The sequence below is a fragment of the Deinococcus psychrotolerans genome (assembly GCF_003860465.1).
Taxonomy (GTDB): Bacteria; Deinococcota; Deinococci; order Deinococcales; family Deinococcaceae; genus Deinococcus; species Deinococcus psychrotolerans.
Map to the genome: position 1 here is coordinate 288358 of NZ_CP034186.1, position 57671 is coordinate 346028.

Sequence of the window (57671 nt, forward strand, 5' to 3'; positions counted from 1 at the left end):
CGGCGGTCATTTCAGTTTGGAGCGCTTCGTGGCCCTGACCGCTACCAATCCTGCCCGCAGCTTCGGCCTCGGCGGCGTGAAGGGGGCTATTGCGCCGGGCTATGACGCCGATTTGGCGCTGTGGGATCTGGAGCGCCCGCACACGATTACAGCCAAGACCAACCACGGTGCCGTCGATTACAGCTTGTACGAGGGGATGGAAGTCCGGGGTATGCCGGTGACAGTGTTTGTCCGGGGACAGACAGTGATCAATCAAGGACGACTGATAACCGAGCGAGGGAGTGGACAGTTCCTGCACCGGCAACGCATCTGAGTTCAGGTTGCATGGTGGTGCTTTTGGCAGTGGCTGGGTCTGACAGTGCAATGCCGCAGCGAAGGGGCGGAAGTTCTCAGTCCAGTCCGGTAGCCCGCTGAGTGCTCTAGACCAGAAGCTACAGTGGAGTTGGCTTTCCGTGCTCAGGCATAGGCGGATGAGTAGCCGAGATACACTTACTCTTCACATTTACACACAAACTGGATTTGCGCCGAATTTGCGTAGCTGAGGTTAAGCGGCTGTAGCTTGGGGTTCGAAGTTGGTGGGTGTCAAGTGTCCCAAGGACGAGTGGTGGCGCTGGCGATTATAAAAGACCTCAATAAACTCGAAAATGGCTTACTTACTAACCACACAGGTTTCGAAAATTGTCTCCTTGAACAGCTCCCTGAAACGGGAGCTGAAAACGCTCTCCACAACGGCGTTGTTTCAGGATATGACCCCTGAATCTCGATCCAAAAAAGTTGCGAATTCAGTGGCAAGCTGAAGGAACAATAGACCTCCTGCGAAAGTCAGTTTTGGCGTAGCCGCGTGAGATTGCAGAGGGCTGTAATCAAATGAACGCGGAGTGAGAAGCGTCGTCTGCGATGTCTGTATGTCTTTTTCAACACCCTGAAAATTTTCAAACGTCGGATGACATGTTCCACGGATTGACGGGTTGAGGCCAGAATACGGTTGTTCTGACGCTCTTCTGGCGTCGAAGACAAAGTCTTTGACGCCTTATGCGGTGTGGTGGAATAACTGTGGTCTTGCCAGATGCCCAGATACATAGCATCCCCGATCACAGTGGTCTCGCTGTGAATACGGGTCTTCGAGTCCCGAAAAAGGGTTAGATCGTGCATAGAACCAAAGATCGTAGCGCCGCAGATTGATCTGTCAAGGGTTTGGTGGAGGCTCAGTTCGGGATGGGGGCTTGCTCCTCAAAGGCCGCCGGGGACCGGTAGCCCAACGCGGAGTGACGACGCTGGCGGTTGTAGAACACCTCAATCCACTCGAAGACCTCCGTTCGTGTCTGGGCACGGCCCACTGCGCCTTTCCAAGTCCCAGTTCCGTCTTCAACGTCGCGAAGAAGCTCTCCTGAACGGCGCTATCCCAGCATTCTCCTTTCTCGCTCATGCTCTGCACCGCGTGCAGTCTGTCCAGCGCCTCCTTGTACACCTCACTCGTGTATTGGCTCCCCCTATCTGAATGGTGGAGCAGCCCTCCTGGTGGCTGTCGACGCTCTACGGTCATTCCCAACGCCGCTGTAACCAGCGGCGTGTGGAGTCGCTCATTCAGCGCCCAGCCGACGATTTTCCGTGAGTACAGGTTCATGACCGTGGCCAGGTACAGCCAACCCTCCCGGGTGGGTAAATACGTGATGTCCGTCGCCCATTTCTGATTCGGATCATCGGCGTCAAAATTCCTGGCAAGAAGATTTTCTGCGACTGGATGGGATGATTTTGCTTTGGTCGTCGTCCGGAACTTTTGCTTCCCTCGCGCGACAAGCTGAGCTTGTCGTATCAGGCGTCCGATGCGCTGACGGCTCACCTGCTCTCCCTGCTCACAGAGGTCTGCTTTGATGCGCAACGCACCGTACGTCCCGCAGCTGTCCTCGAAGCTTTTCCTGATTCTGGCCGTCAAACTTCGGTCTTTTGCGATTCTCTCGCTGTCTGGCCTTCCCCGCAAAGCGTAATACCCACTGATGCTGACATCGAGAACTCGGCACACGCGTTCCACTGGGAATTCATCGTGATGCCGGGCGATGAAGCGAAAAATCAGGGTTGCTTGGCGAAAAAGCGGGCAAGCGTCCTCAAGGGCGTCTGTTCTGCCCAAGATAGACCAGTGCTTTTTTCAGGATATCCCGTTCCTGTCGTGCAATTTCCAACTCCCGTTCGAGTTCCTTAAGATGCTGGATCAAGTGCTGTTCGCTTCAGATGGCACCTCTCTCCCTGTGAAAGACTGGCGCTATGCAAGAACGCATTTCTCTGGAAGCCCTGGCGGCCCTGCCCACGGTGGCGGCGCTCAACATCTCTCACAGCGGCCAGCAGGTGGCCTTCTACGCCGATTGGACAGGCCGTTTCGAGCTGTGTACGCTCGATCTCGCCACCCGTGAGCGCCGTCAGGTCACCGACGGTCAGGCCCCCAAGGCGGTTCGGGCGGGCTTCGTGTGGTCGGCGGACGATGCCAGCCTGATGTTCAGCCGGGATCACAACGGCGACGAGCGGCAGGCGCTGTTTGATCTGAATCTGGCGTCCGGTGAAGTGAAGGCCCTCCAGCACGCGCCGCAGAGCATGGATTACGCAGTAGCCGCCCACCCGGATGGCCAGAGACTGCTGGTCAACAGCACGCGCGGCGGGCAGATGAACGTGCATGTTTACGACTTGACGAAGGAGGGTGAATCGGCTTGGACAGCGCTGACCACGCTCCCGAACGCCACTCAGGCCGCCGCTTGGAGTCCCGATGGCACGCGCCTGACGCTGAGCACCAATGAGAGCGAAGATCTCCGCAACACCGACGGCTACGTCATGAATGCCGACGGCTCTGGTTTGCGGCGCGTCCTGCGGATGCGCGAGGGCAGTCAGGACAGCGTGGGCGAGTGGCACCCAGACGGCCTGCGCGTGGCCGCCGGCAGTGACGCGGACGGAACCCACCGGGTGGGCCTGCTGACCGTGGAGACAGGTGAAGTGCAGTGGCTGACTTCTGAAGGCACCGAGGAAGAGATGGGGCGCTTCTCGCCGGATGGTCGCTGGCTCAGCGCCGTCCGCAACGTGGACAGCACCCTGACGCCGGTGCTCTACGACACGGCGACGGGCGAGGCGCGTGAACTGAAGTTGCCGCCCGGCCTGGCGCTGGGAACGCAATTTACCCAGGACGGCAGGATGCTGTTTCAGTTCGTCACCTCCACGACCCGGCTGGAAGTGCTGCTGTACAACCTTGCCGACGACACCTCCGAGGTGCTTCTGCCTGCCGAATACGGCGAGGTTGATCCCGCCGACTTCGTGCCGGGCGAGTATGTCAAGTATCCGGCAGCGGACGGACTGATGGTGCCTGCCATTCTCTACAGGCCGCGTAATCTGGAGACAGGCAAAGCCTACCCCGCCCTGATCCACGCGCACGGCGGGCCCACCGCGCAGTTCTTCCGGGGATTTGACGCGCAGGCGCAGTTTCTGGCAGACCGGGGCTACCTGGTGCTGTGTCCCAATGTGCGCGGCAGTACGGGCTACGGCGTGACCTGGCGCGACGCCAACCTGCTGGACTGGGGCGGGCGCGATCTGGCCGACGTCGCCGCCGGGGCCGCGTACCTCAAGTCCCTGCCGGAAGTGGACGGCACGCGACTGGGCATCTTCGGCGGGAGTTACGGCGGCTACCTCAGCTATATGGCGGTGGTGAAGTACCCAGACCTCTTCAAGGTGGGCGTGCCCATCGTGGGCATCACCGATCTGTTCCAACTGTACGCGGACAACAGCCGGGTGATGCCGCAACTGGGCTACTACTTCCGCACCATCATGGGCGACCCGGTGGAGAACGCTGAGCTGTGGCGTGACCGCAGCGCCATCACCCACGCCGCTGACCTGAAGGCGCACCTGCTGATGATGCACGGCACCAACGACCCACGCTGCCCTATCAATCAGGCCAGGGGGTTTCGTGACGTGCTGCTGGCGAACGGACGCGAGGAGGGGCAGGATTTCGAGTATGTCGAGTTCGGTGACGAGGGCCACGGCGCGGGCGACATTGCCGGAAAGACCCGCAGCTACCGCTTGATGTCTGACTACCTTGCCCGCCGGTTGTGAAAGACTGACTGAGCAAAGAACGAGCAGTTGCGGGAGCGCGTGACCCAGCCCCAGTGCACGCCTAAACCGCCCACGGACATTCGCTGCCATTACTGACTGATTCAGAGCTTCCAGCCGCCGCCAGACCCTCAGTATTTTGGGTCTGGCGGCGGTTCGGGTGCGGTGCGGAACGGTTCATGGGGTCATGGTGACCTGTTCCGGGGACGCTCATCTCGCCCAGCTGGATTTGGCCGCTCGGCATGGAATCTGAACGCTCTTTCAGACACCCGATAGGTTGCTGTGAGGGGGAGCGAGTAAAATACCCTTCGAGGTGCGTTTGATGTGACCAAGATGCGCTCAGTGAAAAATCTAGCCAACTCTCCACCGCCAACTCCATCTGAAACGGCGTTATCTGTGCAGGTTCCCAGCTCTGAATCCTCTCCCCTTTCCCTGAACCAGATTCGGACGCTGTTGGATACGGCCTGGGGATGTCGGCGCAGCGATCCGCAGGAATGTGTTCGCGCCTCGCGTCTATTGTTGGAACAGCCACTGGACACCGCTGACTTGGTTCGTGCCACCCTTTATCTCGGGTATGGACTGATGAATCAGGGGAATTTCAATGCGGCGGAGCCGGAACTGCGGCGGGCGCTGCACCTCTACGTGGAACTGGCGGATCACCAGGGCCAGCGCGACAGTCTAAACGTATTGGGCATCGTGAAGGCCCGTCGGGGCCGTCCAGTCGAAGCTCTGAAACTCTTCTTGCAGGTCAGGCACCTGAGCGTGACCTTGGAAAATGTCGAAGGCGAGGCCAACGCGCTCCTCAATATCGGGGCAACCTACAGCACTATGAGCGATCATCCCAATGCACTGCACTACCACTTCATGGCTCTGGCCCTCAGCCGGCAACACGCTCTGCTTTCCGTGGAACGGCGCGCCCTTAATAATCTCAGTGTGTCCTATAACGAGATGGGGGGGTATGACGACGCGCTGGAAGCCGCCGTCGCTTGCCTGAAGGTGGTGCAGGCTGAAGACGATCCCATGCTGGACGCTATGGCGCTCCGGAATGCTGGGTGTGCTCATTTTGGACTTAAGCAGTTCCCAGAAGCTCAAACCATGTATCTGAAAACCTACGTGCTGGTGGAGCAAGTCGGAGACCAAGCCGAGATTTCCAGTCTCGGTCTTCTCTTGGGGCGGGTGGCGCAGCAGCAAGGGCACCGGGAAAAAGCGCGGCACCTCTTTGAGCGGAGCCTGAAACTTTGCCAGAAGATTGGAGATGAGCAGGGCCAGACCAAGAGCCTGCTGCGCTTGGGCGAACTGCTGGGCGAGTCCGGCGAGGTGGAGGACGCTCTGGGCGTCTTCCACCTCGCACGAGCTTTGGCCGAGCAAGGTCAGCTCCGCGATAAGCTGTGCGAAATTGATCTGGCTCTCTCTAGGCTCTACCGGCAGGCAGGGCGCTACCAAGAGGCGCTAACTCACATCGAACAGCATCTCCAGCTCAATGGAGAACTGTTTAATGCCGCTTCCGATCAGCGGCTCCAGAGTTTGAGAGTACAGTTCGATCTGGAGCAGGCTGAGCAGGAACGCCAGGCAGTTCAGCACCTGAACGCCAAATTGGAAGAAACCAACCGTGACCTGCGGACGGCCCAAGCCCAGACCGCCAAATTACTCAAGCGGCTTGAGCAGCACGCCAATGAAGACGCGCTGACTGAGCTGCCCAACCGCCGGGCCTTCGATTTAGCCCTGAGCGGATTGTTACCGGATCAGCAGCTCGGCATTGTGGTGTGCGACATCGATCATTTCAAGGCGGTGAATGACCGCTTCTCCCACTTGATTGGTGACGAGGTGCTGCGTCAGGTGGGTGCGTTGCTCAAGAGCCAGTTGCGCCGGCGCGATCTGCTCGCCCGGTACGGCGGTGAAGAGTTCGTGCTGCTGATGACAGATGCCAATTCCTCAATAGCTCTGAGTGTCTGTGAGCGCTTGAGGCGAACGATTGAGGAGTACGACTGGCCCACAGTATGTCCTGAACTCAGCCTGACCATCAGTCTAGGAGCTGCTGTCGCCCGGCTGGAACCGACTACCCTTTCTGCACAGGACGTGATCCAGGCCGCTGATGACGCTCTCTACGCGGCCAAGAACGCGGGTCGTAACCGGGTGGAAGTCAGGCAGATCGCACCGTCAGCCCGCTGAAAGTGCGTCACTGAACGTCTGTTCGGAGCTGTGTCGGTCAGTTTCAGCGCAGGTCAGGAGCTGGATGGGGCTGTCCATTCACGTCACCGCTCAGGGCAACGGAGCGAGGCCCACCCGCTGCCGGTATGCCGTAACGGGCCAAGCCCGCCCACCACCCTGACGCACCCACCCGATGTCGCCTGCCGCCTTGCGCTGGAACTCAAACGGCTCACCGACTGCACTGAAGCCGGCTTCCGGTTCGGGCATCAGCGTATCGGCGTCCACCACGGTCAGTTCTGTGGCACTCATGGCAGAGTCGCCCTGCGGCGTCAACGACACCAAGCGGCCTCCCAGATTGACCAAATCGAATACGCCCCAGTCGGTGGCAAACCGGCCAGTGTACGTGTCCAGATCAAAGCCCGGCGCGTCGGCAATCTTTTTCTGGGGCGCGTTCACCGCCAGATCGATCAGCTTGATGAGATTCGTTGCCCACTCGGTTGCAGGGCCGCCCAGACAGTTCGTGAGGACAGACACGGCCAAGCCCGATTCCGGGTCGAGCCACGACTGCGTAATGTGCCCAGGAAAGCCGCCCGAATGGCCCACGACCGTGCGGCCCCCGATCTTCTCGACGAAGAGGCCCAGCCCGTACCAGCGCTCAGCAGGGCGCTTGATCTCGGATTCTTTGCGCTGCATCAAACGTTTGGACGCGTCCGTGAGCAGTTCGCCGCGTCCCAGCGCGTGCGCGGCAAAATAGGCCGTGACATCCTCCGCCGTGCCGTAAAAACCCGTGGCCGCCGCCATCGCCCGCGTGTCTGTGGACGGCAGTGCACGCCGGGCGTCGTTGCCTGCCAACCGTCCGCTGTGCCCGGCGGCCAGCTCGGGTTCGCGTTCTCGCGGCAGTTCCGGCCCCAAGTTGGTCAGCGCGAGCGGCCCAGTGATGTGTGCGGCCACGTAGTCCTCATACGTCTGGCCGCTGGCCGCCTCGATAATCAGGCCCAGCAGGGAGTAGCCCATGTTCGAGTACTTGAAGAACTGATTCTGCGCGAACACGGCGTCTGCCCGGCACAGGGCCACCAGAGCGTCGCGGTCAGGAAAATCGTGGAGCTGCTGCCAGTAGTCGCTGTCGGCCCCATCGCGGTTGATGCCAGACTGATGTCCGAGAAGTGCCCGCACTGTCAGTTCCGCTGCCGGCGACCCTGCCAGTTCTGGCAGCCAGCGGCCCGCCAGATCGTCCAAGCGCAGCGTTCCGGTTTCGGCCAGCTGGAAAATAGCCGTGGCCGTGAAGGTTTTGGAGTGTGAGGCGATCCGGAAGAGGTGCTGCGGAGTGAGACTCTGTCCGGTGGCCTCGTTCGCCACGCCCAGCGCAAACGACGCCGCCAGCTCACCCCCCACCCGCACCGCCACCTGTACGCCCGGCACCCGCGCCAGATCGCGCTGGTACTCCAACCAGGACTGGAGGTAGGGAGCCAGGTTGCGGACGGTGTCGAGTAGAGGCATGACGAGAGGGTAGCACTTGAGGCTGAAGCACGAGTCTCACTTGAGTCCGGCCTGCTCAGGCGTTCAGGGGCTGTTCAGGGGTCGTTCAGGGGCGCTTACGCATACTCCATTCAAAGGAGAGCGCACCCACTAGACCACCGATCCACCACCTCCGACTTCGCGCACACAAGGAGACCCACCATGCGTAACCTGATCACGTTGACCGCCCTAACCGCCCTCAGCCTTTTGAGCGCCAGCCACGCCCAAAGTGTTCGGAGCGCCATTCCTTCCCGTATCAGCACGGCCACCGTGCAACAAGCCCCTGTCCAGATGGTGCTTCCAAGCGCAGTCCACGCCACCCTCACCGAACTGGAGCCGGTCATCAACGAACCGTCCAACCAGATCGTCAATCCACAGACGCTGGGCACCAATTGCCGCTGGTTCAAGGTCGGGGTGCCTCCGTTTGCCGTCGGTGGCTGGTACGTGACCAACACGTTCAGCACCATCAATGGAGAGCCCTGGGTTCTTCACTGCCATCCCGGCTACGTGGTGCAACCCGTCAAGATGCTCGATCTTATCCCGTCGCAGAAATGATCTGAACAGCTTCCCCATTTGCTGGCGCAGCCACATCCGCCTGCTCTAAGTTGAGCGCAGGTGGGTGGGCAGCGCGTGTCACCCGAGCACGCGCACCCGGTTGCCGCCCGCCCGCTTGGCCTGATACATGCCCTCATCCGCCCGGCGCAGATCCTCGGTTAGGGTGCTCGTGGCCTGAATGACCCCGATGCTGAGCGTGACCGGCTCTCCCAGCGTAGACGGCTGCCGGAACTGACGTTCGCACTCGGCCCGCAGACGCTCCATATCCTCCGCCAGCGTCTGGCATCTGCTGTCGGCGCGGATGATGACAAACTCGTCCCCGCCCAGCCGGGCCAGCAGGTCTCCGGGCCGGGTGAACTGGCGCAGCAGCTGCACGACGTTCTGCAAGACCCGGTCGCCAGCCGCGTGTCCGTGGCGGTCATTGACGGCCTTGAAATGATCCAGATCAATGAAAGCCATCACCACCGGCAGCCCCTCCTGGCGGCGCAGGTCAATCCACTGCTCGAAGGCCCGGCGGTTGCCTACTCCGGTCAGATCATCGGTCAAGCTGAGTGCGCTGGCCTCGCGCCTGAGTATTTCGAGCGTGGCGGCCTGCGTCCGTAGCGCGGCGGCGACGTGTTGGGCTTGCTCAAGGCGGCCCAGCACTTCCAAAGCTTTGAGCTGGGTGGTGCGCTCCTCGTCGTGGCGGCGGCGAACGGCCTCCAGCACCTCGCGCATGGCCAGATACGCTTTGTGCGGCTGCCCGCTGCGGTAGAGGGCCTGCGCCCGAACATCCAGAAAATCGTCGAGCATGTCCTGGCGGGTGGCGACCCAAGCCTGCAAAGTGTCCAGCAAGGTCAGGGCTGTATGGGCAGCGCCGTGCTGAGCTTCCAGCTTGGCGCGGAAGAACTGGAGTGTGAGCAAGCTGTCCAACGGCAACTGCGGCTGAGACACCTCAGCCTCCACAAAAAGCTGCCGGGCCTCCCCGATTTGCCCCGCCTCGGCCAGCCGCAAGGCCCGTTGGGCAACGGTTCCCACCCAGTACGGCCAAGCCTGCGTTGGCTGCAACAAGTCCAGAGCGTGTGAGAGCAGGGCGTCACTTCTGACGGTGTCTCCCAGCTCGTGGTAAGCCACGCTGAGATTGAAGGCCGCCAGTCCCAGCCCTGCGCGGTGGGCGGTTCCCGCGCCCTGAAACACGTCGTAGGCCATCTGGTAGCGCTGCCGCGCACCGTCCGGATCATCCCAGATCAGCAACACCCCGATGTCGTTGTGGGCCAGTCCCTGCATCTCGGCGTCACCCAGCGCCCTCCCCCACTGAAGCTGCTGCTCGAAACAGGCCAGCGCTTGGCGTCCTTGCCCCAGCTCCATCAGCACGTCGCCCTGAATGCCCACGGCTCTGGCGTGCCAGATGGTGGGCGTCTCCGGGGGCCACTGCGCTGCGGCCGGCGCCAGCGCCTCCAGCGCTCCGTTGTGGTTTCCGGCACGCCAGGCCAAGTACGCCTGAAGCACGTGGGCCCCGGATCCAAGCGGATGGGCCTCGGCCAGGCTCCGGGCTACGTCAGGCGAACTCATGCGTAAGCTCCAAGCGCGTTCGAGGTCGTCGGGTGTCACCCCCCTATTAAACCCGGGGCGCATGAACTGGGCTCCCTTTATTAAGAGAATCACGCGAACCGGGGGCGGATTTCCTTTGCCACAGTCTCAAAGCACGCGGGCTGATAACGCAGGATGCAGTCTTACAGCAGCATCAAATCTTGGGCAGTGGCGCGTCTAGTGGTGCTGACCGACAGAAAAAGCGCTGCACTGACCTTCAAAGCCCAGCACATCAATTTGGGCTGCTGCTGAGTAAGAAGTTAGAAAGTGGCATTTTTTATACTCCTCTTATGTCCTCCGCTGAGGCCCCTCTCTCATTTTCACCCCACAGTACCGAACCACCGAGGCGATCCGGGTCTGCTGACCAGGCAAGGCTCTTCAGGTACACGCTGCAAAGAATGGCCCTGTGGGAAAAGACGAGGCAGCCTGCCTACGCGCTGGTGACGGCTTTCAGCGGCCGAGTCTGCCGGCCCAGTCCCGACAGGCCAGCAAACTGGCGGTGCCTGAGATGACGGCGGCCCAACAAGAAGCCTTTGAGAAAGTGTCTCAGAGTGTTATGGCGCTGGTCACGAACCTCGTCCTGATTCTCGATGCTAAAGGCGAGATCATCTACGCCAGCGAGAGCGTCCATCAATGCCTCGGCTACGAGGTCGCGGCGCTGCTCGGCCAGCCAGCGGCCGATTTCCTCACGTTTGAGCAAGCCGCTGAAGTGAAAAGCAATCTCAACGCCCCACCTGCTCCGGAATGGCGTCAGTATCAGGTTCGCCATCAAAACGGCTCCTGGAAAAGCCTGGCCTTCACCTGGACCAACCTGCTTGGCGACCCGCTGGTGGCCGGCGTTCTGGTGGTGGCGCGGGACATCACCGATGAAGTGCAGATTCGCCGGGAACTGGCTGAGCAGCGAAAATTCTACCAGACGATTCTCGAAGATCTCCCGTATCAGGTGGCCGTCCTCGATGAGCAGGGACGCTATGTCTATACCAACCCGGCGGCCACCGGAAATCCCGAGGTGCGCCGGGGCATCATCGGGCTGACCGACGAGGAGTATTGCCACTGGCGCGGACACGACCCGCAAATAGCGGTCAACCGTCAGCGCCATTTTGACGAGGCCAGCCGCAGTCGCCGCTGGGTCAACTGGGAAGAGGTCATGCGCGACCCGGACGGGCATCTCCGGTATCACCAGCGGCACTATCACCCGGTCTTCGGATCGGACGGACAGCTCGACCGGATGATCGGGTACGGCCGCGACGATACTGAGCGTCAACGTCGGCTGATGATGAATGCCAGGCAGACCCAGGCGCTGCACCTGTGCGCCCAGGGAGCACCGCTGCAAGAAGTTCTGGATCAGATCCTGAGTGCCCTCGAAGCGTCCTTCCCGCACTCCCAGGCGGCGTTGTGCCTCGGCGATGAAGCGCTGCCCGGCCCAGCCGCGCCCGGAATGACGGCAGACATCCTGGTCGGAACCGCCCGCGTCGGCACGCTCGAACTTCACCAGCCGGAGACGGGCGACCTCGCTGAGGCCCAGCCGGTGCTCGACCACCTGGCCGGTCTGGCCAGCATGGTCATCGAGCGCGACTTGCATCTCAAGCAGCTTGAACGGTTGGCTTACGCTGATGGCCTGACCAATCTGATGAACCGGCCTGCCTTCGTCCGGGCGCTGAATCAAGCCCTGGCCAGCGGACAGCGCCCGTCGGTGGTGATCTTGGATCTCAAGCAGTTCAGAAACGTCAACAGCCGCTACGGTCACGCGGCGGGGGACGCGCTGCTGATCGCCGTGGCCCGCCGAATCGAGCACATTCTGCCAGGTTGCGGCGTCGCCCGGGTCGCTGGCAACGGATTTGCGCTTCTCATCCCCGGCGGCCCCGTAGAGTCGGTTATCACCGCTTTACCCCAGGTGCTGAGCCAGCCCTTTGCCGTGCGGGGCGAAACGCTTTACCTCAATGCTCATATCGGCGTCAGTTCCGAAGCTCAGCCGCAGGAAGACGCTGAGGCCACCGTCCAAGAAGCGGAACACGCCCTACGCCAATCCAAGCAACTCGGTCAGACGATTTCACGCTACGACGCTGAGGAGTACGCGGTCGAACTGACGGCCATGACCTTGGAAGCGGAGTTGCGCCAAGCGTTCATCAACCGCCAGCTTGTTCTGGCATTTCAGCCGCTGGTTCACGCCCGCTCTGGGAGCCTGAAGGCGGTAGAAGCGCTGCTGAGATGGACCCATCCGCAGCGCGGAGCCATTTCGCCGCAGGTCTTTATTGCCCTGGCCGAGCAGAGTGACCTGATTCTCGATATCGGCGGCTGGGTGCTGAGAGAAGCTTGCCAGCAAGCGGCGGCCTGGCCCGGCGGGCCGGTACAGGTCAGCGTCAATGTCTCTGCGCGGCAATTTGAATCTCCACGGCTGAAAGAGGACGTGCTGAATGCCCTATTGGTCAGCGGCTTGCCTGCACACCTGCTGGAGCTTGAGCTGACCGAGAACATGCTGATGACCTCAGGCCGGGACGTGGTCGATGTGCTTGAGCAGCTCAAGGCCCTGAACGTGCGGCTGGCCCTCGATGATTTCGGGACAGGCTACTCGAGCCTCGCCTACCTGAACCGCTTTCCGCTGGACGTGCTCAAGATTGACCGTTCATTTATTCAGGGATTGGGGCTGGAGACTTACGGTCAGAAAAATCTGGCCATCGTGCGCTCGACCATCGCGCTGGCCCACGAGTTGGGCATTGAGGTGGTGGCCGAGGGCGTCGAGACTGGCCTGCAACGCGAGATTCTCGTTGCACTGGGCTGTGACCTGCTTCAGGGTTACTTTTTCTCCGCGCCCATGCCGCTTGAGAAGGCGGTCACTTGGCGGTTCGGGAGCGGCCCACGTCTGACACAACCATAATGCTCGCTTAAAGCTTTGGCCTTTTTGCTGGCTGAAATTCGCAGCCGCCACCCACCTGAATCAGAAAGATGGGGAGGTTCTCTTTCAGCTTCTCGCCGCATCAGAGCGTGCCGCCGCAGAGCTGGGACGCCCACATCCAACCTCAGCGGGTCAATGGCCTGAATGATTGGACTCGGCCCAGTCGTCTGCGCTTCTAGGTAAGGTGAAACCGAAGGTGGCCCCCAGACCGGGCCGCCCTTCTGCCCGCATGTCCGTTCTAGATTCAACGCAGTTGCTCCAGAATCGTCGGATCCTGAATCTTCTTGTCCTCGGCCAGCAGCAGCACTTTACTGATCACTTCAGCGGTCTTGGGATCAGGATCGGCAAACGGCAGGAATAAGCGGCCCGCGTGCTGGTTGTGAATCGGGATCACGCACAGGAAGCCGCCGGGCATGCGGTGAACCGTGCCGCTGCCCAGGTGAACCGTGTAATTGGCATACTGTCCGGCGATCAGGGCGTGGCTGTTTTCCAACCGCACGTTGCCCAATTTGAGCAGCCGCAGCGTCTCGCGCAGCAGGTCGCCCCGCATCTCCACAGTACTCAGGCTGGCCTCTGGATCAACGCCGCCGACGTGGGCCACCCCCACCACAAGATCCAGATCACGCAAAGTCTCGCTCAGCACGCGGGGCGGGACTTCACTGAGTGGAACGAGCCGCGCCCGGCCCAGCTCGTCGGTCTCATCCTGACGCACGAAGTACACGGCATTCAGGGCCGCGCCCTCCACCTCGTTGGGGGTGCCGTAACCCACGCTGGTGTCCACCCAGACATTCAACCCCTCATGATGAAAGGTCTTGCGAACGCCCTCTTCGGGAACCGTAACCCAGCCACGTGCCTTGAACAGTGCGGCGGCCTTGCCCGGCTGAACATGGTGTCCGGCGTAGCGCTGGCTGCGGAGTGCGCCGCCCGCCTCGGCAGCAGTCAGCGGGTAATATTCGCGGAACGCCTGTTTGAACGGCTGGGTCAGGCCGCCTTCCATAATCTGCTGCTGAAAGGTGGGCCATTGACCGCTCAGGTATAGGTCGTGTGGGTGGGCCAGACGTAGCGAATGTTGGCCGATGTCTTGCGGGCCGGACGGCGTTTGCAATTGGCCGCCCTGCCACCAGCCCACCGTCTGTTCGTCCAGCACCCACAGCAAACTGCCCAGCATCGGCGCAATGACCGGATGGCGGCCCAGGTCTGTCAGTTCCTGCGGCGTGAAGAAGTCGCCGCGCACCATCGCCTCTTCCAGTGCGGCCCGCATGCGGCCACGGGTGGCTTTCAACTCGGTGACGGCGGCACGGATGGCCATCACTTCCGGATTTTTCTTGAGAGCGGGCGGCAGCGTCTTGAGGAGCTTTTCACCGCGCCGCAGAATCAAGCTGGCTTCACCCTGGGGCGTCAGCTCAATGCCCAGGGTCACGCCGTCAGCGGTCACTGTCGCCTGCCAGTCGGGGGCCATGCGGGCTTCCATCGCCCAAGTCAGGCGCTGGGGGTCGCTGTACCCGGCGCTGCGGGCCAAGTTCTGCATCCCGATGTCGGCGGCCAGGCGTTCGCTGGCCTGCCGCTGCGCCCCGAACTGCTTAGCTCCCCGCCGGAAGCCGCTCAGGACACGGTAACGGCCCTCAAGTTCCTTAAACAACCTGGCTTTGGCGCGGCTCAGGGGCAGCAAGCCCAGCGCCCGCACCGCGTCCTGATTGCGCTTGTCATGGATGCGGGCGAGCAGATCGTCCTCGGCCAGCTCACCCAGGATGGCCCGCGCGAACAGTTCGGCGCGTTTGTGACCGCCGCTGCTGCTGGCATACTTGGCGGCGTCCAGCAAGGCCGCGAAACGCTCCTTGCCCAGCGCTTTATGCATCTGCTTGAACCAGGCCACGTCCACCGCGCCCTCGGTCAGATCGCTGGCGCTCAGGGGAGTGCGCTCAGCGATCTCGGCTTCCCAGGAGTCACGGATGTCCTGCGGCACACTCCAGTTGCTCTCCTTGGTGTGGGCATGCAGCCAGTACACGCCACTCCGTAAACCCTGCCAACCCAGTGAGGCGGCCACCAGATCAGCCCACTGCGGCGCGAACATCGCCAGATCCAGCAACCGGGCGTCGGCCAGCTTGAAGTCGTTCACCAGCGCGGCGAAGAGGGCAGGCGTGTCACTCGGTGCGGGAAACGATACCCGGATCAGGTGGCTGAAGGTCACGTCGCGGCTCTCGTTGCGGCCCTGGTAGCCGCGTTTCAGTGGATTCTTGCCCAACCCGGCCAGCAGGCGCAGGGGCAGTGCCGCGCCCGCTGCACTTTGCAGGGCCAAGGCAGGCTGCGTGGCGGGCGTTTCCAGATCGCCGCGCGTCACCTCCACCTCCAGCACGCGGGCGCGAACCTCGTCCACTGCCGCCGTCCAGTCGGGCATGGTGGGCAGACCGTCGCGCAATTTGCGGCGGGTGTAGTCGCTCAGGTCATTGAAATCATTGCCGGAATGATAGCCCTCCCGTTCGGTGCGCTTGCCGATCAACTGGTCCATCAAATCTGTTCGGGTGGCCCAGCCACGCTCGTAGGCCAGCATGAGCAGCCGGGTATCGGGCCGCCAGCGCGGCAGCTGAGGAAACGCCGCATTCTGGTAGAGGGTGATTCGCCAGTACCGCTGGAGCACGTCATCTGGCTGACTGTAGATCGCCATATTGCCTCGGAGCGGCCACAGCAGGCTGCGGGGGTCTTCGGATCGCCAGCTGTACTCGGGGTGCTTGAGCATGGGTGTGCCCTGCGGCAGATAAGCCAGGGCCGTCTCCCAGGCGTCCAGGGCCAGACTGGTGTCCAGTTCGGCGCGGAATTTTTCCATCAAATAAGACTGAACTGCCCGCAGCAGATCGGCGTGTTCCAGCAACAGCGTTGCCAGCGGCCCTAAGGTGCGGTGAAGAGTCTGACGCAGCAGGTGCTGTCTGGCTTCATTAAATTCAAGCGTGGCCTGGATTTCTTCCTCATCGGTATCGTCATCCAAGTCGTCCAGATCGTCCACAGTCAGCTCCGTCTCAAGTTCTGCTGGGGTGGTGTCCTTGCGGGCCGCGTAATGGCCCAGCGTCCAGCCCAGGCGGGTCAAGTCGCCGTCCTGCGGGTTCGGGCGGCCCTCCCACCAGCTGTCCCACAGCTCGGCCAGCGGCATCACACCGTCCGAGTTGGGGCGCAGCATCCAGCCTGACACGTTGCCCAGCAGGATGGTCTGCTCGCCGTCGTAACCCACGCCCACCAGTGGCCGTTCGCGGTTGGCAGCGATCAACGCGTCCAGGCTCCGCAGCAGCTCCGCGCCGCGCTGGACATCTCTCGGGTAATCGCGCTCACGAATTTCGAGCGGCTCGAACCGGGTAAGGGCCGCCGGGTCAAACAGGCCCAGGCCGTTGTCCAGCGAGAGCTGTCCCTCCGGCTCGGTCAGGCGGGCGTACAGGGTCTGCTCGCTGAGGTTTTTTGGCGTGAATTCTGTGGGCGGCGCGGCCCCCACTTCCTGAAGCAGTTGCAGCCCCGCCTGACGCTGCTCGGTGTTGCTGGTCTTCAGCAGTTCCAGGGCGCTCATCTCGGCTAGGGCGGCGTCGCGGGCCAGCAGGCGGATGAGTCCCCGGCGCAGGTCGGCGCTCTTGCGTTTCAGGAGGGTCTGAATCACGCCGACTTCCTCCGGGTTGGGGGTCAGGTGCGCCATCACCTCCACCGTGGCCTGCGACACGCTGCTGTTGTGGTCTTGCAGCAGGGTCAGTAGCAGGTCACGGGTGGCGGCGTCGATGGGCTGGACATTTTCTTTGTGGCGCTGCTCGATCTTCTTGAGGACATACGTTTTTCCGTCGCCGCTCATCTGACCCAGATAAGGAGCCAGGCGCGAAATGTGGGCATCGCCCAGCACGGCGCTGAGGTTGTTCATCGCCTCCGCACGCGCGGGCAACTGGCCCAACCAGGGAAACAGCAGCGGCTGATGACCGGCCTCGGCTGGCAAGCCCTGGGCGTAGGCGAGGTACTCCTCAAAGGTGAAGCTGGGTGCATCATCGGGCTGATGCCAGCGGCTGACCAGCTGCCCGGCCAGCGTCGCCAGTCGGGGATCAGTATCACGGATCAGAGCGGCGCGGGCGGTGTCCTCCAGTCGCCCGGAGGCCAGCAGGAACTGGGCGGCGGCCATGCGGCGCTCGGAGTCGGCGTCGTGCATGATCGGGTGAGCCAGTTCGGCGGCCCCAGCGGCGTCGCGCATCGCCAGGATGTACAGCGCCAGGTAAGCGTCCACGCCAGAACCTTCCCTGACGGCAGCGCGGGCCGCCTCAGTGTCTTCTAGGAATGTCAGTGCCCGCGTCAGCAGGCCGCGCACGACTTTCAGTTCGCTCACGTCGTAATTCAGGCCGAACCACACGCACGCCGCCCTCAGCACCGCCGCGAAGCGCAGCAGATCCTCTTGCAAGATCAGGCGCAGCATCCGCGTGAACGCCTCTGAACCGGCTTCATCCACGGTTTCCAGAATGACCTGCCGCAGCCCTTCCTGGCGCTGCGCGGCCAGCAGCAGGCCCTCAGCCAGTGTCCAGGCTTCCGGGTCAGTGCTGGACAGCAGCGCCAGCGGCACATGGCGGCCCATTCTGGCCACCGGATGCTGGGTGGACGCCGTGTCACGCAGAATCTGAAACACCCCCGCGTCGTGGTCGCTGATGGCCTGGCCCAGCAGCAGACCCAGAGACTGAGACTCCCAGGCATTCAGCAGTCCGGCGTGAACCGCGAACCATTCCAGATCTTGCGGATAATCGCGGGTGACCTGCCAGACGGCCATCAGCCATGAAGCAGCCCGCACGGCCTGCACCCGCTCGCCCGGCGCACGGAAAGCGCGGCGCTCATAGCCCTGGGTATATGGATGACGGATGAGCAGGGCGTCGATGGTGCGCTGGACGGTTTCAGGAAACTGGGGAAAGAACAGGGCGGCCAAGTCGTGCTGCTCTGATTCGGTGCTTCCGTGTAGGTAGTCGGTCAGCGCCGCCTCGCGCTTTTCACGTTCGCGGTAATCGCGTGACTCTTTAAGGAGTGGGCGGATCAGTCCAGCCAGTTCAGGGGGTGCGGCGCGGAGCCGCTCTTCCAACGGGGCTTTCCAAGGCTGCTGGAAGGAGCGAAGATATTCTTGAACGTCCATCCTCAGCCCCCGGCCAGTGCGGTCAGGCGCAGCAGCAAGAGCGTACTGTCAGGGCGCAGGGCGAGCGGTTCATTCAGAGACTCGATCTGCTTGTCGTCCACGAACACGTAATACAGGCCGTCGCGGTAAGCCCGCAGAGCGTTCTGGGTGGCGTCCTCGACCGTGACTGTGCCGCCGCGTTCCTGGGGGGCAACGCTGATTCGGCCCGTCGCCGCGCCGCCGCTGATGTCCCGTTCGGTCAGGACGCGCAGCATGCCCACACTGTCCTGCCGCTCGTGGTAGGCACTCACTTCCTGTTGAACCAGATGACCCAGCAGGCTGCGGAGGGTCTGGGGGCCATCTGGCAGAGGTGTGGGGCGGCGTTCAAATGGGGTGCGGCGGCCAACGATCTTCGTTTCGACAATCATGAGGGGAACCTCGCTACAAGTGGGGTGGTTTGAATGGTGCTGAACTTCACCTTCGATTGTAGCGGTCGAGAGCGTTTATGTAAATAGCATAATAATTGATCAAATTTAATGCCTGTGCTACTCATCCCAGAACATCACTTTGAGGGCACTGAATGGGCAACGACCTGCCCCACGAAAGGTTCGAGCGCCGTGCGCCAACACGGCCTGATGAAGCGTGTTGGCGGCTGAAGTGCCCACGCTGCGGGGGCGGCATGACCCGCTGGCGCTCGGGCAGACTCAACAGAAGTGTCTGTCCTTCTTCCACTACTCCTTGGCCTTGACGGACTGTCCCTTTTTCGCACGGGGCCGCTTGGGTTTGGGCGGCGCAGGGTCTTTTCCAAAGGCGCTGGCGCTGATTTGCCGCCAATACTCACCGTGAACGCGCAGATCGAGCGGCGTCAAGCTCTCCCCGAAGACGGGTTCGGGCCAATGTTGTACCGCCAGTCCTGCTCCTTCCAGCGCGGTGACAATAGCCCTGAACCGTGGGCTGGAGCTGGGCGTAGTGGCCACCGTGGAGGCCCCGTGTGCGCGGGCGAGACGGATCACCTCGGCGGCCACGTCGCCGCGCAAAACGTGAACGGGCAGTTCCTGAACACACTCGTGAATAAAGGTCTGGCGCTTGGCACTGATGTCCCATTCCTTGAGCAGCGCATCGTCCCAGACGAACACGGCAGGCCCCTTTGGATAGGCAGTCAGCGCTTCATTCGTGGGTGAGAGGCGGTCTCCATGCACCCACACCACCGCGCCGAGAGCAACCTCAGGGGTGAGCGGCGGCTCCCAAGGCACGGCTTCCAAGCGTGCAGAATCCAAGTGACCGCTCTCGCCGGGCGCGGCCTCTTTACCCTCGAACAGACGCTCCGAGAGGGCGGTATACGTGGCGTCGAAGGGACAGCCGGCGTCCGCCAAGGGACATGAAGCGCAGTAACGGTCTCCGGCGTACTTGACCAAGGCTCCCCGGTTCCACAAATAGGGATAAGCCCGCCAAGTGCTCGCCACCCACTGCCAGCCTAAGTTATTGGACGACGGATCGCCATCGAGCAGGTGCGTGAGGAACCACGCCGCCCCGCCCTGCCACCACACCCGGCGGTGGTGAACGACGTAACTCGCCAGCCACATCCGGACATGGTTGTGCAGGTAACCGGTTTGGCGCAGTTCACGCGACCAGGCGTCGATACAGGCCGCGCCCGTCTCGCCGTCCTTGATGTCAGCCGGGAATTCGCTGGCATAGCTGGAGGCCGGTAAGCCCGTCTTGTACGGCTCGAAATCCTGCCAGATGAGCCCGCCCACCTCGGCGTACACCCGCACAGAATAATCACGCCAGCTCAACTCATTGACGTATTTCCACACCCGGCTGGGAGCGGTGTCCGGCGCGTGGGTCAGCGCCGCCTCCCGCACTTCGGCCAGGGTCAGCACGCCGTGGCGCAGGTAAGGTGAAAGGCGAGTGACGTGGCCGTCTAAATATGAACGGTCACGCCCGTAACTCACCGGGTCAATGGCGGCCAGCGCTCCCAGCGCCGCTGCCCGCCCGCCCCGTGCAAAGCCCCGGTGCGGCGCGTCTTGGGCAAAGATGTCCGGAAACAATTCGGCTGGGGGCATGTCCCGCAGGCTCGCGGGCAGTGGAGCAGGTGGCTTGGGCATCTCAAAGGAGTCTGCCACCCCGTAAAGGTGCTGATGGTGTGCTGGAGCGTCTAGCTGTTCACAGCTTCAGCCCGCCAATACAAGGTGGCCCGCAACGTCACCTGAGATCAGTTTCAGAGCTTAACTGATGGTGAACGCTGCCGAGCAGACCAGAGCCGCTTGTTCAGGCGAGACTGTGGGCATGGATCTTCAAGAAGCTCAGTCCGCCTTTGAATCGGCTTTCAATGCTCAGCAGCACGGCAGGGAAGGGCTGAACGTCGCGGCGCAAGTCAGCGGCGGCACGTTTCAAGTCTCGGTGCGCTTCCAAGACGTGGATACCGAGCGCGGGTTCGACGTGGTGGCCGAACCCCTTGCCAGCGAGCACCGCAGCGGCGAGCAGCTTGGGCAGGAGGTGGCTGAGGTGGTGAAACGTGAACTGATGTACGGCCAGCTTCCGGCACGGGATGAGCAGGGCGACTTCCGCCGGATCGTCGTGTGACGCTGAGCTTACGTTGGGCCTGACTTCGGTGGTTTGAGCAAGTAAAGCCCCGCATTTGGGGAGTGGCCTGAGCGCAATGCTGCTGGAGCTGAGCCGTTGCCAGCCTCAAGCAGAGTGGGCTTTTAGCTGCTAGAAAAGAGCGGCACCTGCGCACCAGATGTGGAAACCGGACGCTGATTCTGAACGCTGAGACCCAGCAAACGCACCGGACGGCCCGCCAGCAATTCCGGCGTGAGCAGTTCGCGGGCGAGGCTGAGCAACTGGGTTCACCGCACTTCAGCCCCGCTGGCCCAGTACAGTCTTCAGGTGAGGCCCGATCAGTCCATCTGGATCACTGGGATGATTCGACCGCAAACAGGCTGAAATGCGCTTGACCACTGCTCCACCGCCTCGGCACAGACTGCACGGCATGAAAAGGTTGATTGAGATTTGAAGCGCAACCGGACTGAACTAACGATGGGGGGAGCCTCGTCTTGACAAGCCTACCCTCGGGACTTATAAATTAATGAAGCCAATTAAAAAAGGGGGTGCTCGAATCGGAGTGCAGCGATCTGGAAGCCAGAGGGAGCACAATCGGCAACAGTTGCTGTGGCAATTGCTCGAACACGGCGCACTTTCACGGGGTGAACTGGCCGGGCGCACCGGCCTATCTGCCGTGACCATCAACCTCATCACCAGGGCACTTGAAGACCAGGGCTTGATCACCGAAATCGGAAAAACGGAAGGCGCAGCGGGGCGTCCAGCCAGTATCCTTGATCTGCACCCGCAACTGGGAACCCTGGTCGGCATCGATTGTCAGCCTGGAGAAATTCATTTCCTGACGGGTGACATCCGTGGGCATCAGCGCCGGAAGACGCTCGTGCAGGCTTCCGACTCCGAGAAAATGCATGCCCAGCTCATGGAGGCACTTGCCGAATTGCTGCGCTCGGCACCACACGGTCCGGTGAAGCACATCACCGTCAGTGTCCCCGCACCGGTCTCGGACACTGGCCAGATGGGAGAACCCAACTCGCTGCCTCAACTTGACCTCGCTCCGCTTCAGGAGGTCGCCGCACACAGCGGCGCGGACGTCGTGCTGGAGAACGACGCCAACCTCTGGGCGCTTGCCGAAAAATATGACGGTGCGGCCAGCGACGAGGATGACTTCATGGTGCTGGTGCAGCACCGCAGCGGCATCGGCCTGGGGCTCTACCTCGGCGGCACCGTGTACCGAGGAACGAACGGAATGGCCGGCGAACTGGCGCTGGCCCGCTGGCCTCATCAGGCGTGGCCCACCCCAATCGAACAATTGCCCGAGGCCCTCAAGCAAGCAGCCCTCGCTTACCTCGTGGGCGCGGTGGCGGCCTCGCTCGATCTGCGGCTGGTTATCGTCACCGACGACGCTCAGTCCAGCGGCCAGGACATCATTCAGTCACTGCAGCACCTTGCCCCACAACTCTGCGTAGTCCGTTCACACCTGGGCCCGAGCGGCTCGGTGCTCGGCGCTTTGACGGCCAGCCGGTTGCGGTATGCTGCTTCATTTCTCTCATCCAGCGCCGCCCCAGCCTCGACTTTAAGTTCAGCGCTGGAGCCGTCCCTGCTTGCGCTCTCCCCCACTTACCTTTCCCGGAGGTTGTCATGAACCGAATGATTCTTGGTCTGTCATTGCTGCTGTCCTCTCTCTCCACGGTCTACGCCGCCCCTGTGACCTTGCACGCCCTCTTTATGAAACAGGCCGCCTACAGCGAAGCCAACATCAAGGACATGACCAAGGCGTTCGAGGCCAAGAATCCCGGCGTCAAGATCAACCTTGAATTTGTTCCTTATGAAGGACTGCACGACAAGATCGTCAGCTCTGCCTCGGCCGGAAGCAACGGCTACGACGTAGTGCTCTTCGACGTGATCTGGCCCACCGAGTTCGCCAAGAACGGCTTTCTGACCGACGTGACCAGCCGCATTCCCGCCGCCGACAACACCCGCGTGTTTTCGGGCGCCTGGACGACGGTGACCGCTGACGGCAAGCGGTACGGCATGCCCTGGATTCTGGACACCAAATACCTCTTTTACAACAAGGATATGCTCAAGAAAGCGGGCATCGCCGCGCCGCCTAAAACCTGGGAGGAACTGCAAAAGCAGGCCGCCATCATCAAGGCCAAGAAGCTGGTGGAGTACCCCATCGTCTGGAGCTGGAGTCAGGCCGAGGCGCTGATCTGCGACTACACCACGCTGCTTTCCGCTTACGGCGGGCAGTTCTATACAGGCGGCAAACCAGCCTTCAATACCGGCGGCGGCCTCAAAGCCCTCCAGTACATGACCGGTTCGCTCAAGAGCGGCCTGAGCAATCCCAACAGCACCGAGTACCTCGAAGAAGACGTCCGCAAGGTCTTCTCCGACGGCAAAGCGGCCTTTGCCCTGAACTGGACCTACATGTACGCCATGGCCAACGATCCCAAGCAGTCGAAAGTCGCTGGCAACGTGGGCATCGTTCCGGCACCGGGCGCAGCCGGAGTGAGTCAGGCCAGCGCCATGAACGGCAGCATGGGCCTGGGGATCCCGACCGGCAGTCCCCACAAGGACGAGGCCTGGAAGTTCATTCAGTACTTGACCTCCGCTCCGGCGCAGGAGCAGTTCGCTACCCTGAGCCTCCCGATCTGGAAAGCCAGCTACAGCAAGCCTGCCGTGGTCAAGGGGCAAGCCGATCTGGTGAAGGCGGCCAATACCTCGCTGAACCTGATGTTCCCGCGCCCCACCATCGCCCAGTACCCTCAGCTCAGCACGCTGCTCCAGACCTCGCTGCAAAGAGCCCTGCTGGGCAGCCAGACGCCCGCACAGGCCCTGGATTCGGCGGCCAAGGCGGCCAGCCGCTTCCGCTGATGACGCGCGGCCAGCGGGCATCCCCGGCGGCGGCTCAAGGCTGGCCTTTCCTGCTTCCGCTGCTGATCATCTTGCTGTGCGTGATCGGCTATCCGCTGATCCGCACCCTCTATCTCAGCTTCACCGACGCCAGCTTGAACGCGCTGGGCATCCGGCCCGCGTGGCTGGGCTGGGACAATTACGCCTACGCCCTGACCAACCCCGACTTTCTCTTATCGCTGTGGCACAGCACCTATTTCACCGTCGTCTCGGTGGCCCTGGAAGTGGTGATCGGCGTGCTGGTGGCCCTGCTGCTCAATCAGAAGTTTCGCGGGCAGGCATTTGCGCGCGCGCTGCTGATCTTGCCGTGGGCCATCCCGACCATCGTGAACGCGACCATGTGGCGCTGGATTTATAACCCGGAATACGGCGCGCTCAATGCTCTGCTGACCCAGACCGGCTTGATGGGCGACTACCGCTCGTGGCTAGGTGCGCCGTCATCAGCCATGAACATGGTGATTCTGGCCGACGTCTGGAAGAACTATTCGCTGGTGGCCCTCATTGCGCTGGCGGCCCTCCAGAGCGTTCCCGACGAGATCTACGAAGCGGCGGCGCTGGACGGTGTGCCGATCTGGACGCGCTTCTGGCGGTTGACCTTGCCGTTTATCCTTGGTCCTCTCAGCGTGGCCGTGGTACTGCGCACCATCGAGGCGTTCAAGGTCTTCGACATCATCTACGTCATGACGCGCGGCGGCCCGGCGGACGCGACCAAGACGGCCTCATTCTCGGTCTATCAGGAGGCCTTCACTTATCTGCAAGCGGGCAGCGGCGCGGCCTACGCCAACGTGATGGTCCTGATCAGTGCCCTGTTGATTGCCGGTTACCTGCTGCTGATGAAGCGCCAGAGGGCCGCTTGAAACGCACGCCCCTCCAGAGCGGGCTGCTTTACCTGGGGGTCTTCGTGTTCGCCGCCAGCGTCTTGCTGCCGGTGGCCTGGATGCTGATCAGCAGCGTGATGCCCGCCAGCGAACTGACCGTCAAGCCGCTGCGCTGGTGGCCCCAGCACGCGGACTGGAGCCGCTACCGGCTGCTGCTGACGCTCGGCGAGAACACCCCCGGCCAGACCTTTCTTTATGCCCTGCGAAACAGTGCGGCGGTGGCCATGACAACCACCCTCTTGGCTCTGCTGGTGGGCATTCCGGCAGCCTACACCCTCTCGCGGTTTCCACGCGGCAAGGGCTGGATTTTGTCGAGTGTGGTGGCCACTTACATGCTGCCCCCGGTGGCCCTGCTCTTACCGCTCTACCAGATGCTGGCGCGGCTGGGGCTACTCAACACCGTCTGGGGGCTGATTCTGGTGTACTGCTGCATTATCATGCCGTTTGCCACCTGGCTGCTGAAGTCGAACTTCGACACGGTGCCGCCGGAGATCGAGGAGTCCGGCCTGGTCGACGGGCTGAGCCGCTTCGGGGTGATGACCCGTATCACCGTCCCACTGGCCCTGCCCGGCGTGGTGACCACCGCGATTTTTGCCATCTTGCTGGCCTGGGACGAATTTTTCTTTGCCCTGCTCTTTACCAACGGTCTGGCGGCCAAGACCTTACCGGTCGCCATCTCGGACTTCACGGCGGGGCGGGCCACCGATTACGGCCTGATCATGACGGCCGGGGTGCTGGCGGCCCTACCGCCGGTGCTGATTGCCGTGGCCCTGCAACGCGGGCTACTGGCTGGCCTGACGTCGGGAGGCGTCAAAGGATGACTGTTATGCACACTCCAACGTCTACTGGTGCACCGAGCGGTCTCGACCTGATCCGCCGGGAACAATCACGTCAGGTCGCTGACGCCCACGCCACTTGGAACGACCCGGCGCAGCAGCAGCGGGCCCAGCAGATCGCTGAGTCGCTGCGTCAGCCCGGGGCGTTTCTGCTCCTGCTGGGGATGGGGGCCAGCCACCATGCCAATTCAGCGGCGCTGGCCGCTTACCGCAGCGTGGGCATTTCCGCGCTGGCCCTCTCGCTCGACGAGGCGCTCAGTATGCCCCTGCCGCCCAATGCAGCGCAGGTCACTCTGCTGGTTAGCCAGTCCGGCGAGTCCGGTGAACTCCGAACGTTTCTAAAACAATCCGGCACAGACCTCGGGCCGACCTTTGGGCTAAGTCTGAGCCCTGAGAGCTACCTGGTTCGCCAGCTTCCCAGCCTCGTGGCGGCCGGTGGATCAGAGGTGGGCTTTGCGGCCACCCGGTCTTACCTGCTGACCCTGGTGCTTCACGGGCTGATCTTGCGGGCTTACTCGCCAGACTCTGCACATACCGATCTGCCCGCGCTAGACGGCGAGGCCCTGGATCTCAGCCGCTTTGGGCAGGTACGGTCGATGGTGTTTGCTGGTTCGGGTGCTCTGGCGGGTCTGGCGGCGATGGCGGCCCTCGGCACCATCGAACTCGGGCGTTTTCCGGCGCTGCATTACGACCTGGGACAGCTGCGGCATGGGCCGCTGGAACTTCTCTCACCCGAGACGAGCATCGTCCTACTGCGACGCTCAGACGAAACCGATTACGAGCGTCAGACAGCCGAATCCATTTTGAAGGCTGCCCAGGCCGCTGGCTGTCCGTCACTGTCCCTGGTGGCCGAGGTCTCAGCGCCGCCCCTGGGCCTCCTCACGGCTCCACTCAAGCTGTGCCTGCCGGTTCAGCAACTGGTGATTGATCTGGCCCTTCAGCGCGTTGAGCGGGTGGGTGAGCCGGTGCGAAGTTCGAAGGTAACCCGGTAATGTCCGGCGTGGAAACCGCAGCCGTCGCCGCCGACCTTCACAACGTGTCCACCATTGGTCTTGACTTGGGCGGAACCAAGCTCGCGGCCGGGCTGGTCAGGGACGGTAAGGTGCTTCGGCGGCTCGAAACGCCGACGCCCGCGCACCTCGGCCCTTTACTCGATACCATTGAAAGCATGGTCGGCGACCTACAGGGTAGCGAACAGTTGGCCATCGGTCTGGGTGTGCCGGGTCCAGTGGTCAACGGTGAAACGACGTTCTTCTCGAATCTTCAGGGCCTAAATGATTCAAAGATCGAACAGGTTCTTGCTCAGCGTTTGGGGAGGGCAGTGGCGTTCGAGAACGACGCTAACCTCGCGGCGCTGGCTGAATCCCGACACGGCAGTGCACGCGGAACCCAGCACAGCGTCTACCTCACCTGGTCAACAGGGATAGGCTGCGGACTGATCCTGAATGGTGAGATTTTTTCTGGACGTACTGGTATGGCCGGTGAAGTCGGTCACACCCGAATGGGCTTCTCCGGCACCATGGACGGCAGCGGCACGCTCGGCACCCTTGAAGCTCAGGCCTGCGGCGCGGCGCTGGCCCGGGACGCCAGCTTTGTGTACGGTCAGCCGACGAGTGTTCCGGCGATCTTCGAGAAGATGGCGGGCGGTGACGAGCGGGCAACGGACCTGATCAGAAACGCGGCGGCGTACCTGGGCCGCTTTCTCCATAACCTGCAATTGTTGCTCGATCCGGAAGTGGTGGTGCTCGGCGGAGGATTGATGGCTCAGGCCAGTCTGCTGCTGCCAATGATCGAGACCGAACGCCGCAGAACTCGGGCGCTGCACGATTTCACGCCCCTGCGACTTTCGACTTTAGGTCCAGATGCTGGCATTGTGGGCGCGGCTGAATTCGCATGTCAGGGCGAACGCCAAGTCAGGGGGCGCTAAAGGGATTGCATTCCCTTGTTGACATGAGCCTCTTGCCATCCGCAAAGGAAGCAGGCGAGTTGCGGACGAACAGACCTGCTTGGTGATGGAAGGAACAAAGACAAGAGCAAACGGGAAAAGACCCCATAAACGACCGCCAAAGCGGGTGCAAGGGCCTTTGAATTGGGCAAGCGCAGGCGTTAGCAGCAGCCACCCACTTCCCACAGACACTGGCCTGAGAAGTCGGCAGAGGCATCCATTGGAAGGTCATTCAGCAGCGTCGTTCAGTTGAACAGCTTCACCAGACGCATTGGAGGTGTAAGCGGCCTGAACCACCCCCAGGGCAGCGTAACCGTCTTGCCAGGTCGCCCGGCCCGCGCCGCTTCCAGCGCAGACCTGAATAAAATCGTCCAGCATCTTGGCGTTCAGGTCTTCGCCGTAGCCTGCCCACTGATACGTGCCCTGCGTAATGTTGAGGTGATCGGCAAACACATCGAGGCTGAGCATTCCCCGACTGGCCGTGACGTCCAAGCGCAGCTGCCCCCAGCGTGGATACCCCTGGGGGCGGCTCCAGGAGCAGTCGATAGTGGCGCTGGCCCCTGAAGCCAGGCGGAGGGTAATTAGCCCTGCGGCGTCAATGTCGGCGTGCTCCGGCAACACCCACTGCGGCACCGGGCGGAGCTGAGCGTAGACCTCGGTGGGCCGCTCCCCGACAAAACGCAGCAGATCAGCCAGGTGCACGATGTGATCCATGCCTGCTCCGCCGCCCGCTTGGGCCGGGTCGCCGAACCACGGCTGCTCGTGATCGGGCGCGACGCTGTGATTGACGCCGCTGTAGGCCAAAACCTTACCGAGCTGACCCGCCCGCAGTTGCTCGGCGAGCGAAAGCGCCGCAGACGAGAACCGCGCCGGAAAGGCCGTGACAAACTGAACGCCCGCCGCTTCACAGGCCCGGCGCATGGCCTGAGCGTCGGCTTCGTTGGTGGCAATCGGCTTTTCGCACAACACGTGTGCGCCGCTGGCCGCCGCCAACTGCACCGGCCCCAGGCGCTTGGTGTTCACGGTACAGACGATGACCCCATGCGGGCTGAGGGCCATGATTTCAGCGGCAGTCCTCTGCATTAAGCCGGTGCGCTGGGCGAACTCCTGAGCAATGTTTGGGTCGTCCTCGGTGAAGCCCAGTACCTCGGTGTTCTCCTGCTGTGAGAGCAGAGCGGCGTAGTGCTGGGCATGGACATGGGCGGCTCCCAGAAGAGCGATTCGGATCTTCATTTCCACCTCTGCGGCGTAACCGCCCCGCCAGTCTCCACAGACTGCTGAACAGCCTGACCCAGCGCCACAGCCGCCACCGCGTCATCTGCACTGACCAGAAACGGTGTGCCGCCGCGCAGCGCCGCGTAAGCGTGACTGAGTTGATCACCGTAAGGATCGCCGTCTAGGGCGGGCAGCGTCGCGCCGAGTTGTCCCGGTAAAAGCGCCGGGCCATGCCGCCGCAGGGGAGCGGGGGCGTCAGAATTCCACTCTGCGGTTCCCAGCGTGCCCGCCACGTCCAGAGCTGTTCGGAAGACCCCTTCCGGCGCGGCCCAGCCTGCTTCGACGAGGCTGATGGCTCCCCCGCTGTGGCTCAGCGTGGCCTGAACCATGACTTTGCCCGCCTGCTGGGTTTGGACGGCGTAGACCCGCTCCACATCGCCGGCGATCCAGCGGGCGTAATCCAGATCATGCACCATCAAGTCCATCGGCACGCCGCCGCTTTTTTCTTCATCCAGCAGCCAACTGCCCACCGTGGGCGGGGTGCTGACTCGGCTGAGGCGTAGCACACGGGGTGCGCCGAAATCACCGCGCTCAAACCGCGCCTTGACCGCTCTGTACTGCGGGAAAAACCTCAGCACGTGCGCGACGAACAGCCGGACGCCGTTTGCCTCGCAACTCCGCTGCATCTCTATGGCGTCGGCAACACTCAGGGCCGCCGGCTTCTCGCAGATCACGTGGCACCCGGCCTCGGCAGCGGCCAGCGTCAATTCCCGGTGGGTAGGCGTCGGTGTGCATAAATCGACGACGTCCACCGCTGCCAGAAGGTCTTGAAGAGTGTCGTAGCCTTTCAGCCCGTAACGCTCACCCAAGGCCTTAGCGTGGCCGTCCAGCGCGAGATTGGCCACGAGTGCGCCGGGGACGCGTTTCCAGGCCTCGGCATGGGTCTGTCCCATCAGGCCAGCGCCGATCAGCCCGACCCTAAGGGTGCGCGGAGGGTGTGCCGCTTGCCCGGTCATTTCAGCGCCCCGCTGGTGATGCCGCTGACCAGCTGACGCGAGAAGACGGCGTAGAGCAGCACCACCGGCACAATGGCCAAGGTAAGCGCGGCCAGCACCGCGTTGTAATCGTTGACGAACTGTCCCAAAAAGGCGCTGGCTCCCAGCACGATGGTTTTGGTTTGCTCACCGGGAGCCAGAATCAGGGGAAACCACAAGTCGTTCCAGATCGGCACCATGCTAATGGCCGTGACTGCGCCGAGCGCCGGACGGATCAGCGGCAAGATCAAGCCGTAAATGCGGTACTCGCTGGCCCCGTCGATCCGGGCCGCTTCCTTGAGGTCTCTGGGAACGCCGCGCATAAAGGAGCTGAGGATAAACACCGCCAGGGGAATGCCCTGCGCCGTGTACACCAAGATCAGGGCCCAGAGTGTGTTGACCAGGTGAAACTTGACCATCAAGTCGAGGATGCCCACCGTGCCCAGCCGGATCGGAACCATGATGCCGATCGAGAGGTACAGCGCCAGCAGGGTATTGAGCCGGAACGTGTACTCACTGAGGGCAAAGGCCGCCATGCTGCTCACCAGCAAAATCAGGGCCAGCGAGCCGAGCGTCACGGTGAGACTGTTCAGAAAGTACAGCGGGAAGTTGGCCGACTCGGTCAGTGTTTTGTAGCCGTCCAGCGTAAACGTCTCGGAGGTGGGCAGCGCGAACGGGTGCGCGAAAATCGTGGCGCGGTTCTTGAACGAATTCATGATGATCAGCACCGTGGGAAACACGGCAATCAAGCTGTAGATCATCAAGCCGAGGTGGGCAAACACCTGTGGTGGCCGCTTTTTCCGGGTCTGGATCACAGCGTCACCTCAGTCATGCGCCGCTGCCAGCCGAGCAGGTAAATCAGTAGCCCCACCAAGATTACGGCGAGCATCACGCCGGCCACCGCAGCGCCCATGTACGGATCGCCAGCCTGCAACTGATAGCCGAAAAAGGTTCGGTAAAACAATGTTCCCAAGATGTCCGAGGCGAAGTTCGGCCCGGCCAGTGCGCCCTGGACGGCGTAGATCAGATCGAAGGCATTGAAGTTGCCGACAAAGGTCAGCACACTGACGATCCCTACTGTGGGCAAAATCAGCGGCAACTGAATGCGGCGAAACACCGTCCATGTTCCGGCTCCGTCAAGCCGGGCGGCTTCGTAAAGCTCTTCGGGAATGCGGACAAGCGCGGCCAGAAAGAGCAGCATGGGGATGCCGATGTTTTGCCAGACGCTGATCAGGGAGAGCGTCCCCAGCGCCGTGGAGGCCAGGCCCAACCAGGGCAAGTCTAAAGCCTCCAAGTGAAGCGGCTCAAGCAAACTGCGCTGCACGCCCCAGACGGGATTGAGGATCAGTTTCCAGGCAAAACCCACGATCACCACCGAAAGAACCGTGGGCGTGAAGATCAGCGTCCGGTAGAGGGGTGTGCCGCGCAGCTTCAAGCTGAGCAAAACGGCCAGCAGCAGCCCGACTGGATTTTGCACCAGCATGTGGACAACGAAGAAGATGAAGTTATTTTTGAGGGCATTGAACAGCGGCTGGGCGTACAACTCACTGCCCAGCAGCTTCTGGTAATTGGCCACGCCGACGAATGTCTGCACGCCGTCCACGCTGCTGTTCAAGGAAAGCCACAGCGAGGCCAGAATCGGGTAAATCATGATGACGCTGTAAATCAAGACGGCGGGCGCGAGGAACACCACCAGATGCAGCGGGAATGTTCGGCGGCGCGGGCGCGGGGCGCGGGAAGGCTTGAGATCGGAAGTGAGCATTCGCCTCCTTGAGACTTGAAGAAGTGATCTGGCGGCGCAGGTTGAGCGGGCGGCACTGAACCGGGCCGTTCAAGACAACAAGCTGAAACACCAGGGCTTCCGAGTGTTCCAGCTTGAATCGGTGGGGAGCGCAAGTCAGGTCAAGGCCTGCGCAAAGACGCTGAGATCACTTGCCTTTCTGGGGGCCGTACCAAGACGCGAGGTTCTTTTGCACCATGTCGGCGGCGGCCTGGGCGCTCAGGCTGCCGTTCAGGAGCTGAGAGCTGGCGTTCCAGAGATCATTTTCGTTGTTGGGATTGGCGTTGCGCGAGAGAATCTGGTACGAGGAGCGGAAGCTCTTGCCGCACTGATTGCGCCAGTTCAAGAACTCCTGAGCCACCGGATCTTTCAGGGTGTATTTGACGTTGGCCAGTGGGAAAAATCCCGGCAGGGCGTTGGCGTACAAGCTGGCGAACACGTCAGAGGCCACCCAATTGAGGAACGTCTTGGCGGACTCCTGATTTTTGCTGGCCGCGTTGATGCCCATCGCGATGTCGGGCTGGTCGCTGATGACGCACTTCTGGCCGTTGATGCTGTACGGCGCAAAAGCCCCCAGCTCCATGTCGGGATTCATCTGGCGGAAGGTGCCGATATCCCAACTGCCTGACGGATAAACCGCGCCGCGCCCCTGCGAAAAGAGGTTTTGCGCGTCTGGATAAGCCAGGGCCTGATAGCCGGGAGCCAGATAAGGCTTCCATTTGGCCAGCGAAGTGAAAGCCGTCAAAAAGCCGCCTTTGTTGTACTGCGCTTTACCGGAGATCAGTCCCTTGCGCCCCGTTTCGCCGCTCCAAGCGGTCGGCCCGATGTTCTGGTAGCCCATGGTCGCCGATTCCCACTGATCCTTGGTGCCCATCACCAGCGGCACGTACTTGCCATTTTGCTTGATTTTGTCCAGGGCCGCCAGGAACGCCGCTTCGGTCTTCGGAACACTCAGGCCGAGGTCACTGAACGCTTTTTTGTTGTACAGAAAGCCGTGAATCACCGACGCCATCGGCACGCAGAAGGTGGTCTTTCCGTCGTCGGTTGACCAAGCCGCTTTGGAGACCGTATCGAAGTTCTTGATGCCTGGCAGGCTGTTGAGGTTGGTGAGCTGCTTGGCTTTGTAGAGTTCGAGGCTCTGATCAAACGGGCGGCAGGTGATTAGGTCGCCCGCCGTACCAGCCTTGATTTTGGCGGCCAGCACGGCGTTGTACTCGGTCGGAGCGCTGGGCGCAAACACCACATGAATGTCTGGATGCTGCTTTTCGAAGGCCGGAATAATGACGTCTCGCCAAATCTTGATGTCGTCATTTCGCCAACTTTCGATGGTCAAGGTGGTTTTTTGAGCTTGGGCCAACCCAGCGCCTAGGGCAAGCAGAGAAGCAGTCAATAAAATCCCTTTCATAGCGACCTCCTAAAAAACAGCACCCATGGATTTTTGGTCAAATCCTACGGCAATGCAACGCCATTCGTTTTGATGAGTCTGTGCTCTTAGATATACCGGTAGACGCCACCATTGTCAATTCGCGCTGTGCCAAGAACTTCAGGCATGCAAAGTCATTTCACCGCTTTTGCAGTTGCTTCAGGCAACGAATTCCCGTTAGACCTGAATGTCTCGGTAACCTCCTCTGTGCAAACCGGACGATCCTGATTGGAAGCCACCGATTCACTAGAACGCTCTCAGAAGCCGGCCCTCCTCCGCATGGGGTGGTCGGCGCAGTGGGCGTGCCCAAGGGCTCAGACCTTCCGAATCTGGATCTGGTTCGGCAGTCTTGGACGCGCAAGCCTTAGACGAACCGCTATCTTGCAGTTGCTCACATCACGAAACAGTTCGACTTCAGGAGGACGACATGACCGAGGATCACCGAACCGTCTTGCCTTACGGCGCATGGCCTTCACCCATCACCGCCGACACCATCACTGCTGGGAGCGTGGGGCTGGGCGGCGTCACGGTGGACGGGCCGGACGTGTACTGGCTCGAAAGCCGCTCCAATGAAGGTGGGCGCAGCGTGCTGGTGCGCCTCGCGCCAGACGGAACCGCCAACGACGTCACGCCGCCGCCGTTTAATGTCCGCAGCCGGGTTCACGAGTATGGCGGGCGCTGCCACGCTGTTCAGGACGGCACCGTTTACTTCAGCCACTTTGCCGACAACCGGCTTTACCGGCAGATGAATGGCCAAGAGCCGCAGCCGATCACGCCGGAGTTGGAAGTGCGGTATGCCGATCTGGAAATTGACCTGTCGAGGGGCCGCTTGATCGCCGTGCGCGAAGACCACCGTGAGCATGACCGCGAAGCGCGTAACGAGCTGGTGGCCCTCCAACTCGGTGGCCCCAACCCTGAAGGCGGCGGCGTCCTGGCGACTGGCGCGGACTTTTACGCCTCGCCGCGCCTGAGTCCTGACGGCCACCAACTCACCTGGGTGGAATGGAACCATCCGAACATGCCCTGGGACGAGACACGCTTGATGCTGGCGCAAATCGCGGCGGACGGCTCGCTCAGCAACGTGCAACAGGTGGCGGGCGGGAAGAATGAATCGGTGCAGGAGCCGCGCTGGTCGCCCGGCGGCGTGCTTCACTTCGTTTCAGATCGGAGCGGGTGGTGGAATCTCTACCGGCTGAAGCCGGACGCGCAGGCCCTTTACCCGCTGGACGCCGAATTCAGCACTCCTCAGTGGCAATTCGGTTCCTCGAATTACGTTTTCTTGGCCGAGGAACGGTTGATGTGTGCTTATCACCAAAAGGGCCGCACCCATTTGGCGCGTTTAGAATTTCAGGAGAGCGGCTGGAAGCTCAGCGAACTCGCTACGCCCTTCACCTCCGCTGCGGATCTACGGGTTCAGGGCCAGCAGGTGGTGCTGAGAGCCGGCGCACCGAACCGTGCGCCGTGCATTGCCCGTTTGAGTGTCAGCGGCGACGTCGAGATTTTGCATGAATCCTCGACCTTCACCTTGCCGCCTGCCGATTTGAGCGTGCCGGAAGCCGTCGAGTTTCCCACTGAGGGAGGAAGGACAGCCCACGCCTTTTTGTATCTGCCCCGCAACGCTGAGACGCGTGCGCCGGAGGGTGAGAAACCGCCGCTGCTGGTGATGATTCACGGCGGGCCGACCGGGGCCACCGACGCGGTGCTCGATCTCTCGGTGCAGTTCTGGACCAGCCGGGGCGTCGCGGTGCTGGACGTAAACTACGGCGGCTCCACCGGGTTCGGGCGGGCCTACCGGCAGCGGCTCAACGGCGAGTGGGGCGTGGTGGACGTGCAAGACTGCGTGAACGCGGCGCTCTATGTGGCGGAGCGCGGCGACGCCGACATTCACCGGCTGGCAATTACTGGAGGCAGTGCGGGCGGATACACCACCCTGTGTGCGCTGACGTTCTCTGACGTGTTCGCTGCCGGGGCCAGCCACTACGGGGTCAGTGACGCCGAAGCGTTGGCGCAGGACACCCACAAGTTCGAGAGCCGCTACCTCGACAGCATGATCGGCCCCTACCCCCAGGAAAAAGCCCGCTACCAAGCCCGTTCGCCGATTCATTTCACCGAGCAGCTCAAGCGTCCGGTGGTGTTTTTTCAGGGTTTGGAGGACAAGGTGGTGCCGCCGGATCAAGCGCGGAAGATGTTCGAGGCCGTGCGCTCACGCGGTTTGCCGACGGCATTGGTGGAATTTGAGGGCGAAGGGCATGGATTTCGCCGCGCCGAGAACATCAAGCGGGCACTCGAAGGAGAACTGGAATTTTACGGTCAGGTGTTCGGCTTCACGCCGTCGGGGATCACGCTTGGTCTGGACATTGTCCTGTCACCTTGAGTAGGCCCGCCGCGACCGCTCACCACATCCGGAACGCCCGTTTCTGGTTGTTGCTTGTCACCGCAGCGCAAGAACTGGTCACGGTGGCTCAATCATGATGACGGACGCCCTGCTTGAGGCGTCGCCATCCTGAGATTTCGGTCAAACGCCGCTCGAAAACTTCTTGAAGTACTACCCAAGCAGCTGCCCTACCGATTTCCTCGCCACAATTGGGCGGGGAAAGGTTGGTGGAGCCTGACCGTAGGCCCGGCTGTAGCGTTCCCAGCAGACCTGAGCGTCCTCCGTCCTGTTCAGTAGAGTGAGAAGGGAAATCAGCGCCTCATAGGCTTCAAACCGGTTGGGATCGATGGTTAGAATGCGGGTGTAGGCCATCTGGGCGCTCTGCCACTGGCCCGCAGCGGTCTGGATCTCCCCCGTTCGGAACAGCGCACGCAGAGCGAGTTCGCGCAGGTAATCACGTTCCAGCGCGTACCAGTCGGTAAACGGATCGTCTTCCAGGAAGTCGCCCCGGTACAGCTCCAACGCCTGCGCGTAGGTGACGACGGCTGCCTCGCCGTGCTGCGTGTCGCCGTGCCGCACCAGCAGCTCAAAGGCTTGCACGTCCAGCCGAACAGGGAGACCCGGCGCAAAGCGGTAAGCCGCGCCGTCACGCGTCAGCACCTGCCCCTTCCCTTCTGGCGGCTCCAGCACCTGCCGCAGCGCATTCAGGGTGACATGCAACCGGGCCAGCACCCGCTGTCCGTACGGCTCACCCGGCCACAGCGCCTCGCAGAGTTCCTCAGTGGTGACTGGGCGGCCCCAGCGCGTAATGAGCAGTTTGAGCAGCTCGTGCGCCTGCCGCCGCTTGAAATCGCGGGAGGAGAGGATCTGGCCCTGGCGGCGCACCCGGAACGCCCCCAGCGTTTCGATCTCCAGCCAGGGGATAGGTGCGGGTTCAGGCTGTCCTGCGCCCAGATCCAGGGCGTGGGCAGCCAGCCGGGTCATCCACAGCAGCGGCGCAGCTGCCTCGGTCAGCACCCCAGGGGTCAGACTCTTGGAAAATTGGACGGTTTCCACACCGATGACCTCGCCGCCGTGCCAGACCGGCAGGCAGACGGTCTGCACATCCCTGGGCTGGAGCGAGCAGTTCAGCTCGGCGTGTCCTGAAATCTGCACCAGGCCGCGCAGGGCCGGGCAGCGTTCCGGGCCGGGGCAGGGGTGAATCTGACCAGGATGGGTTTCTACAGCCGTGCCCTGCCGGGGATGCAGCGCCGCCCGAAGCGCGGAGGTGGCCTTCAGGTTTTCTTCGAGCAGCCCCAGCGCTCGCTCCTGTGGTGTGTGGCCCGATTGTACCCGCTCCAGCGTGCGCTCACTCAGGGAAGTCAGCACCGCGTATAAGCTGGCGGCCAGCAGCGGGGCGATCTGCTCCAGACGGTGCCGCGCCTGCTCCAGTTGTTCGCCGTTCTGAGCCGCCAGATTCAACACGCCAATGACCGCGTGGGGCAGCATCAGTGGCACACTGACAAACGCGTGGTAGCCCAGCGCCTTGACCCGAACGCGCAGAAAGCGGGGGTCACCATCCAGCTCAGTACATTCCAGCACTTCCCGCTCCTGGGCGGCGCGGCCCGGAAAGCCCTCGCCGAAGCGGAAGACCGTGCGTTCGAAGAATGCTGAGTGATCCCCCCCAGAGTAGCCGCTCAGGAATAAGGTGGTCTGCTGTGGATCGGCCAGAAACAACTCGGCCACGTCCATCCCCGTCGCCCGGCGCAGATCGGCCAGCAAGACCCGCACCACATGGAAAAACTGCCGTGGATCGCTGCTGAGCGTCCCTGCCGTCCAGCTCAGGGTCTGCATGAGTTGGGTAGGCATTCATACAGTATGGACGATGACACCTCAGAAGACTGTTTCACTCCCGTAAAAAGTCGTCAATGTCAGCTCATACGGATTCCGATTAGATCGTGTTCAGCGTCCGTGTGCTGGACGCGATTTAATCGGACCAACGGAAGTAGGACAAGGTACTGGTTCTGCGTTGTGGAAGTGCATCCCGCGCTTTTTGAGGAGCGTACTGAAATTAAGCGGAATCAGTATCACAGGGCCGAGGGAACGCGGCCCCACCTCACTCCGCCGTCCTTTTTCACAGGAATCTGGAAATCAAAAAAACCCTCTCGCTATGGAGAGGGAGGAAAGAAAGACGCTTAACTCGGCTTCTCGGCTCCCCGACGACCATAAAACCACCAGTTGAGGGCCAGATTCAGCATGCAGAACACGGCCAGACCGTAGAAAAAGCCCTTGACGTTGCCGCTGGCCGCCAGATTGAAGCTGATCAGCATGCTGACGATGAACGGCCCGAAGGCAGCGATGGCCGCTGTCCAGCCGATCACGCCCGCGCTGTACGGCGGGTTGAAGATGACGGGCATCTGCCGGAAGGTGGACGCGTTGCCGATACCACTGAAGAAGAAGATAGCGAGCATGGTGCCCACGAACATCGGGAAGGTGGTCAGATCGGTGGGCGTGACGAAGAAGGTCACCGCGACGGCGGAGATGCCCATACCAATAGCGCTGATCGTCGTCAGAATGGCCCCGCCCGTCTTGTCGGCGATCAATCCGAACAGGACGCGCACCGCCGAGCCGATCAGCGGCCCCAGGAAGGCGAACTTCAGCGGCAGGGGCGCGTTCTCGAAACCGCCGTACAGCGTCTTGATCAGCAGAGGAAAGGCGGCGGCCAGCCCGCTGAAAGCTCCGAAGGTCATCATGTAGATGCTGGTCATGATCCAGGTGTGCTTGTCCCCGAAGATGGCGAGCTGCTCTTTCATGTTGGCCTTGATCGGCACGTTGCGGATCAGCAGCCAGCTCAGCACGGCGGCGGCAATCAGCCAGGGAATGTAGACCCATGAGGCGTTCTGAAGCCAGATGGTGCTGGTTTTCCCGGCAAAGACCCACTGCTCGGATTTGCTGCCCAGAAACCAGAACAGGTTGACGCCCACCACCCAGGGGGTCAGGAACTGCACCATAGACACACCAAAGTTACCGATGCCCGCTTGAATGCCCAGCGCGGTTCCCTGCATCTTCTTGGGGAAGAACAGGCTGGTGGACGGCATGAACGAGCTGAAATTGCCCCCACCCATGCCCGCCAGGAAGGCCAACGACAGCAAAACCCAGAAGGGTGTTTCGGGGTTCTGTACTGCCAGACCCCAGCCCACCGCCGGAATCAGCAGGCCCAGCGTGGAGAGCGTCAGGGTGGTGCGCGAACCGTAGACCGACACCAGGAACATGTGGCGCAGGCGGGTCAGTCCCGCTGCCAGACCCGGCATGGCGGTCAGCCAGAACAGTTGATCCTTACTGAGGTTGAAGCCGATGTCGTTCAGGCGCACGACGATGGCTGAGACCATGAACCACACCGCGAAGGCCAGCGTGAGGCCGAAGGTGGTGACCCACAGCGTACGCCAGGCGCGGGCCTTGCCTTCCCGCTCCCAGAAGACGGGATCGTTGGGCGTCCATTCGGGCAGATAGGCAGAGGACTGGTGTTTAGAGGATTCGGAGGTGGTCACACGGGCTCCTTGAAATTGCAGCGGGTTTCAACTGTTTCGGGCAGAGGGAAAGAGGGTTACTCGCGTGGCTCGCGGGGAATCAGCCGCACCAGCCATAGCGTCAAAGTGGCCAACAGCGCACTGCTGATCGCGGCGGGCCACAGCAGGGCGTACTCCTTGCCCAGAAAGGCGTCCAGTGCCAGCATCAGGATGAACAGCTGAATGCTCCAGAAAATCAGGGTGAAGGCCAGCAGCACGCCGACGATCAGGCTGCGCTGGGCGTAGCGGGGGCGTGAGGAGCCGGTCAATGCCCTCCTCCTCCCACAGCCCAGATCTCGCCGTCGCGGATATCCAGCTTGACCAGACTCAGCCCCCGCTGCGGTGGCCCGGAGATCACGTCACCCGTTCGCGCATTGAAATAGCCCTCGTGGCAGGGGCATTCCAGCACCTTCTCACGCGGTTCGTAATACACAGCGCAGCCCAGGTGCGGGCATTTCTGACCGTAGGAGCTGAAGGTACCGTCCTCGTGGCGCACCAGCAGCGAGTACTGGCCTTTCTGGGGGTATTCGAAGGCGCTGGAGGAACCGGGCGGAAAATCCTCCACCTTGCCCAGTCGCAGCGGCGGAACTTCCGGGACGGGCTGCGCGCCCACACTCGCCAACCCGGCGATCAGCACCGTGCCTGCGGCCATGCCCGCGCTGCTCAGGCCCAGGAAGCGGGTGAACTCGCGGCGCGAGACGTAATCGGTGGCGTCCCAGTCCACGCTGAAGTCGGTCTTCCAGTGCGGCGCATGACGCGGACCAGTTTTGGGTGGTTTGGGCGGGGTCATAAGCGGCCTCTCAGGGTCTGGCCCTGCTCCATCGGCAGCGGCTCCAGATGCGCGAAGGGATCAAGGTGGTCAAAGGCGTTCGGCTCGAAGCGGGCGTCCATGTGCGAGATCACGTCCATGTCCAGGCCCATCTCGCCGTCGGGCAGCACCAGAAAGACCTTGGTGGTAATCGTCTGCGCCCCAAACTGGAAGGAGTTCTGAGGCTTGCCACCCCGGCGCGACTGGAATTCCTCCAGCGTGCCGTAAAACAGTGCCTCGGAAGGGCAAACGCTGGCGCACATGGGTTTCTTGCCCACCGAGGTGCGGTCATAACACATGTCGCACTTGAGCATCTGGTCAATTTCCGGGTAGTAGCGCGGCACGCCGAAGGGGCAGGCGTTGACGCAGTTGGAACAGCCGATGCAGCGCGGAGCCTGACTGCTCTGCACCACGCCGTCCTCGGTGCGCTTGATGGCGTCGGCGGGGCAGACGGCAGCGCAGGTGGGTAGGTCGCAGTGCATGCAGACCATCGGGGCCGTCTGGGTGGACGCGCCGCGCTCGATGTATTCCAGGTGGATCATGCTCTTGCCCTTGTGGGTGTCGCACTCGGAACACGCCTGCATGCACGCCTTGCAACCGATACAGCGGATGGGGTCAACGAAGAAACGGAAATCGCTCATCGGCGCAGCTCCTTACGACGCTCCGCCAGGTTGTAGCCAGCGGGCAGGTTCTTCTCAGTGCGGGAACTCAGGAATTGGGTGCGCTCGCCCTCGGTCTGCTCCTCCGGCGTGGCGAGGCGAACGCGGCAGGCCGAGACCTTGTACTCGGGGATCTTGGAGATGGGGTCTAGCGCCCGCTGCGTCAGCAGGTTCGCACTTTCCTTGCCGCCCCAGTGGTAGGCCATGAACACCGTGTCAGGGCGGATGGTGTTGACCACGTTGGCCTGAATGATCACCTCGCCGCGCCGCGTCTGAATGGTCACCCAGTCGTCGGTCTGGACCTTCAGTTGCTTGGCCATGCGGGGGTGCAGTTCCAGCTTGGGATGCGGGAACTGATCCACCAGCGGCCCGATGCGCCGGGTCTGCGAGCCGCTGAGGTACTGACTGACCACTCGGCCCGTGGTGAACCAGATCGGGTATTCGTCGTCCACGACTTCGGCACTCTCGCGCCAGCTCACCGCGTTGAAATGCGCCTTGCCGTCGGGGTGGTAGAACTTGCCGCCCTCGTACAGCCGGGGCGTGCCGGGGTGACGGTCATCCAGATTCTCAATGTGCATGGTGGTCTTGCCTTCATCGGTGGTCTGCGGGCAGGGCCAGAAAATGCCCTGGGTGTCCACGATCTTTTCCCAGGTGATGCCGCTGTAGTCGGCGGTGCCGCCACGCGAGGCCAGCCGCAATTCGTTGAAGATTTCCTGGGTGTTGTTGAACTGGAAGTACTTGCCCCGGCCCAGACGGCCCGCAATGTCCAGCAGGATTTCCCAATCGCGCCTCGCCTCGCCGGGTGGGGTCACCGGCGCGTTGATCTTGATGACGCGGCCCTCGCCGCTGGTGGTGGTGCCCTCATCCTCTTCCTGCAAACTGCCTGGCAGCACGATGTCGGCGTGTTGCGCGGTTTCCGAGAGGAAGAAATCAATGACCGCGTAATGCTCCAGCTTGTTCAGCGCCTCGCGGTTGAAATTGGCGTCGGGCAGCGAGACGAGCGGGTTGAAGCAGATGCTCAGCAGGCCCTTGATCTTGCCCTCGTGAATCTCGTTGAGGATTTCCTGCGCGGTGATGCCCTTGCCGGGCAGTTCCTCGTCGGTAACCCCCCACACCTCGCAGATGTACTTGCGGTGTTCAGGGTTGGTGATGTCGCGGTTGCCGGGGAGCTGATCGCACTTGTGGCCGTGTTCGCGCCCGCCCTGGCCGTTGCCCTGCCCGGTAATCGTGGAGTGGCCGCAGCCCGGCTTGCCGATCTTGCCCGTCGCCAGCGCGAGGTTGGCGCAGGACATCACGTTCTCCACACCCTTGACCTGATGTTCCAAGCCGCGTGCGTGCAGGATCATGCCCGTCTCGGCCTCGCCGTACCAGCGGGCGGCCTGTTCAATCTTGGCGGCAGGAACCCCGGTAATCTCAGCGGCCCATTCGGGGGTGGCGTCGGCTACGGCGGCACGAACATCACCAAAACCTGTCGTGTGGGCCTCAATAAACGCTTCGTCGGTCAGCCCGTCGCGGATGATGACGTGCAGCATGGACATCAGCAGGGCACTGTCGCTGCCGCAGCGCAGCGGCAGGTACAGGTCTGCGGTGCGGGCCATCGGCACCATGCGCGGATCGGCGTAGATGATCTTTGCGCCCCTGTCCCGCGCCCGCCAGATGTAATCGGTGGTGATCGGAAAGCACTCGGCGATGTTGGTGCCGATGATGAAGATGACCTTGGCGTCCGTGATGTCTTCCCAGTGGTTGGAGGCGCGGTCAATGCCGTAGGCCTTCTTGTTGCCCGCGCCCGCCGAGACCATGCACAGCCGTCCGTTGTAATCCAGATTGGCCGTTTGCAGCGCCAGCCGGGCGAATTTGCCCACCAGATAGCTCTTCTCGTTGGTCAGCGAGACGCCCGACAGCATGGCGAAGCTGTCCCTGCCGTACTTGGCCTGAATCTCCTGAATCTTGGACACGGTTTCGGTGAGCGCCTCGTCCCAGGTGATCTGCTGGTAGCCGTGTTCGGTACGGCGCATCGGGTGGAGTAACCTATCCGGGTGCGAGCCTTGTAGATACCGTTTGATGCCCTTGGGACACAGCTTGCCTTTATTGAAAGGGAAGTCGTAGCGCGGCTCAAAACCTACAATCGCGTTGTCCTTGACTTTCAACTTGATGCCGCACTGCTGGCCGCAAAAGCAGCAATGGGTATCCACCAGCGCGTCGTAATCTTCAACGCTGCTGAAGCCGCCAGGCGGCGCGTAGTGCAGCGTGGGGCCGTAGGTGTCCAGAAATTCTTCCTGAGAAAGGGGTGGCTTGACCATTACATGAACTCCTTGCCGGTGGCCCGAAACTGGTTCAGGGTCAGCAGCTTGCGGCGGCAACTGGGGCACAGGTTCTGCCAGTTGCCCACCTGCGAATGGGTGTAATCCAGGCCCAGATCAGGCAGGATGGTTTTAAGGTCATCTTGTTGCATCTGGCTCATGTACTCGGTGTCGCAGCGGGCGCACTTGGCCTGCGGGCCATTGGCTCCGGCGGCTTTGTAGAACCACACGCCAACGTTGGCGATGCGCTGGAAAATGTGGAAGAACTTCCCGAACGGCAGGTACAGCAGCCACAGGTACACGGTGACCGCGTGGGTGGTGGTGATCCAGTAGTAGAACTTGCCCTCCAGGAACATGTTGGAGGCGGTCAGCATCATGCCGGTCACGCAGACCGCGAACAGCAGGATCAGCGGCAGGATGTCGTTGTCGAACCGCTGCGTGGCAATTTCTGCCTCGTCCTTGATGCGCCGCCCCAGCACCAGCGCGATGCCGCCCAGACACAGCACGGCGGCCACGTTCAGCCCGTGCATGATCAGCCAGCCCAGTGCGCTGCGGGCAGGGAAGGTGAAGAAGTCCAGCCGCTGGCCCATCAGCACGATCATGTAGTCGCTGGGTTTGGCGAAATCGCTCTCGAAGCGCAGCCAACCGAAGGTGAGCGGGAAGGTGATCAGAATGGCGATGATGCAGCCCCAGAAGATCAACTGGTGCGCCAGCCAGCGCTTGCGCGAGCGTTTGCGGATAAAGCGCTGCTCGATCATCTTTTCCCAGCCCGCCTTAAAGAACAGGCCAAGGTTGTGCAGGCGCTGGCCCGGCTGCCAGAACAGTTGCCAGCCACGTTTCCAGTACATGCGGGTGGGTGGGCGCTGGAGCCACACCACGTAGCGGTACACCACTCCAAACAGCGCGAAGATGGTAGCAAAGCAGTACCCGGCCAGCGCCCCGTCAAAGCCGTGGAAGCGCTGAGAGCCGAAATATACCGCCACCGTCAGTGCAGCGGCGAAGGCCAGACCGTACAGCAGCCCCCGGCGGTCCAGGGTCACGTCCATCACCGGAACCCGCACGGGTTCGGTGTCGCGCCGAGGCGGCAGCGCGGGCGGGGAAGGCTTAAGCATGATTCTCCTTGGGGTCAGACCCTGTTTTGTCAGGAACGGCAGCAAGAACGCTGGGCAAGTCCCGCAGATCGCCCACGAGTTGCTCGGCCCCGTCGTGCAGGGATTTGAGGCGGCCCTGCCAGATGCCCCCAGCCGTGCGCCACAGCGTCATGACGTACTGGGGCCGACGGCTTTGCGGTTCACGCTCTGCGGAAAGGTCTGCCATGCAGGGAGTGTGCGGCGCGGGACTTACAAGTGACTAACAGAGATAAATCTGTCCGGTGGCCCCTCACTTCGTTTGTTAACCGCTTGTAAGTGGACGCGGCCAACATGCGGCTAGCCCTCCCGCGTGTTTCAGCACTGGCAGCGGGAAGACGGAGGTTTCCCCGAAATGACCACTCCCCACAGTTCCGCCCCTACCCCTGCCGATGCCAGCGCTTCCCGCCGCGTGCTGATCCTGTCCACGGTGGCCTTCACGCTGATGTTCGCTGTGTGGCTGATGTTCGGCATCCTGGGCCTGCCCATCCGCCAGGAGTTCGGCCTGAGCGACGTGCAACTGTCCTGGCTCTCGGCGGTGGCGGTGCTGAACGGCTCGCTGTGGCGGCTGCCTACGGGCATCATCACCGACCGCCTCGGCGGACGCCGCGTCATGGGTGCGATGCTGCTCTTGACCGCCGTTCCCGCCTTCCTGATCGCCCATGTGCAGAGTTATCCGGCGCTGCTGGGGCTGGCCTTTTTGGTGGGCTTCGCCGGGAACAGCTTCTCGGTCGGCGTGGCCTGGAACAGCATCTGGTTCCCGCGCGAACGGCAGGGCGCGGCGCTCGGCGTGTTCGGGGCTGGAAATGTGGGAGCCAGCGTCACCAAGTTCATCGGCCCAGCCATGATCGTGGCGATTCCAGCGGCGGGGCTGCTGGGCGGCTTCATCCCCGGCGGCTGGCGGGCCATTCCCTTTCTGTACGGCGTGCTGCTGGTTCTGATGGGGCTGGCCGTCCTGATCTTCGCGCCCCATCAAGACCGCACGCCCGGTCAGGGCCGCCCGCTGCAGGAGATGCTCGCGCCGCTGCGGGACGCGCGGGTGTGGCGCTTCGGGCTGTATTACGTGGTGTTCTTTGGGTCATATGTAGCGCTGGCTGCGTGGATGCCCAAATATTATGTGGACGTGTTCGGCCTGCCGCTGTATCAGGCGGCGCTGCTGACCGCACTGTTCATCTTCCCGGCCAGCCTGCTGCGTCCGCTGGGCGGCTACCTCGCAGACCGCTACGGGGCGCGGGTGGCGACGTACGGGGCCTTCGGTTTGATGGCCGCCGCCCTGCTGGTGATGAGCATGCCCAGCGGCCACATCGTCCTGTACCTGCCCGGTGCGGACGGCGCAACTGTCACCCGCGATGTGATGCACTTCACGCTGGGCGTGTGGCCGTTCACGGCCCTGCTGTTCGTGGTGGGCGTGGCGATGGGCATCGGTAAGGCGTCGGTGTACAAGCACATTCCCGAATACTTTCCCCGCGACGTGGGCGCGGTGGGCGGCCTGGTGGGCATGCTGGGCGGTCTGGGCGGCTTCTTCCTGACCCCGCTGTTCGCCTACGCCAAGTCCGCGACGGGTTTCCCACAAAGTACCTTTATCGTCGTGCTGCTGATTACCCTGGTTGCCCTGGCCTGGATGCACCTCAGTATCATGCGGATGATGAACCGCGCCGCGCCGCACCTGCAAGACCGCATCGAGGCCCATCCGTGACCGCCCTCATTGAGCCTCCAACCCAGCTGGACGAGCTACTGGCCCGCAGCGCCGCGCTGCACAGCCACCTGTGTCCCCGCCAGGTTCTCGGCGCACGCATGGGATTATTGGCTGGGCAAGCGTTGGGTATGACCGTGCCGCGCACCGACAAGAAGCTGATGGTGTTGGCCGAGACAGATGGCTGCTTTGCCGATGGCCTCTCGGTGGTGACGGGCTGCTGGCTGGGCCGCCGCACGCTGCGCCTGCTCGATCACGGCAAGGTGGCCGCGACGTTCGTGGAGGTACGAACGGGGCAGGCGGTAAGAATCGCGCCCCATACCGATTTACGGACGCGGGTGCGGGCAGGCCGGGTGGACGGCGAGAAACGCTGGGACGCCTATATGAACGCCTATCAGACCTGGAATGACCAGGAACTGTTCACCGTCACGCCTGTTCGCCTGACCTTCGATCTGGCAGCCGTGATCAGCGTTAACGGCAAGCGCGTCCTCTGCAACGCGTGCGGAGAGGAAATTATCAACGAGCGCGAGGTGCGACATGGAGAGGTTGTACTGTGCCGGGACTGCGCGGGGGAAAGATATTGGCAGTGACGTGCTCCCGGAGGCCGCCACCAAGGGGAGAGGTTCTCGGAGAAGTAGATCAGCTTCATCACGGTTTTGCAGAAAGTACTCTCGCCAATCAGCGGCAAAAGTGGTTCAATGGGCTCCCATTGGGCATCCGTGAGAGCGCTGGGCTGGAGGTAAAGCAGCGAAGCCTGCTTACGTTAGTTGCAGGCCTATTTGCAGTTGCGGTAGGTCAGGAAGTCACTGTAGCGATTGCGGTAGATCTCCGTGTTGGCCCGCGTGAGCAGTACGGGCAACGCTGACTCGTGTAATAGGGTGGAACCCGTTTAAAACAGATTCCAGCAGCGTACATGGCCTGTGGCAGGTGCGAAAAATGGTGATTGTGGATTGCTGTTTTTCGCGCTTTCTGGACGTATCCCAGATTCATACCGTGCATCTTCAATTTCTTGGCATACATCCGGCTTGCCTGCCAGTTGAGGTACGCGATGACCTGCTGCGCGTCTTCGCGGCCACTGGCGTAGACCATTTGAGCAAGCAGCTCCTGCGCTTCATGTGATAGACCAAGGCTGGTCACCTATACTGCTTAAAGAGAAGGTCTGAATCTCTTCCCCGCCCCAGTGTACGCGCCGGTCAACGGGTTCAAGCCGAGGTCCAGACCCACCGGAACTGGAGCCGCATGCCGCCGACCGGCGAGGTACTGAGTGTCAAACACCAATGCGAGGAACCAGTCACCCTTTGCGGTTTGACTTAGATAGATCCGATCGCCACTGCGCCGTGTAGGCGGTCGGCACCACGAGACGCGGCTGGTAATGCTCTAGGAAATCCCTCCAAAAACGTCCGCCTACTTGCGAGGGTGAGACATACTGGAGGGAAATCATGGGAAAACAACGAAAGAAGCGGCCGACTAACACTATTGATACGGGCGTAAATTCAGGTTGCTGAACTGGGCAGGATATGGCAGCATGGCAACCCTCGAAGTACACGCGTGCTCAGCTTGAGGAGCGGCGTCTCACGGCGCTCCCCATGATTCAGGCGGGTGACACGCCCAATCAGCAGATTGCCGATAGCTTCGGTGTCTCGACCCATACGTTCTACAGCTGGAAAGAACGGCTTCGTCACCAGGGTGGCCTGGAAGCGACTCCCACCACTGGTTGTCCGTCCCGGCTGACGAGTGAACAACGCCAACAGCTTTGCACCCTCCTGCAGGAGGGTGCGTGTGCTCACCACTTTCTAGAGCATTTGTCATAATAGAATCTTAGGATGAGTATGTTTGAACCAGTGTTGAATATCTGTCTCTGACACGGCACCTAAGGTAACGCCGATGGCACCATAAAGCTCCTTCACGACTGTCACGACTCGCCAAGCCCCACCCCGAACCAGTGCCTTCAACTTGAAAAACATGAGTTCAATCGGGTTGAAATCCGGACTGTAGGGTGAGGTAAACATGACCTCACTTCCATGCGTTTGGATGAGCGTCCGAATGGACGCTCGATGATGTGACGAGAGATTGTCCATCACCACCACTTGCCCTGGCTTTAACGTTGGACACAGTATTTCGCGAATATACCATTCAAACGCTATGCCATCAAGGACGATGGCGGCCTGCGGCCCTGCCAAGCTCAGTGCATAGATCAAGGTCTGATTTCGCCCACGATTTCGCGGAACGCGGTCAACGGCACGCTCATTGCTCGGCGCACGGCTATATCCACGTGTCATCGCGATATGGAACCCACTTTCATCAAGAAAGACCAATCGGTCAGGCGTTTGGAGGTACGGTGCAAGGTCAGTGAGGAACTGCGTTCGCAGTTCCTCACGGCGTTCTCTGGCGACCAGTGTTTTTTTTATGGGTGATCTTGTAGCGGCGAAAGACCCGGTCAACCGTTTTGTAACTGATCTTCAACCCGGTGATAGTTTCCAGCATGTCCGCGTGTTCTTGCAACGTCGCATCTTGGTGGGTTTCAAGCTGTGCAAGAAGCTGTTGCTCGTGGAGGGCCATCACCGTACGGCGACGGCCCGTCGGTTTGGCAACAATATGCAGGGTATTTTGGTGGTGCCGTTTCAGATAGCTTTTGACAGTATCAACATGAACAGAAAAATGTTTTGCTGCTTCACCCGGCGAAGCGCCACCCAGCACCAATGCGACAATCCGAGTCCTAAGTTCCAAACTGTACCCACGTACTCCTACTGTATTCATGAAGCTATTATGTCAAATGTTCTAGATGAGACTTGAACGACACCCCGTGTCCGTGATCTCATTGGTCGTCAGCTTGGGGTGTAGTACCGCGTTGACCACGTTCGCAGACTGCTTCATCAACTGGGATTCTCTCTTCAGCGACCTCAGAAAGGCGCTTTGAAACAGAATAAGTAGGTCGTGAAAACCTGGGTGCAGACCACGCGCCCAGAGGTCGAAAAAAAGATCGAGGACGGCGCAACGTTGGTGTACCTCAATGAAGTTGGCTTCAGCCTAAAAGGCGTTGTGCGCTGAACCTAGTCTGTGCGAGGGAAGACGCCTATCGTGCGTCTTCCAGCCAGTTGGCACAAACTATCGACCATTGGCGCGATCACGTCTAGAGGGCAGTTTTTACAGCACACTCAGTCGGGGTCAGTCAAAACGCCGGACGTACTGAGGTTTTTCGTGCATCTCCTGAACCACGTTGCTGGTGAGGTGGTCCTGGTGCTAGACAACGCCGCCATTCACCGATCGAAGGCCGTTTCGGCCTTCGTAGAGACTCAGCAGCGCCTGTCACTGATGTACTTGCCGCCCCACTCACCAGAATTCAATCCCATCGAGAAAGTCTGGGCGTATGTCAAACGCAACGTGCTCGGAAATTTCTGTGCAAGAACGACGAAAGAACTCAAAACACGGTTGCCATCAGGCTGGCAGCATATCCGCTCTATCGGCCTGCCGCAACATCTCATGACTCAAACCCGGATTTAAGCCGGTATCAATAAAGAGTAGATCGTGCTGGCGGTGCTCGGCTGCTAGCTCAATGTGGCAGAGTCGGCCCGGCAGCATGGTATCAATGAAAGCCTGATTCACATCTAGAAAGCTCAATGTCCGCTGGAATGCGAGAAGGAACGCCTGAAGACACTGGTCGGCGAGAAGGAATTGGCGCTGCACATCGCAAAAAAAGCACGGACTCAAAGACTAGCCACAGCTAAATCTGGCCCACTTCGCGCGAAGCGGGTGTTCCTGCTTGTACACTCTGGGATGCTCGCCAACAGATTAGACCTCCTGCGAAAATCAATTTGGGTGTAGTCGATTGAAATTGCAGAGGGCTGCGATCAAATGGATGCGAAGAGAAAAGCGCTGCCTACGATGCCGGTAGACTTCCTTCAGCACGCGGAAAATCTTCAAGCGTCGAATGACATGTTCCACGCATTGACGAGTTGAGGCTACGACACGATTATCCTGGCAGTCCTCTGGCGTCGAAGGCAAAGCCTTTGACGCTTTGTGGGGAGTAATGGAATGGCCGTGGTCTCGCCAGATACCCTGATACCCAGCATCTCCGATCAAAGCGGTCTTACGGTGAATCTGAACTTCTGACTCCCGGAATAGAGTCAGCTCTTGCATAGAACCAAAAGACGTGGCGACGCAGATGATCATCTGCGTCGCCACGTCGATCATCACCTGATTTTTCAGAGTATGACGCTTTTTCTTCCCGCCGTACCACGCCCGTTATTTTTTTCGGGACGTTCACATGGCGTTTCCGAGACGTCCACTGCAATCACTTCAAATACAGTCTCTTCTTTTTCGGGTACTTTCTGGCCAGGAAGCTTGAACTGCTCGCTGGGAATCAAAGCCGCTTCAACCCGTTCTACCGTGCGCTGCACAGTGGTTTCATTGATACTCCAATCATCGCCCAGGTGGACATTACGTGCGGTATTCCCGCCAGAATTCCAGCGTCATGAGCAGCTGTTCAGCCGGACTGAGGGCCGCAGGGCGACCGCTCTTCATTCTTTGCTTTTTCGCGTTCGAGTAACAAAGCTTCCATATCGGCAAAGGCCTCGGGGTAAATTTCAGTTCGCCGCTTGAATCGAGTGCGATTCATTTTCAAAGTGCGTTCCAGATGTTCATGACTCACTCCGCCAGCTTATCTGAATACTTTCGCAGGAGGTCTATTATACGGATTCTAACCTACGAGTATTGGTAAGTTCATCAGATGCTGCACCCGGTAGCTAGCGAGCTTTCAAGGTTTGGTCTTCTCGGTTAACATATGGTGCGCCTGGCGCTAGATACCCTGAGCCTCAACCCCCCACTGCCCTGAAAAAGTCGAAGGAAAGCTGTTCCAGCCCCACACGAGACGCTGTGGACAGCGGGCCGCCGAATCCAGATGGACGCCACACATTTTACCCTCGCGGATGGCGTGTGTTGGGCATATTTGGTGCTTGACGTCGATCTCCGCACTGTCCTGCACATGTTTCACGTGATTTGGAGTCTCTCCACAAGCGCGCTCACAGCAGGTATCGCCATCCTACGTGCTAAAGGCATCCACAAAGAGGTTGTGATCATGACGGATGGCGGTTCGGACTTTACTTCTGGCGTTTTTCAGGACACCTGCCAAGCGCTCGGTGGCTTGGTATAGGCAAAGGTCTATCAGCAGGGCGGGATGGGAGACCCTGGAGCGCACCAACCGTACGCTGAAATATGAATTCGTCTTTCGTAAGGACTTCGGTAGGGTTCAGAAGTTACGGGATGGTGGGCTTGCCCCGATTTTGCGTAGTTGAGGTTAAGCGGCTGTAGCTTGGCGTTCGAAGTCAGCGGGTGTCAAGTAGCCTAGAGACGAGTGGCGGCGCTGACGGTTATAAAAGACCTCAATGAACTCGAAAATGGCTTGTCTGGCAACTGCTCGGGTCTCGAAGATCGTCTCCTCGAACAGCTCCCGTTTCAGGGAGCTGAAAAAGCTCTCCACAACGGCGTTATCCCAGCATTCCCCTTTGCGGCTCATACTGCACTTCGCCTGAATCTGTGCGAGTGCAGATTGAAACAGATGGCTCGTATACTGACTTCCTTGGTCGCTGTGATGCAGCAAACCTGGTGGTGGATTTCGGCGCTGGACAGCCATGTGCAACGCTGCCACTGGCAGCGTTGCAGGCATGTACGCATCCATTGCATACCCCACTACCGTTCGGGAAAACAGATCGAGGGTGACAGCCAAGTAGAGCCAGCCTTCTTTCGTGGGAATGTAGGTCAAATCGGCGGCCCAGATCTGGTTGGGCTGCTGGACGTTGAACTGGCGATCAAGCAGGTTTGGGCAGACTGGATCGCTGTGATTACGGTTGGTCGTGCGTACTGAGCGGTGCTTTCCTTTAGCTCGCAGCCCACCAATACGCATCAAACGGGCAATCCTCTTCTTGGAGACCGACAATCCTTCGGCTTTCAGCTCCGCATGAATCCGTGGGGCACCGTAGCGTGCCTTGCGGTGGTGGTAGACATCGTGGATGCGCTGCTTCAGCAGCGCGTCCTGTTGCTGCTGATTGGAGATGGGCCTTCTTCGCCAACTGTGGTAGCCGCTCACTGAAACCTCCAGCACCCGACACATGATGTCCAAGCGGTACTGGGATCGGTAGTCATGAATGAAGCGGAATCTCAGTACGTAGTTTCTTTGGCAAAGAAGGCCGTCGCTTTTTTCAGGATTTCACGTTCTTGGCGCAGGACTTCAACTTCCTTGCGGAGCCTGCGAATCTCTTGTTGGTCGGCGGTCAGTAGTTGCTGACCATGACCGGGGAATGCGGCATGGCCAACCTCTTGCTCAGCGCTCATCCATTTACGGATGAGCGAAACACTGACGCTCAGGTCGCGGGCGGTACTGGAGACGTTGCCGTTCGTTCGGGCAAGCTGCACGGCGTCTCGTTTGAAGTCAGCGGTATGGATTCTGCGGTTTGTCATGATGGGCCTCCTATTGTCGAGGCTTATCTCCATCTACGCAAAACTGGGCCACTCTCAGGAGCCGACAGGTTCTTAGGCTGATATAACCGCATTCGACTGCACTCCGCCTTGGGTTATGCCTGCCCTTGCGCGAGCTGGGGGGATGTACTTCTTTTAGCGTGAGCAGGGACCTATGTGTGCTAGCTGCTCTCCCCCATTCAGATGGGTAAACACGCTGAGGTTCGGCGAGTGCAGCCTACTTGATCGCATTCACAAGGAACGTCAGTTGCCATTTTAACTGTATAAAATTCTGAAATTATGTGCTTTTGAAAGTGTAAAGATACATAATTCTGAAATCGGGAGGGTAATTTTATCTGTGCAAAATGGTGAATGGCCAAAAGGATCTGCAGTTGTACTTCTGCTAAGTCAAAAGTACAACTGTGCGCCCGGATGAAATTTTAGCTGTGCGGCCTCACCTAATCGAGTTTTTGGGTGAAGCCGGGAGATCACTTATGACGTGTGGATCGGCAAGGCCCCTCAAAATCACTGTCATGTCGTCACTATAAGTCTAGCATTTCATCTGTGCAAAATTACGCCACGTCAAAATTTTATCGTTACGCACTTGTAAGCAGATAAAATGGTGTACAGTCGTATCGTGATTATTACAGTGGCTGGGTTTAAGGGTGGTGTGGCTAAGACCACGACGGCGGTTCATCTGGCGACATTTTTTCAGCGGCTCGCGCCAACCATGCTGGTTGATGGAGATGCCAACCGCAGCGCTTCACTGTGGGCTTCACATGGGCACCTGCCATTTCAGGTGTATCCCGAAGGACAGGCCATGAAATATTCGCGCCAGTTTGAACACATCATTATCGATACTGGTGCCCGACCAAGCGCTGACGAACTGCGTGACTTAGTGGGCGGCTGCGACCTGTTGGTGCTCCCGACTAATCCTGAAGCCATGAGTTTAGACGCGCTTTTGCAGACGACAGAAGCGCTCTCGGCCATTGGCGGCATGTACCGGATTTTGCTCACGCTTATTCCGCCCAGTCCGTCTAAAGAAGGAGCGGAAGCCAGAGCGCTTCTTCAAGAAGAGGAGCTTCCAGTCATGAACGCTTCGATCCGGCAAACATCGGCATTCAGACACGCCAGTGCTCAAGGTCGGTCAGTCGAATCGGTCAGGAACTCGAAAATGGCCAAGTTGGCTTGGCTCGATTATGAACGCGCCGCGCGGGAGATCGCGGCGGCAGCGGGAGATCGGCATGACTAAGTTCAGTGGCCTGCGCGAAGCCAGGGAGCGGCGTAAACAAGACGATTCTGCTTTGACTCAAGTTGATTTGCCACCGAGCAGCGTAAGTCCAAAAAAAGTAGGTCGTCCGCCGGGAAAGCGTTCAAATCCCGATTATCAGCAGGTGACGGCTTTGCTGCATGCCCAAACGTATCTCAAAGTTCGCCAAAGGCTCTTGGCGGAGAATCGTGAGGTCAGCGAACTGATCAACGACTTGTTGGTCGATTGGCTCAAGACATAATTTTGAACAAGTGAAATTATGATCTTTCATCTGTGCAAAATTACGGCTGGTTCTGAATTATCCTCACTCCGTTGCTTGTAAATCTTCGAGGTAGGAACGGGTATCGAACCAAGTGGGCAGGTTAGCCAAGCTTTCCAGACAGCCGGTGCAGCGAGGTGGCAGGATAGATAGGTGAAGGTCTGGGTGGCTGTAGAAATCAAGGTTCGGAAAAGTACCGGACGTACACGAAGCCAAGCAGAGTGAGGGAAACGGCGAGTGGCAGGGGAGGGGAGAGGGTACACCCCCTCCTGAGATCTACACTTCCGCTTTATTCCTCAGTCTGGGTAAGACTCAGCTTGCTGGGTAGAAATCCACGCTGCTGAAGCACTTCCAGAATCTGTAAAGATTTGGGCACGTAATGGTCTGGGTCGTATTTGTAGGGGCTGGTATACATCTGCGCGAGTGAGGTAATGCCGCCCTCATCGCACATGGCTTTGAGGCGCGGCACAGCCATGTACCGCTCCCAGCCGCTTTCTTCCCGCGCCTGATACATGTCTTCCAGTTCGGATGTGTTGGGCTTTTGGTAAGTCTCGTCATGTACGAAAGAACGTGTGGGAAGGCGCTCACGCCGCTCTGGGCGCTCGTCGGGAACACCGACCACGATGGTCGTGATGGGCAAGCAGGTTTCGGGAAGACCCAGTTGCTCGGCAATTTCTTGCATAGCGTGGAGTGTGCTGCCCATGTAGCAGATGCCGTAGCCCCGCGCTTCGAAACCCAGCGTCACGCTTTGGGAGATGAGCATCGTTTCGTTGGCGGCCACCTGATACCCCAAAAAATTGTTGAAGTTATCCCGTGCTCCGCGCAGCTTTAGCCACTGCCGCGTGCGGTACCAATCGGCGCAGAATGTGATAACCAGCGGCGCTTGGAGGATGAACTCTTGTTCGCCATGCAACTTGTACATCTGGCGTTTCCGGACTGGGTCACGGGTCAGCACCATTGAGTAGCTGTTGAGATTGCCCGATGAGGACGTCCCGGTGACGGCTTCGTGCAGCACCTCGTCAATAATGGACTGGGGAATTTCATCAGGTTTGAACTGCCGAATGGAACGGTGTTCTCTAAGTGTCTGTGCCACAGTTTGCATAATCAAAGTATAGGGAGCTGAATCTGGTGACAAATCCAGGTCAGGCCAATGGAGTTACTCCGATTTTGCGGTTCTTCCGTTGATTCCACATAGCATGTCAGGCTTGCTAGCCAGAAGCTGCCAAGATAAATACGCAAAAAATGGACGAAGTTTGCTGGAGAACAGAACTCAGGCTGATGTGGGTAGGGTTTAGTGGAGGGTAAGTTCAGTGTGATCGACACTGGAGGACAGAATGTCCGTATCCAAGCAGAAGTTCACCGCTGAGTTCAAATACGAAGCTGTCCGCTTGGTTCGCACGACCGGTAAGAGTTGCGCTCAGATCGCCCGTGATCTCGGCGTTCCTCCTCACTACGTCGTGCGTTGGAAGCAACAGCAAGACCATCAAACGGCCGCTGGCCGCCCTGTATTCACTGGGCGGGGGGATCCCCGCCCTCTCACCACAGGAGGCTCGTCTTAAAGAACTCGAACGGGAGCTGGAAATTGCACGACAGGAACGGGATATCCTGAAAAAAGCACTGGTCTATCTTGGGCAGAACAGACGCCCTTGAGGACGCTTGCCCGCTTTTTCGCCAAGCAACCCTGATTTTTCGCTTCATCGCCCGGCATCACGATGAATTCCCAGTGGAACGCGTGTGCCGAGTTCTCGATGTCAGCATCAGTGGGTATTACGCTTTGCGGGGAAGGCCAGACAGCGAGAGAATCGCAAAAGACCGAAGTTTGACGGCCAGAATCAGGAAAAGCTTCGAGGACAGCCGCGGGACGTACGGTGCGTTGCGCATCAAAGCAGACCTCTGTGAGCAGGGAGAGCAGGTGAGCCGTGAGCGCATCGGACGCCTGATACGACAAGCTCAGCTTGTCGCGCGAGGGAAGCAAAAGTTCCGGACGACGACCAAAGCAAAATCATCCCATCCAGTCGCAGAAAATCTTCTTGCCAGGAATTTTGACGCCGATGATCCGAATCAGAAATGGGCGACGGACATCACGTATTTACCCACCCGGGAGGGTTGGCTGTACCTGGCCACGGTCATGAACCTGTACTCACGGAAAATCGTCGGCTGGGCGCTGAATGAGCGACTCCACACGCCGCTGGTTACAGCGGCGTTGGGAATGGCCGTAGAGCGTCGACAGCCACCAGGAGGGCTGCTCCACCATTCAGATAGGGGGAGCCAATACACGAGTGAGGTGTACAAGGAGGCGCTGGACAGACTGCACGCGGTGCAGAGCATGAGCGAGAAAGGAGAATGCTGGGATAGCGCCGTTCAGGAGAGCTTCTTCGCGACGTTGAAGACGGAACTGGAACTTGGAAAGGCGCAGTGGGCCGTGCCCAGACACGAACGGAGGTCTTCGAGTGGATTGAGGTGTTCTACAACCGCCAGCGTCGTCACTCCGCGTTGGGCTACCGGTTCCCGGCGGCCTTTGAGGAGCAAGCCCCCATCCCGAACTGAGCCTCCGCCAAACCCTTGACAGATCATCAGGCTTCATTCGGTACTGGGGAATCTTCCTCCAAGAGCGTTCGCAGCGCGGTTTGCCTTGATCCACCGCCCGCCGCAGGCCCCGTGCTGACCCGGATCGGTTTTTGGGAACACCTCAAGGGGCTTTGAAGTGACTTGCCTGAACCGACGATAGAGGAACCTCATCGACTCCGCATGATTACCGATTCCGGCAGTGCATGCCCACGATGTCAGATTATCTCCTACGCGGTCTACAGCTGTTACGAGCGCGGCTGATAACCTAATCAGCAATGGCCCTCACCCTGCTCAGCACCAAGCTCCATCCACCTCTTCCCACAGCCCATGTCATTGCGCGGCCCCACCTCGTCGCGCGGCTTGAGCGGGGGATCGGTGCCAAGCTCATGCTCATCTCGTCTCCAGCAGGGACGGGCAAATCCACTTTACTGGCAGCCTGGCTCAGGCAGCAAAGCCGGCCCGCCGCTTGGCTTTCTCTCGATAAGAGCGACAACGATCTGGGCCAGTTCCTGCTCTACTTGGTCAGCGCTCTGCAACAGCTTGATCCCGACCTTGGAGTGGGGCTGCCTGAACTGCTGCAACAACAAAATGTAGTGAGTTTTGAACCCTTACTGATTCGGCTCACCAATAACCTGGCACAGCTCGGCGGCAAGGTCATCTTGGTTCTCGACGACTATCATTTCCTGTCCGACTCAAGGATTCACGACGCCACCGAGTTCCTGCTCGATCACCTGCCGTCTCAGGTGTGTTTGGTCATCGTTACCCGCACCGATCCGCCTCTGGCGCTTTCACGGTTGCGCGTTCGCAGCCAACTGCTGGAGGTGCGTGGTGCCGACTTACGTTTTGACCTTGCTGAAGTGGCGCACTTTTTGAACGGGAGTCAGGAGCTTGGCCTTTCCCCCGCTGCCATTGCCAGCCTGGAGGCCCAGACCGAGGGCTGGATCGCCGCCCTGCAACTGGCGGCCCTGTCTCTTGCCGAGCGGCCTGACAAGGAAGCGTTCGTGGAGGCCTTCGTGGGCAGTCACCGTTTTCTGGTGGACTATCTGGTGGACGAGGTGCTCAGCCGTCAGCCCGCCTCCATCAAGACCTTTTTGCAGCGCACAGCGATTCTGGAGCGCTTCAATACGTCTTTGTGTGAAGCGGTGACCGGCCAAACCACCGACGCCGATCTGCTCAGGCAGCTTGAAGCGGCCAACCTCTTTCTCGTTCCCCTGGACGATGAGCGCCGGTGGTACCGCTTTCACCACCTCTTCGCCGAGTTTTTACGGCACCGCTTGAAGGCGGACGAGCCAGCATTGATTCCCGAATTGCACCGCCGGGCCAGCGCTTGGTTTGCGGCTCAGGGCCTGACCGACGAAGCGATCCGGCACGCCTTTCTGGCAGACGACAACGAATTGGCCGCTCAAGTCGCCGCCGCCGTGGTGGCCAAGCTGGCCGTGCAGTGGAGCAATGAGCAGTTCATTCAGTACTTTCAGCGGTTGCCCACCGCGCTGATCCCAGCTCATCCCCAGCTGTGCCTGTATTACGGCTGGTTTCTGACCACCACTGGGCGACTTGGAACCATCAAGGCGGCGCTGCCGCTGCTGGAACAGAGCAAGGGGTATTCCCCAGAACCCCAGATGCTGGACGCCGCCATCTTCGGGCTGCGTGCCTACGATCACCTTCATCAGCTGGACTTCGCCGACGCCGCCCGGCTGTGCCAGCAGCAGCTGAGCCTGCTCGAAAGTGCAGAGCCAGGTCATTCCACCCCCGAGGCGCTGATGGTTCGTATTGCCGGCACCAACCTGATGGGATCTATCTGTTTTTACACGGCTCCGCAGCGAGCGGCAGCGCTTTATCAGGTCGCTCTGAATCTGGCTCAGCAGATCGGGAGCTTTATCAGTATCTTCACCGCCACCACCGGACTGGCCCAGGCCAACCGGCAACTGGGCCAGCTCCGTGAAGCGGCGCGTGTCCTTGAACAGGGTCTGCGGCACCTCGAAGACACCCGCAGTCAGCGTGGGAGCAGCGCCAGAACCGGAAACGTCGCCGAACTGCACGCCCGGCTGGGCCAGCTCCACTATGAGCGCAATCAGCTGGCTGAAGCTGGGGCCGCCCTTCGGCAGGCCAGAAAGCTCAACGAACTCTACGGCTCCCCGCTGGCCCTGGCCCTGGGACTCAGCCTTTCG

At 60.7% G+C, this 57671-nt stretch carries 49 protein-coding genes and 2 pseudogenes (2 of these 51 only partly in view); 23 read left to right on the forward strand and 28 right to left on the reverse strand.

What is annotated here, in order from left to right:
• On the forward strand, positions 1-313 hold the end of the coding sequence (gene hydA / locus EHF33_RS19265; RefSeq protein WP_124875246.1) for a dihydropyrimidinase. Its footprint begins 1061 nt before the window's first position; only the last 313 of its 1374 coding nucleotides appear in the window; its start codon lies beyond the left edge, outside the window; its stop codon occupies positions 311-313.
• 231 nt (positions 314-544) lie between these two features.
• On the opposite strand, the pseudogene EHF33_RS22070 reads toward hydA, so the two are convergent.
• The 3 genes and pseudogenes from EHF33_RS22070 to EHF33_RS19280 form a co-directional block, all read right to left on the reverse strand.
• Positions 545-739, reverse strand: a pseudogene (locus tag EHF33_RS22070) (IS3 family transposase); the annotation flags it as partial.
• 83 nt (positions 740-822) lie between these two features.
• A complete protein-coding gene (locus EHF33_RS19275) occupies positions 823-1209 on the reverse strand; it encodes a transposase family protein (protein WP_338135053.1) in 387 nt (128 codons plus the stop codon).
• Positions 1187-2125: an IS3 family transposase gene (locus EHF33_RS19280; protein WP_164473624.1), complete on the reverse strand. Its 939-nt coding sequence runs from the start codon at positions 2123-2125 to the stop codon at positions 1187-1189. Before EHF33_RS19280 ends, EHF33_RS19275 begins: the two co-directional genes overlap by 23 nt.
• A gap of 134 nt (positions 2126-2259) precedes the next feature.
• Between EHF33_RS19280 and EHF33_RS19285 the strand changes: the two genes are divergently transcribed.
• Both EHF33_RS19285 and EHF33_RS19290 read left to right on the forward strand, forming a co-directional pair.
• Complete coding sequence (locus tag EHF33_RS19285) at positions 2260-4083, forward strand: S9 family peptidase (protein ID WP_124875252.1); 1824 nt, start codon at positions 2260-2262, stop codon at positions 4081-4083.
• A 516-nt stretch (positions 4084-4599) separates the two neighbouring features.
• Positions 4600-6249 carry a tetratricopeptide repeat-containing diguanylate cyclase gene (locus EHF33_RS19290; RefSeq protein ID WP_164473625.1) on the forward strand — a complete coding sequence of 550 codons (1650 nt, stop codon included), beginning with the start codon at positions 4600-4602 and terminating at the stop codon, positions 6247-6249.
• A gap of 90 nt (positions 6250-6339) precedes the next feature.
• On the opposite strand, the gene EHF33_RS19295 is transcribed toward EHF33_RS19290, so the two are convergent.
• Positions 6340-7725, reverse strand: a complete 1386-nt coding sequence (locus tag EHF33_RS19295) for a serine hydrolase domain-containing protein (RefSeq protein ID WP_124875256.1) — start codon at positions 7723-7725, stop codon at positions 6340-6342.
• Positions 7726-7905: 180 nt separating this feature from the next.
• Here EHF33_RS19295 and EHF33_RS19300 point away from each other — a divergent pair, with 180 nt between their 5' ends.
• Positions 7906-8298, forward strand: coding sequence for a hypothetical protein (locus EHF33_RS19300; protein ID WP_124875258.1), 393 nt, complete (start codon positions 7906-7908; stop codon positions 8296-8298).
• Between the two features lie 78 nt (positions 8299-8376).
• Here EHF33_RS19300 and EHF33_RS19305 read toward each other — a convergent pair whose 3' ends face one another.
• Positions 8377-9849, reverse strand: coding sequence for a GGDEF domain-containing protein (locus EHF33_RS19305; protein WP_164473626.1), 1473 nt, complete (start codon positions 9847-9849; stop codon positions 8377-8379).
• A 559-nt stretch (positions 9850-10408) separates the two neighbouring features.
• On the opposite strand from EHF33_RS19305, the gene EHF33_RS19310 reads away from it, so the two are divergent.
• A complete protein-coding gene (locus EHF33_RS19310; protein ID WP_164473627.1) occupies positions 10409-12742 on the forward strand; it encodes a sensor domain-containing protein in 2334 nt (777 codons plus the stop codon).
• A gap of 262 nt (positions 12743-13004) precedes the next feature.
• Here EHF33_RS19310 and EHF33_RS19315 read toward each other — a convergent pair whose 3' ends face one another.
• The 3 genes from EHF33_RS19315 to EHF33_RS19325 all read right to left on the reverse strand — a co-directional run bounded on the left by EHF33_RS19315 (position 13005) and on the right by EHF33_RS19325 (position 19969).
• Positions 13005-17885 carry a DUF4132 domain-containing protein gene (locus tag EHF33_RS19315; RefSeq protein ID WP_124875264.1) on the reverse strand — a complete coding sequence of 1627 codons (4881 nt, stop codon included), beginning with the start codon at positions 17883-17885 and terminating at the stop codon, positions 13005-13007.
• A 2-nt stretch (positions 17886-17887) separates the two neighbouring features.
• Complete coding sequence (locus EHF33_RS21635) at positions 17888-18292, reverse strand: hypothetical protein (RefSeq protein WP_241191426.1); 405 nt, start codon at positions 18290-18292, stop codon at positions 17888-17890.
• Between the two features lie 303 nt (positions 18293-18595).
• Positions 18596-19969, reverse strand: coding sequence for an FAD-binding domain-containing protein (locus EHF33_RS19325; RefSeq protein WP_124875266.1), 1374 nt, complete (start codon positions 19967-19969; stop codon positions 18596-18598).
• A gap of 181 nt (positions 19970-20150) precedes the next feature.
• On the opposite strand from EHF33_RS19325, the gene EHF33_RS19330 reads away from it, so the two are divergent.
• Positions 20151-20447, forward strand: coding sequence for a hypothetical protein (locus EHF33_RS19330; RefSeq protein ID WP_124875268.1), 297 nt, complete (start codon positions 20151-20153; stop codon positions 20445-20447).
• A 122-nt stretch (positions 20448-20569) separates the two neighbouring features.
• On the opposite strand, the gene EHF33_RS21250 is transcribed toward EHF33_RS19330, so the two are convergent.
• A complete protein-coding gene (locus EHF33_RS21250; RefSeq protein ID WP_164473628.1) occupies positions 20570-20707 on the reverse strand; it encodes a hypothetical protein in 138 nt (45 codons plus the stop codon).
• Between the two features lie 245 nt (positions 20708-20952).
• Here EHF33_RS21250 and EHF33_RS19335 point away from each other — a divergent pair, with 245 nt between their 5' ends.
• The 6 genes from EHF33_RS19335 to EHF33_RS19360 are packed head-to-tail and all read left to right on the forward strand — an operon-like array spanning position 20953 to position 26980.
• Positions 20953-22068 carry an ROK family transcriptional regulator gene (locus EHF33_RS19335; protein WP_124875270.1) on the forward strand — a complete coding sequence of 372 codons (1116 nt, stop codon included), beginning with the start codon at positions 20953-20955 and terminating at the stop codon, positions 22066-22068.
• A complete protein-coding gene (locus EHF33_RS19340) occupies positions 22065-23300 on the forward strand; it encodes an ABC transporter substrate-binding protein (RefSeq protein ID WP_124875272.1) in 1236 nt (411 codons plus the stop codon). Before EHF33_RS19335 ends, EHF33_RS19340 begins: the two co-directional genes overlap by 4 nt.
• A complete protein-coding gene (locus tag EHF33_RS19345; protein WP_124875274.1) occupies positions 23300-24196 on the forward strand; it encodes a carbohydrate ABC transporter permease in 897 nt (298 codons plus the stop codon). The genes EHF33_RS19340 and EHF33_RS19345 overlap by 1 nt, the downstream gene beginning before the upstream one ends.
• Positions 24193-25038, forward strand: coding sequence for a carbohydrate ABC transporter permease (locus EHF33_RS19350; protein WP_241191427.1), 846 nt, complete (start codon positions 24193-24195; stop codon positions 25036-25038). The genes EHF33_RS19345 and EHF33_RS19350 overlap by 4 nt, the downstream gene beginning before the upstream one ends.
• Positions 25035-26045 carry an SIS domain-containing protein gene (locus tag EHF33_RS19355; RefSeq protein WP_124875276.1) on the forward strand — a complete coding sequence of 337 codons (1011 nt, stop codon included), beginning with the start codon at positions 25035-25037 and terminating at the stop codon, positions 26043-26045. Before EHF33_RS19350 ends, EHF33_RS19355 begins: the two co-directional genes overlap by 4 nt.
• A gap of 8 nt (positions 26046-26053) precedes the next feature.
• Positions 26054-26980 carry an ROK family protein gene (locus EHF33_RS19360; protein ID WP_164473630.1) on the forward strand — a complete coding sequence of 309 codons (927 nt, stop codon included), beginning with the start codon at positions 26054-26056 and terminating at the stop codon, positions 26978-26980.
• 246 nt (positions 26981-27226) lie between these two features.
• Here the strand turns inward: EHF33_RS19360 and EHF33_RS19365 are convergent, their stop codons facing one another.
• The 5 genes from EHF33_RS19365 to EHF33_RS19385 form a co-directional block, all read right to left on the reverse strand.
• Positions 27227-28231 (reverse strand): Gfo/Idh/MocA family protein, encoded by a 1005-nt coding sequence (locus EHF33_RS19365; protein ID WP_124875280.1) that lies wholly within the window; start codon positions 28229-28231, stop codon positions 27227-27229.
• Complete coding sequence (locus EHF33_RS19370) at positions 28228-29229, reverse strand: Gfo/Idh/MocA family protein (protein ID WP_124875282.1); 1002 nt, start codon at positions 29227-29229, stop codon at positions 28228-28230. Before EHF33_RS19370 ends, EHF33_RS19365 begins: the two co-directional genes overlap by 4 nt.
• Positions 29226-30008, reverse strand: a complete 783-nt coding sequence (locus tag EHF33_RS19375; protein ID WP_124875474.1) for a carbohydrate ABC transporter permease — start codon at positions 30006-30008, stop codon at positions 29226-29228. The genes EHF33_RS19370 and EHF33_RS19375 overlap by 4 nt, the downstream gene beginning before the upstream one ends.
• A 50-nt stretch (positions 30009-30058) precedes the next feature.
• Positions 30059-31009: a carbohydrate ABC transporter permease gene (locus tag EHF33_RS19380; protein WP_124875284.1), complete on the reverse strand. Its 951-nt coding sequence runs from the start codon at positions 31007-31009 to the stop codon at positions 30059-30061.
• Between the two features lie 166 nt (positions 31010-31175).
• On the reverse strand, positions 31176-32432 hold the full coding sequence (locus tag EHF33_RS19385) for an ABC transporter substrate-binding protein (RefSeq protein ID WP_124875286.1): 1257 nt from the start codon (positions 32430-32432) through the stop codon (positions 31176-31178).
• 445 nt (positions 32433-32877) lie between these two features.
• Here EHF33_RS19385 and EHF33_RS19390 point away from each other — a divergent pair, with 445 nt between their 5' ends.
• A complete protein-coding gene (locus tag EHF33_RS19390; protein WP_124875288.1) occupies positions 32878-34824 on the forward strand; it encodes a S9 family peptidase in 1947 nt (648 codons plus the stop codon).
• A 171-nt stretch (positions 34825-34995) separates the two neighbouring features.
• On the opposite strand, the gene EHF33_RS19395 is transcribed toward EHF33_RS19390, so the two are convergent.
• The 8 genes from EHF33_RS19395 to EHF33_RS19430 all read right to left on the reverse strand — a co-directional run bounded on the left by EHF33_RS19395 (position 34996) and on the right by EHF33_RS19430 (position 43453).
• The gene (locus EHF33_RS19395; RefSeq protein WP_124875290.1) at positions 34996-36672 is read right to left on the reverse strand and encodes an AfsR/SARP family transcriptional regulator; all 1677 of its coding nucleotides are present in this window, start codon (positions 36670-36672) and stop codon (positions 34996-34998) included.
• 326 nt (positions 36673-36998) lie between these two features.
• On the reverse strand, positions 36999-38351 hold the full coding sequence (locus EHF33_RS19400; RefSeq protein WP_124875292.1) for an MFS transporter: 1353 nt from the start codon (positions 38349-38351) through the stop codon (positions 36999-37001).
• Between the two features lie 56 nt (positions 38352-38407).
• Entirely contained in the window at positions 38408-38638 is a 231-nt protein-coding gene (locus EHF33_RS19405) for a DUF6755 family protein (protein WP_124875294.1), read from the reverse strand.
• Positions 38635-39159 carry a QcrA and Rieske domain-containing protein gene (locus EHF33_RS19410; protein WP_124875296.1) on the reverse strand — a complete coding sequence of 175 codons (525 nt, stop codon included), beginning with the start codon at positions 39157-39159 and terminating at the stop codon, positions 38635-38637. Before EHF33_RS19410 ends, EHF33_RS19405 begins: the two co-directional genes overlap by 4 nt.
• A complete protein-coding gene (locus tag EHF33_RS19415; RefSeq protein WP_124875298.1) occupies positions 39156-39818 on the reverse strand; it encodes a 4Fe-4S dicluster domain-containing protein in 663 nt (220 codons plus the stop codon). The genes EHF33_RS19410 and EHF33_RS19415 overlap by 4 nt, the downstream gene beginning before the upstream one ends.
• Positions 39815-42136, reverse strand: coding sequence for a molybdopterin oxidoreductase family protein (locus EHF33_RS19420; RefSeq protein WP_124875300.1), 2322 nt, complete (start codon positions 42134-42136; stop codon positions 39815-39817). Before EHF33_RS19420 ends, EHF33_RS19415 begins: the two co-directional genes overlap by 4 nt.
• Positions 42136-43248, reverse strand: coding sequence for an MFS transporter (locus tag EHF33_RS19425; RefSeq protein ID WP_124875302.1), 1113 nt, complete (start codon positions 43246-43248; stop codon positions 42136-42138). The genes EHF33_RS19420 and EHF33_RS19425 overlap by 1 nt, the downstream gene beginning before the upstream one ends.
• Positions 43241-43453: a hypothetical protein gene (locus EHF33_RS19430; protein WP_124875304.1), complete on the reverse strand. Its 213-nt coding sequence runs from the start codon at positions 43451-43453 to the stop codon at positions 43241-43243. The genes EHF33_RS19425 and EHF33_RS19430 overlap by 8 nt, the downstream gene beginning before the upstream one ends.
• Positions 43454-43618: 165 nt before the next feature.
• Here EHF33_RS19430 and EHF33_RS19435 point away from each other — a divergent pair, with 165 nt between their 5' ends.
• A complete protein-coding gene (locus EHF33_RS19435) occupies positions 43619-44959 on the forward strand; it encodes an MFS transporter (protein WP_124875306.1) in 1341 nt (446 codons plus the stop codon).
• Positions 44956-45546: an FmdE family protein gene (locus tag EHF33_RS19440; protein ID WP_241191428.1), complete on the forward strand. Its 591-nt coding sequence runs from the start codon at positions 44956-44958 to the stop codon at positions 45544-45546. Before EHF33_RS19435 ends, EHF33_RS19440 begins: the two co-directional genes overlap by 4 nt.
• A gap of 205 nt (positions 45547-45751) precedes the next feature.
• On the opposite strand, the gene EHF33_RS19445 is transcribed toward EHF33_RS19440, so the two are convergent.
• Positions 45752-46093: a hypothetical protein gene (locus EHF33_RS19445; RefSeq protein ID WP_124875308.1), complete on the reverse strand. Its 342-nt coding sequence runs from the start codon at positions 46091-46093 to the stop codon at positions 45752-45754.
• Positions 46094-46473: 380 nt separating this feature from the next.
• On the opposite strand from EHF33_RS19445, the gene EHF33_RS22080 reads away from it, so the two are divergent.
• Positions 46474-46767, forward strand: a complete 294-nt coding sequence (locus EHF33_RS22080) for a helix-turn-helix domain-containing protein (RefSeq protein ID WP_124875310.1) — start codon at positions 46474-46476, stop codon at positions 46765-46767.
• On the opposite strand, the gene EHF33_RS21640 is transcribed toward EHF33_RS22080, so the two are convergent.
• Positions 46762-47713 (reverse strand): IS630 family transposase gene (locus EHF33_RS21640; RefSeq protein WP_420889977.1). Its coding sequence is split into 2 segments (ribosomal slippage): positions 46762-47361 and positions 47363-47713, totalling 951 coding nucleotides; the frame shifts between segments, so codons are not numbered across the junction. The genes EHF33_RS22080 and EHF33_RS21640 overlap by 6 nt on opposite strands.
• 96 nt (positions 47714-47809) lie before the next feature.
• Here EHF33_RS21640 and EHF33_RS22085 point away from each other — a divergent pair.
• Positions 47810-47887 (forward strand): annotated as a pseudogene (locus EHF33_RS22085) (winged helix-turn-helix domain-containing protein); the annotation flags it as partial.
• Positions 47888-48013: 126 nt separating this feature from the next.
• The gene (locus EHF33_RS21370; RefSeq protein ID WP_277425559.1) at positions 48014-48457 is read left to right on the forward strand and encodes an IS630 family transposase; all 444 of its coding nucleotides are present in this window, start codon (positions 48014-48016) and stop codon (positions 48455-48457) included.
• 306 nt (positions 48458-48763) lie between these two features.
• Here the strand turns inward: EHF33_RS21370 and EHF33_RS21645 are convergent, their stop codons facing one another.
• The 3 genes from EHF33_RS21645 to EHF33_RS19475 form a co-directional block, all read right to left on the reverse strand.
• The gene (locus EHF33_RS21645) at positions 48764-49147 is read right to left on the reverse strand and encodes a transposase family protein (RefSeq protein WP_241191429.1); all 384 of its coding nucleotides are present in this window, start codon (positions 49145-49147) and stop codon (positions 48764-48766) included.
• A gap of 11 nt (positions 49148-49158) precedes the next feature.
• Positions 49159-49353 carry a hypothetical protein gene (locus tag EHF33_RS21650; RefSeq protein ID WP_241191430.1) on the reverse strand — a complete coding sequence of 65 codons (195 nt, stop codon included), beginning with the start codon at positions 49351-49353 and terminating at the stop codon, positions 49159-49161.
• Between the two features lie 896 nt (positions 49354-50249).
• Positions 50250-51409 (reverse strand): IS3 family transposase gene (locus tag EHF33_RS19475; RefSeq protein WP_124867955.1). Its coding sequence is split into 2 segments (ribosomal slippage): positions 50250-51142 and positions 51142-51409, totalling 1161 coding nucleotides; the frame shifts between segments, so codons are not numbered across the junction.
• Between the two features lie 634 nt (positions 51410-52043).
• On the opposite strand from EHF33_RS19475, the gene EHF33_RS19480 reads away from it, so the two are divergent.
• Together EHF33_RS19480 and EHF33_RS19485 are read left to right on the forward strand one after the other, a co-directional pair.
• A complete protein-coding gene (locus tag EHF33_RS19480; protein ID WP_124875478.1) occupies positions 52044-52658 on the forward strand; it encodes a ParA family protein in 615 nt (204 codons plus the stop codon).
• Complete coding sequence (locus EHF33_RS19485; protein WP_124875318.1) at positions 52651-52917, forward strand: hypothetical protein; 267 nt, start codon at positions 52651-52653, stop codon at positions 52915-52917. Before EHF33_RS19480 ends, EHF33_RS19485 begins: the two co-directional genes overlap by 8 nt.
• A gap of 307 nt (positions 52918-53224) precedes the next feature.
• On the opposite strand, the gene EHF33_RS19490 is transcribed toward EHF33_RS19485, so the two are convergent.
• Positions 53225-54037 carry a nitroreductase family protein gene (locus EHF33_RS19490; protein WP_124875320.1) on the reverse strand — a complete coding sequence of 271 codons (813 nt, stop codon included), beginning with the start codon at positions 54035-54037 and terminating at the stop codon, positions 53225-53227.
• Positions 54038-54269: 232 nt separating this feature from the next.
• Between EHF33_RS19490 and EHF33_RS22090 the strand changes: the two genes are divergently transcribed.
• From EHF33_RS22090 to EHF33_RS19505, 3 genes are all read left to right on the forward strand, one after another.
• Positions 54270-54494, forward strand: coding sequence for a transposase (locus tag EHF33_RS22090; protein WP_124875198.1), 225 nt, complete (start codon positions 54270-54272; stop codon positions 54492-54494).
• Positions 54495-54562: 68 nt separating this feature from the next.
• On the forward strand, positions 54563-55501 hold the full coding sequence (locus tag EHF33_RS19500) for an IS3 family transposase (RefSeq protein ID WP_164473632.1): 939 nt from the start codon (positions 54563-54565) through the stop codon (positions 55499-55501).
• A 277-nt stretch (positions 55502-55778) separates the two neighbouring features.
• Positions 55779-57671, forward strand: the 5' portion of a protein-coding gene (locus EHF33_RS19505) for a winged helix-turn-helix domain-containing protein (RefSeq protein ID WP_124875324.1). The gene runs 837 nt beyond the window's last position; 1893 of the gene's 2730 nt are visible here — the first part of the coding sequence; the start codon lies at positions 55779-55781; its stop codon lies off the right edge, out of view.

Bases quoted from the DNA above. Each gene is read 5' to 3' on its own strand.
- EHF33_RS19325 (WP_124875266.1), bottom strand. From the start codon at position 19,969: ATGCCCAAGCCACCTGCTCCACTGCCCGCGAGCCTGCGGGACATGCCC.
- EHF33_RS19490 (WP_124875320.1), bottom strand. From the start codon at position 54,037: ATGCAAACTGTGGCACAGACACTTAGAGAACACCGTTCCATTCGGCAG.
- EHF33_RS19395 (WP_124875290.1), bottom strand. From the start codon at position 36,672: ATGCCTACCCAACTCATGCAGACCCTGAGCTGGACGGCAGGGACGCTC.
- EHF33_RS19420 (WP_124875300.1), bottom strand. From the start codon at position 42,136: ATGGTCAAGCCACCCCTTTCTCAGGAAGAATTTCTGGACACCTACGGC.
- EHF33_RS21635 (WP_241191426.1), bottom strand. From the start codon at position 18,292: ATGATTGTCGAAACGAAGATCGTTGGCCGCCGCACCCCATTTGAACGC.
- EHF33_RS19300 (WP_124875258.1), top strand. From the start codon at position 7,906: ATGCGTAACCTGATCACGTTGACCGCCCTAACCGCCCTCAGCCTTTTG.
- EHF33_RS21645 (WP_241191429.1), bottom strand. From the start codon at position 49,147: ATGATCGACGTGGCGACGCAGATGATCATCTGCGTCGCCACGTCTTTT.
- EHF33_RS19315 (WP_124875264.1), bottom strand. From the start codon at position 17,885: ATGGACGTTCAAGAATATCTTCGCTCCTTCCAGCAGCCTTGGAAAGCC.
- EHF33_RS19415 (WP_124875298.1), bottom strand. From the start codon at position 39,818: ATGAGCGATTTCCGTTTCTTCGTTGACCCCATCCGCTGTATCGGTTGC.
- EHF33_RS19335 (WP_124875270.1), top strand. From the start codon at position 20,953: ATGAAGCCAATTAAAAAAGGGGGTGCTCGAATCGGAGTGCAGCGATCT.
- EHF33_RS19485 (WP_124875318.1), top strand. From the start codon at position 52,651: ATGACTAAGTTCAGTGGCCTGCGCGAAGCCAGGGAGCGGCGTAAACAA.
- EHF33_RS19385 (WP_124875286.1), bottom strand. From the start codon at position 32,432: ATGAAAGGGATTTTATTGACTGCTTCTCTGCTTGCCCTAGGCGCTGGG.
- EHF33_RS19425 (WP_124875302.1), bottom strand. From the start codon at position 43,248: ATGCTTAAGCCTTCCCCGCCCGCGCTGCCGCCTCGGCGCGACACCGAA.
- EHF33_RS19295 (WP_124875256.1), bottom strand. From the start codon at position 7,725: ATGCCTCTACTCGACACCGTCCGCAACCTGGCTCCCTACCTCCAGTCC.
- EHF33_RS19410 (WP_124875296.1), bottom strand. From the start codon at position 39,159: ATGACCCCGCCCAAACCACCCAAAACTGGTCCGCGTCATGCGCCGCAC.
- EHF33_RS19370 (WP_124875282.1), bottom strand. From the start codon at position 29,229: ATGACCGGGCAAGCGGCACACCCTCCGCGCACCCTTAGGGTCGGGCTG.
- EHF33_RS19305 (WP_164473626.1), bottom strand. From the start codon at position 9,849: ATGAGTTCGCCTGACGTAGCCCGGAGCCTGGCCGAGGCCCATCCGCTT.
- EHF33_RS22090 (WP_124875198.1), top strand. From the start codon at position 54,270: ATGTCCGTATCCAAGCAGAAGTTCACCGCTGAGTTCAAATACGAAGCT.
- EHF33_RS19285 (WP_124875252.1), top strand. From the start codon at position 2,260: ATGCAAGAACGCATTTCTCTGGAAGCCCTGGCGGCCCTGCCCACGGTG.
- EHF33_RS19375 (WP_124875474.1), bottom strand. From the start codon at position 30,008: ATGATCTACAGCTTGATTGCCGTGTTTCCCACGGTGCTGATCATCATG.
- EHF33_RS19390 (WP_124875288.1), top strand. From the start codon at position 32,878: ATGACCGAGGATCACCGAACCGTCTTGCCTTACGGCGCATGGCCTTCA.
- EHF33_RS19355 (WP_124875276.1), top strand. From the start codon at position 25,035: ATGACTGTTATGCACACTCCAACGTCTACTGGTGCACCGAGCGGTCTC.
- EHF33_RS19435 (WP_124875306.1), top strand. From the start codon at position 43,619: ATGACCACTCCCCACAGTTCCGCCCCTACCCCTGCCGATGCCAGCGCT.
- EHF33_RS19340 (WP_124875272.1), top strand. From the start codon at position 22,065: ATGAACCGAATGATTCTTGGTCTGTCATTGCTGCTGTCCTCTCTCTCC.
- EHF33_RS19345 (WP_124875274.1), top strand. From the start codon at position 23,300: ATGACGCGCGGCCAGCGGGCATCCCCGGCGGCGGCTCAAGGCTGGCCT.
- EHF33_RS19365 (WP_124875280.1), bottom strand. From the start codon at position 28,231: ATGAAGATCCGAATCGCTCTTCTGGGAGCCGCCCATGTCCATGCCCAG.
- EHF33_RS19330 (WP_124875268.1), top strand. From the start codon at position 20,151: ATGGATCTTCAAGAAGCTCAGTCCGCCTTTGAATCGGCTTTCAATGCT.
- EHF33_RS19430 (WP_124875304.1), bottom strand. From the start codon at position 43,453: ATGGCAGACCTTTCCGCAGAGCGTGAACCGCAAAGCCGTCGGCCCCAG.
- EHF33_RS19380 (WP_124875284.1), bottom strand. From the start codon at position 31,009: ATGCTCACTTCCGATCTCAAGCCTTCCCGCGCCCCGCGCCCGCGCCGC.
- EHF33_RS22080 (WP_124875310.1), top strand. From the start codon at position 46,474: ATGGCAGCATGGCAACCCTCGAAGTACACGCGTGCTCAGCTTGAGGAG.